This window comes from Phenylobacterium sp., from assembly GCF_041913825.1.
Lineage (GTDB): Bacteria > Pseudomonadota > Alphaproteobacteria > Caulobacterales > Caulobacteraceae > Phenylobacterium.
Genome location: NZ_JAYSEO010000019.1, coordinates 1 through 47,186 on the forward strand (window position 1 = coordinate 1; position 47,186 = coordinate 47,186).

General features: G+C 71.9%; 48 protein-coding genes and 1 pseudogene. 15 read left to right on the top strand and 34 right to left on the bottom strand.

Annotated features, from left to right (window positions below; all coding sequences use genetic code 11):
* Positions 1 to 270 precede the first annotated feature (270 nt).
* Positions 271 to 561: a hypothetical protein gene (locus ACE3Q8_RS15980; protein ID WP_374471285.1), complete on the bottom strand. Its 291-nt coding sequence runs from the start codon at positions 559 to 561 to the stop codon at positions 271 to 273.
* Between the two features lie 101 nt (positions 562 to 662).
* A complete protein-coding gene (locus ACE3Q8_RS15985; protein ID WP_374471286.1) occupies positions 663 to 1,358 on the bottom strand; it encodes a TerB family tellurite resistance protein in 696 nt (231 codons plus the stop codon).
* Between the two features lie 62 nt (positions 1,359 to 1,420).
* Between ACE3Q8_RS15985 and ACE3Q8_RS15990 the strand changes: the two genes are divergently transcribed.
* Both ACE3Q8_RS15990 and ACE3Q8_RS15995 read left to right on the top strand, forming a co-directional pair.
* Entirely contained in the window at positions 1,421 to 5,026 is a 3,606-nt protein-coding gene (locus ACE3Q8_RS15990) for a hydantoinase B/oxoprolinase family protein (protein ID WP_374471287.1), read from the top strand.
* A gap of 21 nt (positions 5,027 to 5,047) precedes the next feature.
* Positions 5,048 to 5,623, top strand: coding sequence for a hypothetical protein (locus ACE3Q8_RS15995; RefSeq protein ID WP_374471288.1), 576 nt, complete (start codon positions 5,048 to 5,050; stop codon positions 5,621 to 5,623).
* A gap of 6 nt (positions 5,624 to 5,629) precedes the next feature.
* On the opposite strand, the gene ACE3Q8_RS16000 is transcribed toward ACE3Q8_RS15995, so the two are convergent.
* Positions 5,630 to 6,463, bottom strand: coding sequence for an MBL fold metallo-hydrolase (locus ACE3Q8_RS16000; RefSeq protein WP_374471289.1), 834 nt, complete (start codon positions 6,461 to 6,463; stop codon positions 5,630 to 5,632).
* Between the two features lie 100 nt (positions 6,464 to 6,563).
* Here ACE3Q8_RS16000 and ACE3Q8_RS16005 point away from each other — a divergent pair, with 100 nt between their 5' ends.
* A complete protein-coding gene (locus ACE3Q8_RS16005) occupies positions 6,564 to 6,839 on the top strand; it encodes a DUF1294 domain-containing protein (RefSeq protein ID WP_374471290.1) in 276 nt (91 codons plus the stop codon).
* Here ACE3Q8_RS16005 and ACE3Q8_RS16010 read toward each other — a convergent pair.
* The 5 genes from ACE3Q8_RS16010 to ACE3Q8_RS16030 all read right to left on the bottom strand — a co-directional run bounded on the left by ACE3Q8_RS16010 (position 6,824) and on the right by ACE3Q8_RS16030 (position 11,919).
* Positions 6,824 to 7,984 (bottom strand): pyridoxal phosphate-dependent aminotransferase, encoded by a 1,161-nt coding sequence (locus ACE3Q8_RS16010; protein WP_374471291.1) that lies wholly within the window; start codon positions 7,982 to 7,984, stop codon positions 6,824 to 6,826. The genes ACE3Q8_RS16005 and ACE3Q8_RS16010 overlap by 16 nt on opposite strands.
* Before the next feature lie 8 nt (positions 7,985 to 7,992).
* The gene (locus tag ACE3Q8_RS16015) at positions 7,993 to 9,270 is read right to left on the bottom strand and encodes a dicarboxylate/amino acid:cation symporter (RefSeq protein ID WP_374471292.1); all 1,278 of its coding nucleotides are present in this window, start codon (positions 9,268 to 9,270) and stop codon (positions 7,993 to 7,995) included.
* Between the two features lie 138 nt (positions 9,271 to 9,408).
* Positions 9,409 to 10,584, bottom strand: a complete 1,176-nt coding sequence (locus tag ACE3Q8_RS16020) for a zinc-dependent alcohol dehydrogenase (RefSeq protein ID WP_374471293.1) — start codon at positions 10,582 to 10,584, stop codon at positions 9,409 to 9,411.
* 12 nt (positions 10,585 to 10,596) lie between these two features.
* Entirely contained in the window at positions 10,597 to 11,133 is a 537-nt protein-coding gene (locus tag ACE3Q8_RS16025; protein WP_374471294.1) for a hypothetical protein, read from the bottom strand.
* Positions 11,134 to 11,220: 87 nt separating this feature from the next.
* Entirely contained in the window at positions 11,221 to 11,919 is a 699-nt protein-coding gene (locus tag ACE3Q8_RS16030) for a Crp/Fnr family transcriptional regulator (RefSeq protein ID WP_374471295.1), read from the bottom strand.
* Between the two features lie 366 nt (positions 11,920 to 12,285).
* Between ACE3Q8_RS16030 and ACE3Q8_RS16035 the strand changes: the two genes are divergently transcribed.
* Positions 12,286 to 12,492: a hypothetical protein gene (locus ACE3Q8_RS16035; RefSeq protein WP_374471296.1), complete on the top strand. Its 207-nt coding sequence runs from the start codon at positions 12,286 to 12,288 to the stop codon at positions 12,490 to 12,492.
* 65 nt (positions 12,493 to 12,557) lie between these two features.
* The gene (locus ACE3Q8_RS16040; RefSeq protein WP_374471297.1) at positions 12,558 to 12,842 is read left to right on the top strand and encodes a hypothetical protein; all 285 of its coding nucleotides are present in this window, start codon (positions 12,558 to 12,560) and stop codon (positions 12,840 to 12,842) included.
* Between the two features lie 19 nt (positions 12,843 to 12,861).
* Here the strand turns inward: ACE3Q8_RS16040 and ACE3Q8_RS16045 are convergent, their stop codons facing one another.
* The 5 genes from ACE3Q8_RS16045 to ACE3Q8_RS16065 all read right to left on the bottom strand — a co-directional run bounded on the left by ACE3Q8_RS16045 (position 12,862) and on the right by ACE3Q8_RS16065 (position 15,782).
* On the bottom strand, positions 12,862 to 13,059 hold the full coding sequence (locus tag ACE3Q8_RS16045) for a hypothetical protein (protein WP_374471298.1): 198 nt from the start codon (positions 13,057 to 13,059) through the stop codon (positions 12,862 to 12,864).
* 158 nt (positions 13,060 to 13,217) lie between these two features.
* Positions 13,218 to 13,403, bottom strand: coding sequence for a hypothetical protein (locus ACE3Q8_RS16050; protein ID WP_374471299.1), 186 nt, complete (start codon positions 13,401 to 13,403; stop codon positions 13,218 to 13,220).
* Between the two features lie 95 nt (positions 13,404 to 13,498).
* A complete protein-coding gene (locus ACE3Q8_RS16055) occupies positions 13,499 to 14,302 on the bottom strand; it encodes a peptidylprolyl isomerase (RefSeq protein WP_374471300.1) in 804 nt (267 codons plus the stop codon).
* A gap of 114 nt (positions 14,303 to 14,416) precedes the next feature.
* Positions 14,417 to 15,058, bottom strand: a complete 642-nt coding sequence (locus tag ACE3Q8_RS16060) for a beta/gamma crystallin family protein (protein ID WP_374471301.1) — start codon at positions 15,056 to 15,058, stop codon at positions 14,417 to 14,419.
* Between the two features lie 103 nt (positions 15,059 to 15,161).
* Positions 15,162 to 15,782 (bottom strand): hypothetical protein, encoded by a 621-nt coding sequence (locus tag ACE3Q8_RS16065; RefSeq protein WP_374471302.1) that lies wholly within the window; start codon positions 15,780 to 15,782, stop codon positions 15,162 to 15,164.
* A 180-nt stretch (positions 15,783 to 15,962) separates the two neighbouring features.
* On the opposite strand from ACE3Q8_RS16065, the gene ACE3Q8_RS16070 reads away from it, so the two are divergent.
* A complete protein-coding gene (locus ACE3Q8_RS16070; RefSeq protein WP_374471303.1) occupies positions 15,963 to 16,661 on the top strand; it encodes a pirin family protein in 699 nt (232 codons plus the stop codon).
* 50 nt (positions 16,662 to 16,711) lie between these two features.
* Here the strand turns inward: ACE3Q8_RS16070 and ACE3Q8_RS16075 are convergent, their stop codons facing one another.
* The gene (locus tag ACE3Q8_RS16075; protein WP_374471304.1) at positions 16,712 to 16,921 is read right to left on the bottom strand and encodes a hypothetical protein; all 210 of its coding nucleotides are present in this window, start codon (positions 16,919 to 16,921) and stop codon (positions 16,712 to 16,714) included.
* 123 nt (positions 16,922 to 17,044) lie between these two features.
* Positions 17,045 to 17,284: a DUF3297 family protein gene (locus tag ACE3Q8_RS16080; protein WP_374471305.1), complete on the bottom strand. Its 240-nt coding sequence runs from the start codon at positions 17,282 to 17,284 to the stop codon at positions 17,045 to 17,047.
* Positions 17,285 to 17,433: 149 nt separating this feature from the next.
* On the opposite strand from ACE3Q8_RS16080, the gene ACE3Q8_RS16085 reads away from it, so the two are divergent.
* Complete coding sequence (locus ACE3Q8_RS16085) at positions 17,434 to 17,796, top strand: response regulator transcription factor (protein ID WP_374471306.1); 363 nt, start codon at positions 17,434 to 17,436, stop codon at positions 17,794 to 17,796.
* Between the two features lie 110 nt (positions 17,797 to 17,906).
* On the opposite strand, the gene ACE3Q8_RS16090 is transcribed toward ACE3Q8_RS16085, so the two are convergent.
* The 5 genes from ACE3Q8_RS16090 to ACE3Q8_RS16110 form a co-directional block, all read right to left on the bottom strand.
* Positions 17,907 to 18,233, bottom strand: a complete 327-nt coding sequence (locus tag ACE3Q8_RS16090; RefSeq protein WP_374471307.1) for a UrcA family protein — start codon at positions 18,231 to 18,233, stop codon at positions 17,907 to 17,909.
* Between the two features lie 155 nt (positions 18,234 to 18,388).
* Positions 18,389 to 18,967, bottom strand: coding sequence for a peptidase S14 (locus ACE3Q8_RS16095; RefSeq protein WP_374471308.1), 579 nt, complete (start codon positions 18,965 to 18,967; stop codon positions 18,389 to 18,391).
* Positions 18,968 to 19,037: 70 nt separating this feature from the next.
* On the bottom strand, positions 19,038 to 19,217 hold the full coding sequence (locus ACE3Q8_RS16100; protein ID WP_374471309.1) for a hypothetical protein: 180 nt from the start codon (positions 19,215 to 19,217) through the stop codon (positions 19,038 to 19,040).
* A 63-nt stretch (positions 19,218 to 19,280) separates the two neighbouring features.
* The gene (locus tag ACE3Q8_RS16105; protein ID WP_374471310.1) at positions 19,281 to 20,366 is read right to left on the bottom strand and encodes an NADH:flavin oxidoreductase; all 1,086 of its coding nucleotides are present in this window, start codon (positions 20,364 to 20,366) and stop codon (positions 19,281 to 19,283) included.
* A gap of 87 nt (positions 20,367 to 20,453) precedes the next feature.
* Complete coding sequence (locus ACE3Q8_RS16110) at positions 20,454 to 21,212, bottom strand: class I SAM-dependent methyltransferase (protein WP_374471311.1); 759 nt, start codon at positions 21,210 to 21,212, stop codon at positions 20,454 to 20,456.
* 159 nt (positions 21,213 to 21,371) lie between these two features.
* Here ACE3Q8_RS16110 and ACE3Q8_RS16115 point away from each other — a divergent pair, with 159 nt between their 5' ends.
* A complete protein-coding gene (locus ACE3Q8_RS16115) occupies positions 21,372 to 22,154 on the top strand; it encodes a hypothetical protein (protein WP_374471312.1) in 783 nt (260 codons plus the stop codon).
* A 124-nt stretch (positions 22,155 to 22,278) separates the two neighbouring features.
* On the opposite strand, the gene ACE3Q8_RS16120 is transcribed toward ACE3Q8_RS16115, so the two are convergent.
* The 3 genes from ACE3Q8_RS16120 to ACE3Q8_RS16130 all read right to left on the bottom strand — a co-directional run bounded on the left by ACE3Q8_RS16120 (position 22,279) and on the right by ACE3Q8_RS16130 (position 27,002).
* On the bottom strand, positions 22,279 to 24,045 hold the full coding sequence (locus ACE3Q8_RS16120) for a M10 family metallopeptidase (RefSeq protein WP_374471313.1): 1,767 nt from the start codon (positions 24,043 to 24,045) through the stop codon (positions 22,279 to 22,281).
* Between the two features lie 248 nt (positions 24,046 to 24,293).
* On the bottom strand, positions 24,294 to 25,013 hold the full coding sequence (locus tag ACE3Q8_RS16125; protein WP_374471314.1) for an SIMPL domain-containing protein: 720 nt from the start codon (positions 25,011 to 25,013) through the stop codon (positions 24,294 to 24,296).
* A 72-nt stretch (positions 25,014 to 25,085) separates the two neighbouring features.
* Complete coding sequence (locus ACE3Q8_RS16130) at positions 25,086 to 27,002, bottom strand: potassium transporter Kup (protein ID WP_374471315.1); 1,917 nt, start codon at positions 27,000 to 27,002, stop codon at positions 25,086 to 25,088.
* Positions 27,003 to 27,151: 149 nt separating this feature from the next.
* Between ACE3Q8_RS16130 and ACE3Q8_RS16135 the strand changes: the two genes are divergently transcribed.
* From ACE3Q8_RS16135 to ACE3Q8_RS16150, 4 genes are all read left to right on the top strand, one after another.
* Complete coding sequence (locus ACE3Q8_RS16135; RefSeq protein WP_374471316.1) at positions 27,152 to 28,675, top strand: DUF4118 domain-containing protein; 1,524 nt, start codon at positions 27,152 to 27,154, stop codon at positions 28,673 to 28,675.
* A complete protein-coding gene (locus ACE3Q8_RS16140; RefSeq protein ID WP_374471317.1) occupies positions 28,672 to 29,358 on the top strand; it encodes a response regulator transcription factor in 687 nt (228 codons plus the stop codon). Before ACE3Q8_RS16135 ends, ACE3Q8_RS16140 begins: the two co-directional genes overlap by 4 nt.
* A 234-nt stretch (positions 29,359 to 29,592) precedes the next feature.
* On the top strand, positions 29,593 to 32,229 hold the full coding sequence (locus tag ACE3Q8_RS16145; RefSeq protein WP_374471318.1) for a glycoside hydrolase family 3 C-terminal domain-containing protein: 2,637 nt from the start codon (positions 29,593 to 29,595) through the stop codon (positions 32,227 to 32,229).
* 69 nt (positions 32,230 to 32,298) lie between these two features.
* Positions 32,299 to 32,649: a DUF6152 family protein gene (locus tag ACE3Q8_RS16150; RefSeq protein ID WP_374471319.1), complete on the top strand. Its 351-nt coding sequence runs from the start codon at positions 32,299 to 32,301 to the stop codon at positions 32,647 to 32,649.
* A gap of 60 nt (positions 32,650 to 32,709) precedes the next feature.
* On the opposite strand, the gene ACE3Q8_RS16155 is transcribed toward ACE3Q8_RS16150, so the two are convergent.
* Entirely contained in the window at positions 32,710 to 33,318 is a 609-nt protein-coding gene (locus ACE3Q8_RS16155; RefSeq protein WP_374471320.1) for a hemerythrin domain-containing protein, read from the bottom strand.
* Between the two features lie 203 nt (positions 33,319 to 33,521).
* On the opposite strand from ACE3Q8_RS16155, the gene ACE3Q8_RS16160 reads away from it, so the two are divergent.
* Positions 33,522 to 34,022 (top strand): SRPBCC domain-containing protein, encoded by a 501-nt coding sequence (locus ACE3Q8_RS16160; RefSeq protein WP_374471321.1) that lies wholly within the window; start codon positions 33,522 to 33,524, stop codon positions 34,020 to 34,022.
* 22 nt (positions 34,023 to 34,044) lie between these two features.
* Here the strand turns inward: ACE3Q8_RS16160 and ACE3Q8_RS16165 are convergent, their stop codons facing one another.
* The 4 genes from ACE3Q8_RS16165 to ACE3Q8_RS16180 all read right to left on the bottom strand — a co-directional run bounded on the left by ACE3Q8_RS16165 (position 34,045) and on the right by ACE3Q8_RS16180 (position 36,480).
* Entirely contained in the window at positions 34,045 to 34,284 is a 240-nt protein-coding gene (locus ACE3Q8_RS16165) for a hypothetical protein (protein WP_374471322.1), read from the bottom strand.
* 9 nt (positions 34,285 to 34,293) lie between these two features.
* Entirely contained in the window at positions 34,294 to 34,584 is a 291-nt protein-coding gene (locus ACE3Q8_RS16170; RefSeq protein ID WP_374471323.1) for a hypothetical protein, read from the bottom strand.
* Between the two features lie 71 nt (positions 34,585 to 34,655).
* Entirely contained in the window at positions 34,656 to 36,116 is a 1,461-nt protein-coding gene (locus ACE3Q8_RS16175; protein ID WP_374471324.1) for an amidohydrolase, read from the bottom strand.
* 142 nt (positions 36,117 to 36,258) lie between these two features.
* Positions 36,259 to 36,480, bottom strand: coding sequence for a hypothetical protein (locus ACE3Q8_RS16180; RefSeq protein WP_374471325.1), 222 nt, complete (start codon positions 36,478 to 36,480; stop codon positions 36,259 to 36,261).
* 226 nt (positions 36,481 to 36,706) lie between these two features.
* Here ACE3Q8_RS16180 and katG point away from each other — a divergent pair, with 226 nt between their 5' ends.
* Positions 36,707 to 38,953: a catalase/peroxidase HPI gene (katG, locus tag ACE3Q8_RS16185; protein WP_374471326.1), complete on the top strand. Its 2,247-nt coding sequence runs from the start codon at positions 36,707 to 36,709 to the stop codon at positions 38,951 to 38,953.
* 133 nt (positions 38,954 to 39,086) lie between these two features.
* Positions 39,087 to 39,653: a cytochrome b gene (locus ACE3Q8_RS16190; RefSeq protein ID WP_374471327.1), complete on the top strand. Its 567-nt coding sequence runs from the start codon at positions 39,087 to 39,089 to the stop codon at positions 39,651 to 39,653.
* Positions 39,654 to 39,674: 21 nt separating this feature from the next.
* Here the strand turns inward: ACE3Q8_RS16190 and metH are convergent, their stop codons facing one another.
* The 6 genes and pseudogenes from metH to ACE3Q8_RS16220 form a co-directional block, all read right to left on the bottom strand.
* Positions 39,675 to 42,320, bottom strand: coding sequence for a methionine synthase (gene metH / locus ACE3Q8_RS16195; protein WP_374471328.1), 2,646 nt, complete (start codon positions 42,318 to 42,320; stop codon positions 39,675 to 39,677).
* A 12-nt stretch (positions 42,321 to 42,332) separates the two neighbouring features.
* Entirely contained in the window at positions 42,333 to 43,394 is a 1,062-nt protein-coding gene (locus ACE3Q8_RS16200; protein ID WP_374471329.1) for a homocysteine S-methyltransferase family protein, read from the bottom strand.
* Positions 43,391 to 44,311, bottom strand: coding sequence for a methylenetetrahydrofolate reductase [NAD(P)H] (gene metF / locus ACE3Q8_RS16205; protein ID WP_374471330.1), 921 nt, complete (start codon positions 44,309 to 44,311; stop codon positions 43,391 to 43,393). Before metF ends, ACE3Q8_RS16200 begins: the two co-directional genes overlap by 4 nt.
* Positions 44,308 to 45,279, bottom strand: a complete 972-nt coding sequence (locus ACE3Q8_RS16210) for an ArsR/SmtB family transcription factor (RefSeq protein ID WP_374471331.1) — start codon at positions 45,277 to 45,279, stop codon at positions 44,308 to 44,310. The genes metF and ACE3Q8_RS16210 overlap by 4 nt, the downstream gene beginning before the upstream one ends.
* Positions 45,280 to 45,322: 43 nt before the next feature.
* Entirely contained in the window at positions 45,323 to 46,993 is a 1,671-nt protein-coding gene (locus ACE3Q8_RS16215; RefSeq protein ID WP_374471378.1) for a calcium-binding protein, read from the bottom strand.
* A pseudogene (locus ACE3Q8_RS16220) lies at positions 46,994 to 47,186 on the bottom strand (hypothetical protein); the annotation flags it as partial.

Below are 47,186 nucleotides of genomic sequence, written 5' to 3' on the forward strand. Positions count from 1 at the left end.
CAGCGACAGGCCGGCCAGCTCGGCGAGGATCCGGCTGTGGCGGTCGTCGGCGCTGACGGCTGCGTCGCTCATGAGAACAAAACGAGAACACAAGCGGAGCCGAAAGTCAAGCAGATCGAGCTGCGCAGGGAACGCCGCGGGCCGGCGGCGGGCGCGGGGTTTATGGGTCCCGGTGTTCGCGTGCCGCGAAACCGGCATGACGGAGGGGGTGGTCTTCGCGTACCGCGAACCTGGGGTGACAGGCGTGGGGGTGGGCGGAGGCGGCGGGCGCTAGGCCCGTTCGTTCCAGCCGTAGGCGACCCAGTGGTGGCCGCCGAGATGGCGGGCCTCGATCACGCCGTCGGCGCGGTACCGGGCGCGGGCGGTGCGCCGCGCGCGCATGGCGAGGCCGGCGAAGGCCAGCAGCGCCGACGCCATGATGGCGATCACCGCCACGGTGGCGGCGAAGAACACCGCGAGCACCGCGCCGACCACGAGCGCGGCGGCCGTGGCGAGCGTGCCGCCCACCATCGCCAGGCTGCGCAGTGCGGATCCGTGCCGTGCGGCGAACGCTTTCACCATGGCTTCCTCTCGGCCCTCGGGGCGAAGGCTTGAACCAATTATGTCGGCCCGGCGGTTCCCGCCGTCAACATTCGATGATCGTTAACAGGCCAAATTGGGCATCATGCCGCCCCTTCGAAGGCGAACGCTCGGCGTTCGCGCATGATCGCATCGAAGGCGGCGTTGATCGCCGCGGCCTTGGCCTCGGCGACCTCAATGAATTCGGTGGGCAGGCCGCGGCCGCGCGCCCGGTCGGGGTGAGCCTCGGAGAGCTGCGCCTTCCAGGCCGTCCGCACCTGCTCGTCGCTGGCGTCGTGCGCCACGCCCAGCACCTCGTAGGGGTCATCCTTCTCCGCGCCCAGATGCACCGCCCGGATCCGGCGGAAGGTGAGCGGGCTCTGGCCGAACAGCTCGGACACGCGCTCGAGGTAGGCGAGCTCGTCGGCCGTCACCGCGCCGTCGGAGGTGGCCACGTAGAACAGGCCATCCAGCACGTCCTCGAGGATCTGCGGACAGTGGCGATAGCGCTTGGCGAGCCGGCGGGCGTAACTCTCAAAGCCCCGGGTGGTCTGCCGGGCGAGCTGGTAGAGCCGCCGGACGTTGCCCTGGCTCCCATCCTCCGGCTGGAAGACGTTGGCGAAGGCGTCGTATTCGTCCGCGTGCGCATCCCCGTCGGCCTTGGCCAGCTTGGCGCCCAGCGCCGTCACCGCCGTGGAGAAGGCCGGGTCCTCGCCGGGAAGACCGGGCGGGCATTCGGCGCATTCCGCCTCATCGAGGTTACGGACCGCCAGCCCTGCGATTTTGCGCCAGAAGCTCATCGGAGTAAGCCCAAGCCTTAAGAGTATGGCGTCGCCATGACAATCGTTCGGAGAATGAAGTTTTGGACAGGCGCTGGAGTTTCTCCATCGATCGCGGCGGTACGTTCACGGACGTGATCGGAAAGCGGGCGGACGGCGCCGAGGCGTCGCTCAAGCTGCTCTCCGCCTCGCCGGCCTACCCGGACGCCGCCGTCGAGGGCATGCGCCGCCTGCTGGAGGTCGCCCCCAACGCGCCCTTCCCCGCCGAGCGTGTGGCGGCCATCAAGATGGGCACCACCGTCGCCACCAACGCGCTGCTGGAGCGCGCCGGGGCGAAGACGCTGTTCGTCACCACCAAGGGCTTCGCCGACGCGCTGGCGATCGGCGACCAGGCCCGCCCCGACCTCTTCGCGCTTACCATCCGCCGGCCCGAGCCGCTCTACGCGGGCGTCGTGGAAGCCGACGAGCGCCGCGGCGCGGACGGCGTGGCGGTCCGCCCGCTGGACCGCGAGGCGCTGGCGGCGAAACTCCGCGCGGCCGTGGCGGAGGGCTACGAGTCGGTCGCCATCGCCTTCCTTCACGCGGACCTCGATCCCGCCCATGAGGTCGCCGCCGGCGAGCTCGCGCGGGAGGCCGGCTTCGGCTTCGTGGCGCTCAGCCACGAGGTCTCGCCCCTGCCGCGCTTCGTGCCGCGCGCCGAGACCACGGTCGCCGACGCCTACCTGACGCCGATCCTGCAGGCCTATGTCCGCCGGGTGGCCGAGGCGGTGGCGGGAGCGCCGCTCTACTTCATGACCTCGGCCGGCGGCCTGGTCCGCGCCGAGGCGTTCCGCGGCCGCGACGCCGTGCTGTCCGGTCCCGCCGGCGGCGTGGTCGGGGTCGCCCGCACCGCCCGGCAGGCCGGCCGCGAGGCGGTGCTGGGCTTCGACATGGGCGGCACCTCCACCGATGTCTGCCGCTTCGCCGGCCGGCTGGAGCGGCGCGACACCGCCCGCGTGGCCGGCGCGCGCCTGAGGACGCCCATGCTCGACGTGGAGACGGTGGCGGCCGGCGGCGGCTCGGTGCTGACCTTCGACGGCATGCGGGCCAGGGCCGGCCCGGCCAGCGCCGGCGCGGTTCCCGGCCCGGCCTGCTACGGCCGCGGCGGCCCCGCGGCCGTGACCGATGCGAACCTGGTGCTGGGCCGGCTGGATCCGCGGTTCTTCCCGAGCGTGTTCGGGCCCCTGGGGGACCGGCCGCTCGATCCCCAGGCCGCCCGCGCCCGCCTCGCCGAGCTCGCGCAGGCCATGGGCGCCGACAGCGTCGAGTCGGCGGCCGAGGGCTTCGTCGCCGTCGCCGTCGAACAGATGGCCCAGGCCGTGCGCCGCATCTCCACGGAGCGCGGCTTCGACCCGCGCGAGCATGCGCTCACCGCCTTCGGCGGCGCGGCCGGGCAGGTGGCCTGCCAGACGGCCGAGGCGCTCGGCGTCACGGAGGTCCTCTGCCCGAAGTACGGCTCGGTGCTGTCCGCCTGGGGGATCGGCGAGGCCGAGGTCACGGCGCTGCGCCAGGCGGGCCTCGAACAGCCGCTCACCGACGAGGGGCTCGCGAACGCCGTCCGCCTGCTGGACGAGGTGGCGGCCGAGGCCCGCGCCGCGCTCCTCGACCAGGGCGCGGCGGCCGGTGACCTCCGCCGCACGCTCCGCCTGCGCTACGACGGCGCGGACGCCGAGCTGCCGGTCGAAGCCGCCGACCTCGCCGCGGCGAAGGCGCAGTTCGAAGAGGGCCACCACCGCCTGTTCGGCTTCACCGAGCCGGCGCGCACCATCCTGATCGCCGCCGTGGAGGCGGAGGCGGTCAGCGCCACCGCCGCCCTGGCCGGCCAGAGCGCGGAGCCGAGCCCCCTCGCCGCCTCGACCGGCCCGGGGGTGGATCGCGGCGCTGACCTGGACGAGCGGGTCAGGCTGTACGCCCAAGGCGCCTGGCATGACGCCCCCGTCGTCGCGGCCGGCGCGCTCACCACGATCGCAGGGCCGGCCCTGGTCGTGCGCGCCGACACCCAAATCGCGGTCCTGCCCGGCTGGCGCGCGGAGGCCGGCGCGCACGGGCTGATCCGGCTCGTCCGCACCGCGGCGGCGGCCGCGCAGGCGATCGCCCTCGACCGTCCGGACCCGGTCACCCTCGAGCTGTTCAACCGCCGCTTCATGGGCGTGGCCGAGGCCATGGGCGCGGCCCTGGAGCGCACGGCGCATTCGGTGAACATCAAGGAGCGGCTGGACTTCTCCTGCGCGCTGTTCGACGTCGACGGCGGCCTGGTGGCCAACGCCCCGCACATGCCGGTCCACCTGGGCTCCATGGGGGCGAGCGTGCGGGCGGTGCGCGACCGTCATGCCGACCTGAGGCCCGGCGACGCCTTCGCTCTGAACAACCCCTACGCCGGCGGCACCCACCTGCCCGACATCACCGTCGTCATGCCGGTGTTCATGGCCGAAAGCGACGCCAAGCCCGCCTTCTACGTCGCCGCGCGGGGACACCACGCCGACGTCGGGGGCGTGCAGCCGGGCTCGATGCCGCCGTTCTCCACGACCATCGAGGAGGAGGGCGTGCTGCTCGACGCCCTTCCCATCATGCGCGGGGGCCGGTTCCTGGAGGCCGAGACCCGCGCGGCGCTCGCCGCCGGCCGCTGGCCGGCCCGCGCGCCCGAGCGCAACCTTGCCGACCTGAAGGCCCAGATCGCCGCCTGCCAGGCGGGCGGCGCGGCGGTGGCCCAGATGATCCGCACCCACGGCGCGGACGCGGTGGCGCGCTACATGGGCTTCGTGCAGCAGAACGCCGCCCAGGCGGTGCGCCGGGCGCTCGGCCGCCTCTCCGACGGCGAGGCTCGGGTCCCGATGGACGGCGGCGGCGAGATCGTGGTGCGCACCACGGTGGATCCCCAGGCCGGCGAGGCGACGCTCGACTTCACCGCCTCTGCCGACCAGCTCCCCTCCAACTTCAACGCGCCCTCGGCCATCGTCGACGCCGCGGCGCTCTACGTCTTCCGCACGCTGGTGGACGACGACATCCCGCTGAACGCAGGCTGCCTCCAGCCGCTGAGGATCCTCACCCGTGACGGCTCGATGCTGGACCCGCACCCGCCCGCCGCGGTGGTCGCCGGCAACGTCGAGACCAGCCAGCACGTCGTCGACGCGCTCTACGCCGCGCTCGGCGTCATGGCCAACGCCCAGGGCTCGATGAACAACTTCACCTTCGGCGACGAGGCCCGCCAGTACTACGAGACGATCTGCGGCGGCGCGGGCGCCACGGCCGACGCCGACGGGACCAGCGCCGTGCACACCCACATGACCAATTCGCGGCTGACCGATCCGGAGATCCTGGAACGCCGCTTCCCGGTGCGCGTGGAGCGGTTCGCGATCCGCGCGGGCTCCGGCGGCGCGGGGCTGAGGCGCGGCGGCGACGGGGCGATCCGGCGCATCCGCTTCCTCGCGCCCATGGAGGCCGCGCTGCTGTCGTCGCGGCGGGACCACGCGCCCCAGGGCCTCGCCGGCGGCGCCCCCGCCCTGCCCGGCCGGCAGCGTTTGATCGAAGCCGCGGGGACCGTTAGAGAACTTCCCGGCTGCTTCTCCGTTACAGTGAAGCCAGGGGACGCCATCGAGATCGAGACCGCGGGGGGCGGAGGGTTCGGTCGCGCGGCGCCCGAAAATCGCTGAATTCAGGATGTGACTGACGGTATGACCGCGCTTGCTCTCGCCCTCGCGCTTTTCGCGCAGGACCCCGCCGCCGCCACGGTGACCACCGCCGCCGCCGCCGCCCCGGCCGAGGCGCCGGCCAACCACCCGACCGGCGCGCCGAAGGAGGACTATCCCTTCGTCGCCTGGTGCTACGGCGCGCTGCGCGGCTACCTCGACCTGCATGACCAGGTGATCCCGGAGGTCCGGCGGATCGAGACCGCCTTCCGGCCGCCGGGCCGCAGCCTAGCCGAGGACATGAAGGTCTACGCCGACCAGCAGGCCTACGGCCGCAAGAAGCTCGTGGAGTTCCAGGCCGCGCTCACCGCCGCCGAGAAGGCCAGCGTGCGGCCGATCAACCAGCAGGGCGCCGTGGCCGTCCGCCAGGGCCGGTCGATCTGGAGCGCCGGTCCCGAGACCGACAAGCGCACGGTCGCCCAGATGTGGATGAGCTGGGCCCTGCCGGCCAAGTGCGAGACCGTCGCCAGCTCGCTGGAGCAGCGCGCCAAGCTCATGGGCGCCACCTTCAAGGTCAACGCCCTGGAGGACGAGGCGCCGGCCGAGGCCACGCCGCAGTAGTCGCCCCTACAGCGCCCGCCCGGCGCGCGCCGCCTCGTACTCCACCACGTCGTGGGCGCAGATCATGGTGACCCGCGCGTCGCGGTCCAGGGACAGGTCGCGCAGCCGGGCCTGGTTCTCCAGCCGGGCGGCGCGGTCCACCTCCATCATGTTCTGGTAGAGCCGGAGACCGGGCGTGCACCTGCGCTCGGGCCGGCGGACCTCGTCGCGGTAGAAGTAGGCGTCGCCCGCGTGCAGCAGCCAGCCGTCGCCGGTGTCCACCGCGACGCCCGCATGGCCCCAGGTGTGCCCCTTCAGCGGCACCATCAGGATCTCGGGCGGCAAGCCCTCGAGCTGGCGCACCGACTGGAAGCCGAACCAGCCCTCGCCGTCCGGCTGGTAGCGGCGCCAGTTCCGCACCTCGTCGAGCTGCATGGGGCGGTAGCGGTTTCTCGGCACGAAGCCGCGGCGGCGCTGCACCGCCTCCAGCTCGGCCGCCATCACGTGCACCGTGGCGTCGGGGAAGTCCTCCAGCCCGCCGGCGTGGTCGAAGTCCAGGTGGGTCAGCACGATGTGCCGCACGTCGCGGGGGGAGTAGCCCAGCGCCTCCACCTGGCGCAGCGCCGTCTCCTCCTCGCGCAGGCGGATGTTCAACAGGGCCGCGAAGGGCCGGCTGAGCCGCGGGAAGGGGTCGCGCACGTCGCGCATCCCGTAGCCGGTGTCCACCAGCACCAGGCCCTGGCTGGTCTCGATCAGCAGGCAGTGGCACACGAGGTGGCCCAGCGGCCCGGCGCTCCGCCCGTCGAACAGGCCGCCGCCGAACGGGCAGTCGGTGCCGCAGTTGATGTGATGGATCCTCATCCCGTCCTCCGGCCAGCCTAACCGCAGGGCTCAGGGCGCGTTCCGGAGGCCGTCATTTGAGGGCCGTGCGGACCCACGCGCGGAGGGCTAAGACCCCGACATGTGGTCCGCCGTCGTCGCCTACCTCCTCGCCGTGAACGCGCTGACCTTCGCAGCCTTCGGGCTGGACAAGCACCGCGCCCGCGCCGACCTGCGCCGGATCCCGGAGCGCACCCTGCTGGGACTGGCGGCGCTCGGCGGCTCGCCGGGCGCGCTCCTCGCCCGGCCGGTGTTCCGCCACAAGACCCGGAAGGAGCCGTTCGGCGGCTGGCTGCGGCTGATCGTGTGGGCGCAGTGCGTCGCGGTGGGCGGCCTCGGCCTCTACCGCTGCATGTAGGCCGCGAGCCGGGCCAGGCCCTCGGCGTTCTTCTCCGGCCGGGCGGCGAAGCACCAGCGCAGCCAGCCCTCGCCCTCCGACCCGAACGCCACGCCGGGCGCGAGGCCCAGCCGCGCCTGGTCGATCAGATCGCGGGCGAGTTGGACGGAGTCGGCGCAGCCCGCGATGCGGAAGAAGGCGTACATGCCGCCTTCGGGCTCGGGCGCCTCGATCCCGGGAATGGCCCGCAGGCCGGTCAGCACCTGATCGCGGGCCGCGGCGAGCTCGGCGCGCAGCTCGGCCACGTGCGGCTCGCCCTGTTCCAGCGCCACCACGGCGGCCGCCTGCACGAAGTCCGGGGCGCAGGAGGTGTTGTACTCCAGGAGCACGCCCACCGCCTCGGTGAGCGCCGGCGGCACGACCATCCAGCCGAGCCGCCACCCAGTCATCCGCCAGGCCTTGGAGAAGGAGTTGGTGCTGATCACCCGGTCGCCGTCCTCGGCAAGCTCGAGGAACGAGGCGGCCCTCTCGCGGGCGAAGGTCAGCCGCTCGTAGACGTCGTCGGCCACCAGCCAGATGCCGTAGCGCCGGCAGCGTTCCAGGATCGCGGCGCGGTCCTGCGCCGGCAGGGTCCAGCCGGTCGGGTTGTTCGGCGAGTTGAGGAACAGCGCCCGCGTGTCGGGCGTCAGCGCGTCCATCAGCCGGTCGAGGTCGAGGCGCCAGCGCCCCTGCGCCGGCTCGACGGCGAGGGTCTCCACCTGGCCAGACAGGATGCGCGGGATCTCCGCCACGTTCGGCCAGACGGGCCCGGTCACCACCACCCGCTCGCCGGGCGAGACCACGGCCTGGGCGGCGACCATCAGGGCGCTCACCCCGGAGGAGGTGATCGCCAGCCGCTCGGCCCCGATCGGCCGGCCGTGCAGCCCGGTCAGGTAGGCGGAGAGCGCGTCGCGCAGCTCGGCCCGGCCGAGGTTGTGGGTGTAGTAGGTCCGCCCGGCCAGCAGGGCGTCGGCCGCCGCCCGCCGGATCGGCTCAGGCGTCGGCAGGTCGCCCTCGCCGAACCAGAACGGCAGCACGTCGGCGCGGCCCATGGCGGCGTTCGCCACCTCGCGGATCTTCGAGCTTCGGAGAGCCTGGACTTCGGGACGCGCGACGGGCGGGAACATGGCGGGAGCTATCCCAGCGCCGGCCTGGTCTCGGCGTCCACGTCCGGGTCCGGCTCGTGGTCCTTGGCGAGGATGGCGGTGACGGCCATGTCGCCGGTGACGTTGCCGAGGGTGCGGAAGATGTCCGGGATCACCTCCACGGCGATCAGGATCGGCAGCAGCTCCAGCGGCAGGCCCAGCGCCAGGCAGATCGGGCCGGTGGACATGAAGAAAGAGACCTGGCCGGGCAGGCCCACCGAGGCGACGCTCATGGCCACCGCGATGATCACCGCCGCCAGCCACTGCATCGGCTGCGGCTCGACGCCGTAGACGTTGGCCACGAAGATCGCCACGCCGATGTTGGCCACGGCGCTGGTCAGCTTGAACACCGACACCGCCAGCGGCAGGACCAGGCCGGTCACCCGGTCGGGCACCTTCAGGGCGTCGCGGCTCTGCTCGATCATGGCGGGCAGGCAGGCGATGGACGACTGGGTGGCGAAGGCGGTCACCTGCACCGGCGCGAGCGCCCGGGCGTAGGTCCAGAACGGCACCCGGGCCACCACCACCGCGACCACGTAGGCGAAGACGGTGATGCCGATCTGCGCCAGCACCACGGCGACGATGTAGTGGCCGATGATCCCCGCGGCGCCGACGCCGGCCCGCAGCCCGACGCCGAGGCCGAGCGCGAACACCCCGATGGGCGCGGCCCACAGGACCCAGCGGACGATCTCCACCATCGCGCCGGAGATGCTGTCGAAGAACTCGGTCAGCGCCACCCGCCGGGGCTCGGGCAGGCGCGTCACGGCGAAGGCGAAGAAGCCGGCGAACACCACCAGCGGGAGGATCGAGTCCTCGGCCGCGGCCTTCACCGGGTTGGTGGGGGCGAGCGACTTCACGAAGGCGCCGAAGCTCGGCGAGGCGGCCACCTCCGGCGGCGGCGGCGGCGCGCCGGCGGTGAGCGCCGCGGCCCCCGTCTCGCTGACCGGGAACAGGGCGTAGAAGCCGTAGCCGAAGGCGATGGTCCAGGCGCAGCCCACGAGGACGAAGAACAGGAACCAGGCCAGCGCCTTCATGGCGAGCCGGCCGGTGGCCGCCGCGTCGGCGACGCTGGCGATGCCCACCACCAGCACCGAGAAGAGCAGCGGCACCACCGTCATCCGCAGGCCGTTGAGCCACAGCGTGCCGATGGACTCCACGCCCTCGACCACGCCGCGCAGGCCCTCGCCGCCGAACGCCGCCGCCGCCGCCCCCAGCCCCAGGCCCGCCACGAGCGCGATCAGCACCCGCACGCTCAGCGATTTCAGCATGTGAAGAGGTCCCCCAGCCAAGCCCGCCAACCTAGAGCGGGCGGGCGGGGCGCGCCAGCGGGACGCCGTCCGGCCCCGCCCAAAGAAAAGCCCTCCCCCTGGGCGGGGGAGGGCGAATACGGAGGTTGCGCTGCAGCCCTAGGGCTTCAGCACCACCTTGATGCAGCGGTCCTGCTTGTCCCGGAAGATCTTGTAGAGGTCCGGGCCCTTGCCGAGCGGCGCCACGTGGGTGACCACGAAGGTGGGGTCGATCTCCCCCTCGTCGATCCGCCGCAGCAGGTCGTCGGCATACTTGCGCACATGGGTCTGGCCGGTGCGCAGGGTCAGGCCCTTGTTCATCAGGGCGCCCATGGGAATCGAGTTGCTCATCCCGCCATAGACGCCCGGCACCGACACCCGGCCCGCCGCCTTGCAGGCCATGATCGCCTCGCGCAGCGCCACCGGCCGCTCGGTCTCGAGCTTGAAGGCGGTCTGCACCCGGTCGACCAGCTCCAGCACCGCGGTCGGCCCGTGGGCCTCGATGCCGACCGCGTCCACCACCACGTCGGGGCCGTGGCCGTCGGTCATCTCCTTCAGGGTCTGGATGACGTTGACGCCCTTGCGGTCGAGGGTCTCGGCGCCCAGGCTCGCGGCCATCTCGAGCCGCTCCGGCACGTCGTCGATGGCGATGATGCGCTTTGCGCCCAGCACCTTGGCCGACATGACCGCCATCTGGCCGACAGGGCCAAGACCCCAGATGGCCACCGTGTCCTCAGGGCCGACGCCCACCTGCTCCACGGCCTGCCAGCCGGTGGGCAGGATGTCGGACAGGAACAGGTACTTCTCGTCCTCGCCGGCCTTGGGCACCTTGATGCAGGTGGTCGCCGCATACGGCACGCGCAGGTACTCGGCCTGGCCGCCGGCGTACCCGCCGGTGATGTGCGAGTAGCCGAACAGCCCCGCCGTGGTGTCGCCGAAGAAGGTCTTGGCGAGGTCCGCGTTGCGGTTGGTCGTCTGGCAGACGGAGAAGTTGCCCTTCAGGCACTGCTCGCACTCGCCGCACGTCATCTGGAACGGGACCACCACCCGGTCGCCGACGTTCAGGCCGCGGGCGCGGGCCTCGGGTCCCACCTCCACCACCTCGCCCATGGGCTCGTGGCCCAGGACGTCGCCGACGCACATGGTCGGCACGAAGCCGTTCATCAGGTGCAGGTCCGAGCCGCAGATGCAGGTGGACGTGATCTTGATGATCGCATCCTTCGGATCCTCGATGATCGGATCGGGGACTTCCTCGCAGCGCAGGTCCTTCTTGCCCTGCCAGCAGATCGCTTTCATCGACGGCTCTCCCTAGTCGCAGGTGCGTTTGACGGTGCTCATGCGCACCGCGGTGAACAGGTCGAGCGCCGTGACGGCGAGCACGAAGCCCAGCGCGGCCTTGGCCGTCCCGCTCTTCGGGTTCTGGGGCTTGCTGAGCGAGGTCAGCACCGCGATGTCGAAGATGTCGCCGGCCACCCGGCCCCACAGCATCCCGGACTTGGTCGGGTCGCTCATCAGAGTGACGCCGCTGACCATCTCGCGCGCGCCGAACAGCGCCTGCACGGTGGGGGTGGAGGCCTGGATGCCCAGGGTCTTCTTCACCGAGTTCGGGAACAGCGTGCCCCAGATGCCAAGGCCCACGGCGGTCTGGCCGATCATGAAGGACAGTTGCGGCGAGATCGCCGGCCTGGCCCGCACGCGATCGGCGAACAGGCTCGCGCGGTGCTGGCCGAGGGGCAGGTTCATCCTGGGCGGGGTGCCGAAGCTCCTGGGCTCCGCCAGCCGCGCGTCGTTGCCGGGGGAGCCCCGGCCGGTCTCCCTGGCGCTGTAGGTCTCAGCTACGGTCATGCGAGTGGCTCCGTCATTCCCCGACGCCCCGCAAAGCCGTTACCCCCGAAGGTTGTTCCGGCGGCCGGGTCAATTTCCGGGAGCCGCTCAGCTTCGGGGTTTGAGCATGGCCTCGACGCCGTTGCGGATCGCCGCGTAGCACTCGCAGGAGGTGCGCTCGAGGCCGGGCCGGTCGCACACCGTGACCTTGCCCCGCGTGTAGGAGATGAGGCCGCGGGCCTGCAGTTCGGAGGCGATGGCGGTCACCGTCGTGCGCTGCACGCCCAGCATGATCGACATGTGCTCCTGGGTCAGCGGCAGCAGGTCGGACTCCAGCCGATCCTGGGTCATCAGCAGCCAGCGGGCCAGCCGCTGCTCCGCGGCGTGCAGGCTGTTGCAGGCGGTCGACTGGGCCGACTGGACGATCGTCGCCTGGGCGTGCTGGACGATGCAGCGGACGAGTTCGGGCCGGGACCTCGCGGCGTCGCGCAGCCGTTCCAGCGGGATCCGCCACGCGCGTCCGCCCACCTGGACGATCATCCGCTCGTACGAGACCGGGGAGCCGAGCGCGTGCAGCAGGCCGTAGCCGCTCTCCCGCCCGATCGTCCGGCTCTCCACCTGGGAGCCGTCGCGCATCACGGTGACGATCGACAGGATGCAGTCGATCGGCAGGTAGACGTCGGCGACGGTCTGACCCGCCTCCTCGAGCACGTCGTTCCGGCTCAGCCGCGCCTCGGCCAGGTGCGGGCGCAGCACGGCGATCTCCGCCTCAGCCAGCGAATCCAGGAAGTGGTTGTCCCAAGCCATCGCAGCCGTAACGCAGATTGGCCGGCTTGGCTTCACCGCCCGGTGGAACACGCACGCGGGTCAAAAGTTGTCGGCCTGGATTTTTGACAGCATCGGCTGAATGTCAGTGAGCGAAGCGTATTCCGAACCGATGGGCGTGACCGCCGTCGACGGGGAGGTGGTGGTGCTCGGCCCAGACGGGGTCGCGGTGTCCCTCACGCCCGACGCCGCCGACGAGTCCGCGCGGCGACTGACCCGATGCGCGGATGAGGCGCGCAACGGGTCACCGGCACAATCCCGCGACGAAATAGCTTAGCGGCCTATGTCGGAAGTTGAGCAGACGGCCCGCGCCGCAGCGCGTATCCCCGATCGCGACGGGGAGAAAACGTGGGCGAGATCCTGCTCTATGCGCTCAACGAGGCGGGTGAGACCGCCTTCGCCGAGCAGCTTCGCGAGGCCGACCGGCATCGCCTGCGGACGCTCGCACGCGAGCGGCTGAAACAGTACCCGGCCGTCGAGGTCTGGGATGGCCCGATGTGCGTGCTGCGCCTGCGCCGCGCCGCCGAGGCGGTGGCGGCCGACGACGCAACCTAGGTTAAACTCGGCCGGATCGATCCGGCGGCTTGAGCGTTCTCCTGGCTCACCCAGAAGGAGAGCCGATGGCGCACGCCCGCAAGCAGCTACCTGTGATCCCCGGCGAGGGCGAACTTCGCTACCGCGGTTTCCGCGGCCAGGTGGAGTATCAGATCCAGGGCGAACCCTCGTCGCTCCGGTTCGGCCCCGCGCGCCTGCGCGGCGCGCTGACCGCGAGCCCGGAGATCGCCGAGGACGCGTTCCGCCAGGGCGAGGGCCAGCTCGTGCTGGAGAACGGCTCCGTCTACCGGATCACCATGCTCGGACACACGGCCGGCAGCGGCACCGCCTACTTCGAAATGCGGATCTGAGCGTCCGGCGGAGGGCGGCCTAGGCCGCCGCCGCCGTCCTCGCGGGCAGGGTGAGCAGCAGGACGTCCTCCTGCCAAAGCTCGGCGCGCACGCCGTCGGGGCGCTGGGCGAGGATGGCGGCGGCCCGTTCGGCCGCCTGGCTGGCGCTCATGTCGGGCAGGACTTCGAAGTGCGGTACGCCGCCCGAGGTCCGGTGGACGTAGCAGAGATAAAGCATGTGGGACTCCCTTCGTCTGGCGGGAGTGCGTCCCCTCTACGCGGGATCGTGGCTCTCGGCCGCCGGCTCCAGGACTGATGGCAGGCGGTCCGGGCATAGTGCGCCCCGGTCCTGTTTTCGCCTAAGCCTTTCTGGCCCAGCCCTCAAATGACGTGGGCTCAGGCAGGCCCCGAGGGGGGCCGGTAGCGCATCGACAGCGCCACGCCCGCGTCGCCCACCTCGGCCTCGCGCAGAAGACGGGCCACCTCGTCCAACGCCAGGCCCTGTCGCTCGAAGCGGCCGACCTCGACGCCCTGCTGGGCCACCACCCATGCGTCCGCCTGCTCGATCACTTCGAACTTCATACTCGTTCCCCAGGGTACTGGAGCCGAGCCTTAGGCGCGCGAGGTTAACACAACGGCGGCGAGTGGCCGGACAACCCTGAGACGGGTTGTCGCAGTCAGCGGGTCGGGCGGACCGGGACTTCCACGTCGCAGACGCTGAAGTCCGCCCCCTTCGCCGCTCGCGTCCGAGCCGCCAGGGCGGCGAACGCCGGGCCGGCCGTGTCCATCACCTCCAGCCCCGGCCGCTCTGCGGCCGGCAGGTCGGCCGCCACCCGCACCCTGACCATCCGATCGGGGGCCGCCGGCGGCTCGCCCACCGCCATGGCGCGGACCACGTCCAGCCCCTGCACCACCCGGCCCCAGACCGTGTAGTCGCGGTCCAGGCGCCGGGCAGGATCGCGCATGAAGAAGATCTCGCTGTTGGCGCTGCCGGGATCCGCCTGCCGGCCCATGCCGACCACGCCCGCGCAGTAGGCGCCCCAGGCGCGCAGCGTGCCGTCGGCGGCCCGCGCGGCCTCCTTCTCAGAGACCGCGGCGAACGGCGTCGCGCCCACGAAACCCTCCTGGCCGTCGCTGCGGCGCGCGACCATCGCCCGGCTCTGGCCCTTCGGCAGCCTGAAGGTGAACTCGGGCGGCAGGTCCGGGTGGGACGAGGTCCCGCCGTCCTTGTTGTTGGGGTTGCCGGTCTGGTCGACGAAGCCGTCGATCACCCGGTGGAACAGCAGGCCGTCGTACACGCCCTCCCGCGCCAGCCGCTTCACCCGGGCCACGGCCTGAGGCGCGAACTCGGGCCGCATCTCCACCACGATCCGCCCCTTGGAGGTCTCCACCACCAGGGTGTTCTCCGGATCCGGCCCCCGCCAGTCGCCCGGCCCCTGGGCGGCGAGCGCGACGGTCGCCGCGGCCAGCACGTTCAGCATCCCATCCCCTTCCCTGCTCGGGCGAAGAAGGGTCCCGCGGCGACGCCGCGAGACCCCTCGTCCGGTCCGCGTCCCGGGCCAACTTCTCCCGCGGAGGGAGACGAAGACAAGCCGCTAGCGCTTCTCGCAGAGCACGTCGCGCAGGATCGGCGAGCGCCCGACCATCTCGCCGTCAGGGCCGAGCGCCCGGGGCGCACGCTGGCTGGAGTCGTAGTAGACCGCAGAGCCCAGCCCCTGCCGCCGGCAGAACGTGTTGGCCCCGTTCGAGCCGGCGGCGAGATCGATCCCGCGCACGGTCGGCCGGGCGAAGAACACCGTGGTCTCGCCCTCGACGCCGCGGCTGTCCGGCCGCCCGCCGCCAGGGCCCCAACCGCCGCCGCCGCCGCCCCAGCCGCCGCCCGGCCCAGGCCCCGGGCCGCCGCGGCCGATCGGTTGCAGCGAGGTGATCCGCTCGGCCAGGCCCATGACGTTGAGGTCGGGCACGTCGCCGGTCAGCTCCACGCAGCGGCCCTCGTAGCCGGAGTGTTCGCACAGCCGCCAGCGGCCCTCCAGCCGGAGCGAGTGCGCCCGGTCGTTGAAGCCGTAGTTCGACAGGTTCGAGACATCGCCGCTGATGGTGACGCTGCGGCCGCCGAACTCCGGCCGCTCGTACAGGGTCGCGCTCGGCCCGCGGCCGCCGCGCGGCTGCGCCTCCGCCGCGCCGGCCAGGGCCGTCGCCGCCAGGGCGGCCAGGATCAGCTTCGTCTTGGTGGTCATGGTTCAGCTCCTCAAGCCTGACCTCAGGAATGGCCAAGCTTGCCTGAACCGCACGTGAAGCGGATGACGGGGCGCGGTTCAGCCGCCGCGCCCCGTCGCCGCGTCACCGGGGCTGGGTGGTGGTCTCCGTCGTGCCGGTGGAGTTGGCCGAGACGCCGGCCGCCCCGCTGGTGGCCGTGCCGGCCGCCGGGGTCGAGCTGCCCGTGGCCGCCGTGGAGCCGCCCTGGGCGCCGCCGCCCACCGAACCGCCGGCCGCCATCTGCTGCTGCACCACCTGGGCCAGCTCCTGCGGCGCGCTGGTCGCCTTGCACTGGGCCTGGCCGCCGGTGGAGACCGCCAGCACGTTCACCGACACGCCGCAGACGTTGGCCGCCAGTTGCACCGGCAGTTGGATGTTGATCGGCACGTTGGCCCGGTCGATCTGCAGGCGCACGGACAGGTCGTTCAGCACATCCTGCAGGTTGACGTTGACGAGGCTCGGGATGCCGCTGGTGCTGGTCGGGACGCCGCCGGCGCTGGTGCTGGTGTTCGCGCTGGTCCCGGTGCTGGCGCCGGCCGTGGTGGAGCCGCTGGAGCCGGACGTGGAGCCGCCGGCCGCCGGGGCCGATGCGGTGGTCGTGCCGGTCCCCGCCGCCGCGCTCGGGCCGTTGCTCCCGTCGGTGGCGCAGGCGACCATGGGCAGGGCCAGTCCGGCGATGGCGAGCGCTCTCATCTTGTCGATCATCGATCCCTCCAATTTCCCCCGAGCGCTGCAACGTGGGCAGGCGAAACCGGTTCTGAGCGATCGGTATCTTCTCCAATCCGGCAGCAATCTTATCCAATCCCGCAACTTTACCACTCGGACCGGAATACTATCTTCACCGTCGAGCGCGGCGCCGAGGGGGCGCCGCAGGAGGACACGATCATGATCGAGCGCAGACCGTTCGACCGTCTCGGCGGCGCCGACCACGGCTGGCTGAAGGCCCGCCACCACTTCTCCTTCGCGAGCTACTACGACCCGAAGAACATGGGCTGGGGCCCGATCCGCGTCTGGAACGACGACGAGATCGCCCCGCAGTCCGGCTTCCCGCCGCACCCGCACGCCGACATGGAGATCATCACCTACGTCCGTGACGGGGCGATCACCCACCAGGACAGCCTGGGCAACAAGGGCCGCACCGAGGCGGGCGACGTGCAGGTGATGAGCGCCGGCTCGGGCATCCGCCACGCCGAGTACAACCTCGAGCCCGACACCACCCGGATCTTCCAGATCTGGATCGAGCCCAAGGCCCGCGGCGGCGCGCCCACCTGGGGCGCCAAGCCCTTCCCCAAGGGCGACCGCGCCGGGAAGTTCGTCACCCTCGCCTCGGGGATTCCCGGCGACGAGGACGCCCTGCCGATCCGCACCGACGCCCGCGTGGCCGGCGCGACCCTGAAGGCGGGCGAGACGACTGAATATGCCCTGGGTTCGGGGCGGCACGCCTATCTGGTGCCCGCCGCCGGCGCGGTGGAAGTGAACGGCGTGCGGCTCGACGCCCGCGACGGCGCCGCCATCCGCGACGAGCCCGTCCTGCGCGTCACGGCCCTCGAAGACGCCGAGGTCGTGCTGGTCGACGCGGGCTAGCGCCGCCCTCCCCTCTCCCCTGCACGTCCTGGCGGGGGAGAGGAACGGCGCTACTGCAGGGTCGGCGGCTCCACCACCGCTTCGTCCCACTCGCCGGGGATCTCCTGGATCAGCACGTGGCGCGGCTCGTCGTCCACGTGGGCGTAGGCCCCCGCCGCCTCCAGCGCCTCCGCCTGGGTGGCGAAGTCGCCGAGCTCGCCCTCCTCGTCGTCGGTGAGCACCCACCGGCCGCGTCGCGCGACCACCGTCAGATCGAACATCATTCCCGTCCCGCCCAGATGACGGAGTTATTCCATCCTCTCGCGCAGGTTGCGCGGTGTCGTCCGGTCGCAGCCGGTGCGGCAGGGCGCCGCAGGCGAGGGTCGGGTCCGCAGGTCGGGCGCTCAGCCCTCGCGGAAGTAGGGCTCCACGGGGCCGTTGAGCTTGACGGTGAGCTGCTTGCCGCGCCGGTCCTTGGAGTTGCCGACCGCCAGACGCACCCAGCCCTCGGACACGCAGTACTCGTCCACGTTGGTCTTCTCCTCGCCCTTGAAGCGCACGCCCACGTTCCGGGCGAGCACCTCGGCGTCGTAGTAGGGGCTGTCGGGATCGGTGGAGAGGCGGTCGGGAGGCGTATCGGTCATGGTCCCCGCCTCGCATGGGCCGGGCCGGCGATCAAGCACGGCTCGGCCGCGGGCGGCCCCGCCGCTCGCGAAAAGTTCAACGCGCGCACGTGGACCGCCCCGCCTGTGTCGGGTAGGCGACGCCACCTTGTTCAGCTGTGGTTGAGTTCATGGGGCAGGTGCTCCTCGTCGAGGACGACACCGAGATCCGCGAGTTGATCCGTGACGCTCTCGCCGGGCGGGGCTTCCGCGCGCGCGCCGTCGGCACCGATGAGGAGGCCTATGGCCTGCTCGAGGCCCATGCCCGGGAGCTCGCCCTGCTCGTCACCGACATCGACCTCGGCCCCGGCACCACCGGCTTCGACGTCGCCCGCCGCGCGCGCCAGCTCAATCCCGGCCTGAAGGTGATCTACATCACCGGCCACGCCGCGCGGGTCGACCGGTTCGGGGTGGAGGGCGCCGAGATGTTCCCAAAGCCCTTCGCGCCGGACGCCCTCGCCGCGCGGGTCGCCGAGATCCTGGCCCGGCCCTGACCCCAACGAAAAGCCCCTCCCGCGGGGGCGAGAGGGGCTTCGGAGGCGAGCGGGCCCGGCCAGGCCCGGGGAGAGAGGCCCCGCTCGCCGCGCGCGGCGGCCGGGGCGGGCTACCGCGCGGCGTAGGTGGTGGCGCGGGCGACCTGCGCCTGCTGCACGGCCGGCAGCTTGTCTTGGATCTCCTGGCGGACCGCCGCGCGGCAGGCCGCCACGTCGCCGACGGGACGGGCGCCCAGGCCGTTGGCGGCGCAGTAGGCGTTCGCCGCCTTTTCGGCCCGGGCCTCGAAGGTGGCCAGGCCCTGGGCGCTGTTCAGGTCGAGGTCGGCGACCTTGACCGCCACCGGGGCGGCGGCGGCGGCCGTGGAGATGGCGGCGAACGGCAGGGCCGCGAGGGCCAGGGTGGCGACGCCGGCGATGCGGGAAGCGAAGTTGGTCATGGTCAATCCCTCTGAATTTCGGTGTCGGCGTTTGCTCGCCGGCGATGAGGAATGGATACTGACCTGCTTGCTGTAAGTCCCGTGAATAGGGCGTAATGACTTCGATTTAAGAATATTACGCAGAGTTCATCTTGAATATTACAATAGATTAATCTTCAGACGACGCCGCCGATCAGGCCGAGCTGCAGCGCCTCGTCGGCGGCCACGTACCAGTTGGTCTGGGCCCGCTCCCTGAGCTCGTCCATGCTCACCCGGCTGCCGTCGATCAGCTCCTCGAAGCCCTCGCGCTCCAGGTCCAGGCCCACATCGATCTCATTGAGCAGCGCCTCCACCCGCTTGCGCGCCTGGGCGAGCGGCTCCTGGAAGTCGAGGGTCTTGGCGAGGCTGCGGCAGTGGATCAGCAGGGAGGCGCCGCGGGCCAGCCAGCGGTCCTCCCGCGGGAAGGCGGCCATGATGGTGACGCCGGCCGAGTAGACCACCGCCTTGCCGAAGAACAGCGGGCGGCGGCCGGTGTGCTGGCGGAACAGCCGGATGTCGGTGGCGATGCGCCGGCCCACGTCGGCGTCGCCGCCGAAGGTGGTGAGCTCGAGCACGATGGGGTCCGGGCCGCCCTCGGCCCTGGCGAACTCGTCCTTGAACTGCCGCAGCATCTCGTCGCCCACCTGCCCGTCCAGGCGGATCTGCGGCTTGAACAGGGCCTCGGGCGGGGCGGTCGTGCGGGCGATCTGGTTCATGCCCGCCCTAACGCGCGAACGGGCGATCCGCGCCCCCTCCCCGCCCTCGGGCGCGGAGGGGGCTGGAGGCTCAGCGCTGCGAGCCGCCGGCGCCGCCGCCCTGCTGCTGGCGCTGGTCGTCGTCGCGGCTCATGCCGCCGCCCGACGCGCCCTTGGTCTCACTGTCGCGCTTCTCGTGGTTGGTGCGGTTACCGCCCTTGCGCTGCGCGTTCTGCTGCTGGCGGCGCATGTCGTCCTGCTGCTGGGCCATGGGAAGTCCTCCTGTCGGCTTGCGACGGGAAAACCCCAAGGACTCCAGCGCAGTTTCTTCGCCTCAGGCGGCCGCGACGAAGCCCGGCCAATTGCGCATGTACTCGACGAAGGACGGCGACAGGCCCTCGGCCTCCAGGTGCGCCGGCGAGACGGGCCGCGCCACCGGCTCGAAGCCCGCGTCCTTGCGCGCCCGCTCGGGGAAGTCGTGGTGCAGGATCGCCGCGCGGCCGATCACGGCGAAGTCGTAGCCGCCGGACAGCAGCCCCGCGGCCTCGGCCGGCGTCATGATCTTGCCCGCCGCGCCGAGCCTCACCTGGCCACGGTCGAGCTCGGCGAAGTAGCTGGCCAGGGTGCGGCCCTTGAACGCCTCCTCCACCGGCTCCTTGGCCACGTCCCACAGGCTCATGTCGAGGTAGTCGATCCGCCCCTGGCGCAGCACCTCCTGCGCCACCTCGCGGATCTCGGCCAGCTTCAGTCCGAAGCGCTCGGGCGAGAGCCTGAGGCCGAGCTGGAAGTCGGCCCGCGTGCGGCCACGGATGGCGTCGATGATCTCGAACAGCAGCCGCGCGCGGTTCTCCACGCCGCCGCCCCAGCGGTCGTCGCGCCGGTTCAGCTCGGGCGAGAGGAACTGGGCGATGACGTAGCCGTGCGCCCCGTGGATCTCCACGCCGTCGAAGCCCGCCGTCTGCGCCCGCACGGCGGCGGCGGCGAAGGACTCCACCAGCCCCTCCACCTCGTCGCCGGTCATCGCGCGCGCTCCGGTCTCCGGATCGTCGGACGGGCAGAGCGGCTGGCCCACCAGGTCCTTGGGGCTGCGGTTCCCGGCGTGGTGGAGCTGCACGGACGAGACGCTGCCCTGCCGCCGGATCTCGGCCGCGAGCCGGGCGAGGCCGGGGATGTGGTCGTCGGCGAAGATCCCGAGCTGGCCCGGGAAGCCCTGGCCGCGCGCGTCCACGTGGGCCGCGCAGGTCATGGTCAGGCCGAAGCCGCCCTGCGCCCGCATGGTGAGCCAGCGGAACTCCTCGTCCGACAGCAGCCCGTTCGGGTGGCTCTGCTGGTTGGTCAGCGGGGCCAGCATGAAGCGGTTCTTCCACTGCGGCCCGTGCTGGAAGGCGATCGGCTGGAACAGGTCCTGGACGCTCGACATGCTGGCTTGGCTCCCCTCGGCGTTGCGCGCCAGCAGGTAGACGCCAACCCGCCGGCCCGCAACGGCGCCGCAGGGTCAGCCGGCGGATCAGCGCGGCTTGCGGAACTTCATCACGAACTGGTCGGTCTTGCCGCGGATCTTCGGGTCAAAGACGTTCACCGTCCGGTCGTCGGCGGCGTCGCGCAGCAGCGGGATCTCGCCCTCGTAGCGGAAGCCCGCGGCCTCCACCTCGCGCCGCACGATCGCCGGGTCGATCCGGTGCAGGCTCATGGCCACCTCCAGCGGCGCCCCGGCCACGGCGGAGTGGTCGGCGATCAGATAGACCCCGCCGGGCTTCAGCGACTTGAACACCTCGGCGTTCACCGTCTGGGCCGTGTCCTTCGGGAACGGGGTGAGGTGGAAGTCGTGGTAGTTCTGGACGGTGAACACCAGGTCCAGCCCGTCCGGCAGGTCCAGCGCGGCGAAGGTCGTCTCCAGCGGCGTGACGTTGGCCCGCTCGCCGGCCACCTTCTTGAGGTTCTCACCGTAGCTCGCCTGGAATCGGACGAACTCGGTGGGCTGGTAGGCGTAGACCCGGCCGTTCGGCCCCACCGCCGCCGACAGAAGGCGGGTGAAGTAGCCGCCGCCCATCACCAGGTCGGCCACCTTCTGCCCGGGCTTCACCTCGGCGAAGGCGAGCATCTCGGCGGGCTTGCGGGCCGCGTCGCGGGCGACGTCGGCGGCCGGACGGCCCGTATCGGCCAGCGCCGCCGTCACGTGCGCCGGAGCCGGCTGGGCCGCGGCCGCGCCGGCGGCGCTCAGCGCCACGGCGGCCAGGATGGAGAGTCCTCGATTGCGCGCAGTCATCGGCGCCTCCCTGTTGTCTGGCGGCGAGCCTAGCACCGCACAGCGGCGCTTGCAGGCCTGCTTGCGACGGTTGGTCGCTTCCGCCCCGCGCGGCGCGCCATCGGCGGCGCCTGGTTGCTCGGCTATGCTTCCTCCCGCGTGTCGGCGAGGAGTTCTTTCGTGATCAGGATCTTGCCCACAGCCGCAGCCGCAACCGCAGCGGTCTTGGCCGGCTCCGCGCTGGCCGCGCCGCCCACGCCCCTCCCGTCGATCGCCTGGGTGATCAGCCCGGCGGACGGCGGCTGTCGCACCGACCTCGAGCTGACCGGCCGCTCGGGCGCTGTCTCGCCGGTGCAGCTCGTCTCCGACGGCGAGCGGCTCACCCTGCGCTTCGCCCGCGACAGCCTGCCCGAGCAGGCCTTCCTGGCGCTGCGCATCGACCAGAAGCGCTATTCCAACCTGATGACCCGCACCGCCGACCCGGCGGTGGGCGAGATCGCCATCAGCCCGGAGACCGAGGCCGCGCTCCGCAAAGGGTCGACGCTCGACATCGCCTGGCTGGGCCTCGAGCCGGTCGGCGCCTCGCTCGCCGGTTCGGAACAGGGCGTGACCGACCTGCGGGTCTGCGGCGCACAGGCCGCCGCCCGCCATCGCGCGCAGAAGGAGGTCCAGGCCGCCGAGCAGCGCCGCGCCGCCGAGGAGAGCCATCGCAAGGCCCTCGCGGACGCCGAGCTGCAGGCTGCCCGCGCCCAGGCCGCCGCCGCCGAGGCCGAGGCCCGCCGCCTCGCCGACGAGGCCGAGGAGCGCCGCGCCCTGGAGGACGCCCGTCGCCAGCAGGCCGCCTACGCCGCCCAGCGCCAGGCCTTCGAGGAGGCCGAACAGCGCCGCCGCGCCTGGGAATACGAGGAGCCCGGCTATTACCGCCCCGCCCCGCCCCCGCCCTACGGCTGGCGGCGGTACTAGGCCTCCTTCCCCCGTCGTCATCCCCGGCTTTGCGCCGGGGACCCATGATCACCGCCGTCCGGGCGAAGATCATGGGCCGCCGGGACAAGCCCGGCCATGACGTGCGTGGGTGGAGCGCTCGTTCCTAGAACAGGAAGTCGCCGGCGGTGAGGGTGCGCTGGTTCAGCACCAGGAAGGCGAATTCCGGGTCACGGTCGCCGTCGAGGTTCCCCAGCACCACCGAGACGTTCAGGAAGCCCAGCGCCTTGGCCATGGCGTTGTCCACGTCGATGCCGAGCGCGCGGGTGGCGGCGCCCAGATTGCCGAAGGTCTGCACCATCACGTCGCCGACGTTCTTCAGGGAGCCGCTGACAAGCTGGAAACCCTGCCGGCCGGCCGCCGTGGGATCGGCGTCGAGGCCGCGGAAGTCGATCTTGTCGCCGCCGCCGAAGTCCAGGATCACGTCGGCCGAAATGGTCAGCTTGCGGATCTGGATCGGATCGCTCGCCACCTCGGCCACGAAGTGGTCCGCGCCCGAGCCGCCCAGCAGGATGTCGACGCCGTCGGAGCCGCGCAGGGTGTCGGCGCCGGCTCCGCCGTCCAGGATGTCCGTGCCGCCATCCCCGTAGAGGTCGTCGTCGCCGGCGTTGCCCTTCAGGTAGTTCGAGGCGCTGTTGCCCTGGATGAGGTCGTTGCCCGAGCCGCCGATGGCGTTCTCGATGGTCGCGCCGTAGGCGATGCCCACGTTGTCCACCAGACGCCCGGCGTTGGGATCGGCCGCGAGGTTGGCCATCCGGGTGTCGTAGGCCGCCTGGCTGAGCGGCGCGTAGCCGTCGGCCGCGCGGGTGGCGTTCACCTGCTCGAGGGTCGGCGCGTTCGCCTGGGTCACGCCGCCGATGCTCGACAGGTGGCCGGGGCGGAGGTCGATGATCTGGTTCGTGGCGTAGCCGGAGGCGTCGAGGGTGTCGATGCCGCCCGCGTCCCAGATGGCCATGACCGGCGCCGGGGTCTTGGTGAAGTCGAAGGCGTCGCGCCCGGCGTTGGAGTTGAAGCCGTAGGTGGTGTTGCCGGTGCGCGTGGTCATGTCCGCGCCGTACATCTGCTGGATGGCCAGGATGTCGTGCACCATGGGCGTGGCGCCGTAGGCGATGGTGCCGCGCAGGTAGTCGTGGTCCTGGATGCCGACCTCGCGCGGGTTCCAGTAGGACATGATGGTGTAGTTGCGGATGTCCTGGGCGTACTCCGCGCCGTTGGCGTAGTTCACGGTGAAGCCCGGGGCGAAATTGTAGTTGCCCGGGTGCGAGAGGCCCAGCGAGTGGCCGAACTCGTGGACCAGGGTGTTCAGCCCGTAGAGGCCTTCGTCGAACTGGAAGTTGGACGCGGTGGTCCCCGTCACCCAGACGTCTCCCACGATGTTGTAGGCCTGTTCATTGACGTGGGGGTCGGAGCTGACGCTGGCCGACGGCAGGCGGGCGTAGGCCTGGGTGCCGGGGCGGTTCATGACGTTGCCGAAGTTGATGTCGGCCTGGTCGACGCTGCTCTCCCGGAAGGAGATGGCCACCACGTCGTCCCAGTACTGGATGGCTTCGCGGGCGGCGGCCCGCTGCGCCTCGCTGAAGGCGCCGAAGCCGAAGTACTCGTTGAGCCCGTAGTATTCGCCCTCGTACTCGTAGACGTAGCCGTTGGTCTCGAGCTGCGCCTGGGTGTCGAAGAACCCGAAGTTGATGACCGTGGCGTCGCCGTCGCGCGGGATGCCCGTGACGCCCCAGGCCGTGCCGGTGCGGTTCAGGTAGTCCGCCGCCTCCTGCGCCGACCAAATCTCCTTACCGTTGAAAGTTCCGTCTTGGCCATCCAGGGTTGCATCTTCGTCGTCGAAGAAGAGATCCGGATCGTGCGGCTGGATATCGCTCATGGAAGGTAGGCCCCGTTAGGTGTGGATCGTGGGCGGGGCGGCCTCCCCAGGCCGCCGCCGCCAAGGCTCCCGTCCGGGCCGACGGAGATCGCGCGAAGGTGTCCCGCAGTGGCGGGTCATCTGCCTCTCCCCCGGTCCGAAAAGTAGCAGACGGCGAGCCTCACACGCCCTGCGTGTCACGTCATCCTGTGACGTCGGAAACATTTTTGTGACTTGATGTTACACCCGGGCCGGGCTTGGCCGCGCGCCTACCGGAGCCGGTAGGTGACGGTCGTCACCACCCGTATCTTCTTGAAAACCTGGGAAGAGGCGTCGTAGCCCACCTCGTCGCGGCCGAGGATTTCGAACGAACCCTGGGTCGCGGCCCGGATGCCGCTGAGCGTCGCGCCGGCGTCCCGGGCGAACTGCTGCGCCCCGCTGCGGGCGCTCGCCGTGGCCTCGGCGATCATCCCAGGCCGGACCTCGTTCAGCCGGGTGAACACATAGGACGGGCCGTTGTAGTCCTGCAGCACGACGCCCTGCCGGATGAGCTGGTCGAGCTGGCGCGTGGTCGCCTGCACGCGGTCCACGTCGTTGGTGCGGATGATCACGGTCTGGGCCACGCGATAGCGCGCCGCCACGCTCTGCTGCTGGTACTCGCGGGCGTACTGGTCGGTGACCTCCAGGCGCCCGAGGTCCACCTCGCCGGCCGGGTAGCCCTGGCTCGCCAGGAAGCGGCGCACGACGGCCGTGTCGCCGTCGATGTCGGCCTGCACCGCCTGCAGGTCGTCGCCGGCCGCGGCGAACTTCAGCGGCAGGACCGCGAGGTCGGACTTCACCACCCGCTCGGCCAATCCGCGCACGGTGACGCTCCGGTCCCCGACGCGGGCGTTCTCCACCCCCTTGCCGATGAAGGCGCCGGCCGCGGCGAGGCCGACGGCGACGAGGCCCCCTGCGACGGCGGCGGAGATCAGGCGGGTGTCGGGCATGGCGCGCCTCCGGCGGGGGTCCCACCGGAGGCTAACCGAGTCCGGCGGCGTGCGGCCACCCCGGCTCCGTCCCTAGACGGTCACCTGGGCGCCCAGCTCCACCACCCGCGAGGGCGGGATCTGGAAGAAGTCGGCCGGCCGCAGGGCGTTGCGCGCGAGGAAGACGAACAACAGGTCCTGCAGCGCCGCCAACCCGCGCCGGCGCCGCGCCATGTAGGTCCGGCGGCTGACGAAGAACGACGTCCTCATGATGTCGAAGCGCACGCCGCGCGCGCGCGCCAGGGTCAGTCCCGCCGCCACGTTCGGGGTCTCCATGAAGCCGAAGCTCAGCACCACGGACACGAAGCCGGGCGCCAGGGCCTCCACAGCCACCCGCTCGGCGTCCGCCAGGCGCGGCTTGCGCGCCACGATCACGCTGAGCAGCACCACCTGCTCGTGCAGCACCTGGTTGTGCTTCAGGTTGTGCAGCAGCGACGCCGGGACGCGGCCCGGCTCGGGCGTCAGGTACACCGCCGTTCCCTTCGCCCGCATGGGCGGCCGGGCGGACAGCATGGCCAGCACCTCCGCCACCGGCAGGTCGCCCGGCTCGGCGCGGGCCACCGCCGCCCGCCCCCGCCGCCACGTCCACATCAGCAGCACCCCGGCCGCGGCGATGCCCAGCGGCACAGAGCCGCCGTGGGCCACCTTCAGCAGGTTGGCGGCCAGGAAGGCGCCCTCCAGCGCGAGGAAGGGGGCGAACATCGCCGCCGCCTGCCACATCGGCCGGCTGCGCAACCGGTGGATCGCCACCACCGCCAGGGCGGAAGAGGTGATCATCGCGCCGACGACCGAGATGCCGTAGGCGCTGGCGAGCGCGCCCGACGAGCCGAACCCCACCACCAGGGCCGAGACCCCGGCCATCAGGATCCAGTTCACCTGCGGGACATAGATCTGGCCCGCGTGGGCCTCGGAGGTGGGCTGCAGCCGCATCCGGGGCAGCAGGCCGAGCTGGGTCGCCTGCTGGGCGAGGGAGAAGGCGCCCGAGATCACCGCCTGGCTGGCGATCACCGTCGCCGCGGTGGCGAGGCCGACGAGGGGCAGTTGCAGCCAGTCCGGCGCCAGCAGGAAGAACGGGCTGTCGGCGGTCTGCGGGTCGATCAGCGCGTTTGCGCCCTGGCCAAGGTAGTTCAACGTCAGGCACGGGAAGACCAGGCCGAGCCAGGTCCACTGGATCGGCCTGCGCCCGAAGTGGCCCATGTCGGCGTAGAGCGCCTCGGCCCCGGTGACCGTCAGGAACACCGAGCCCAGCACCGCCGGGGCAAGCGCAGGGTTCCGCGACAGCAGCGCCACGCCTTCCAGGGGGTTCAGCGCCGCCAGCACCTGCGGCGCGCGGAGCACCGCGGCCCCGCCGAGGATCGCCAGGGTCGCGAACCAGACGACGCAGACCGGCCCGAACAGGCGGCCGACAGCGCCCGTGCCCCGCCGCTGCGCCGCGAACAGGCCGATCAGCACCGCCAGGGCGATGGGGACAATGAAGGGGTCGATCCGCCCGTTCAGCGCCTCCACGGTCTTCAGCCCCTCCACCGCCGAGAGCACCGAGATGGCGGGGGTCAGCATGGCGTCGCCGAAGAACAGCCCGGCGCCCAGCATGCCGGCGCCCAGGATCAGCGCGCCGCCCGGGCCGCGCGTCCGCTGCACCAGCGCCATAAGCGAGAGCACCCCGCCCTCGCCGCGATTGTCGAAGCGGCTGAGGATCAGGACGTACTTGAGGGTGACGATGGCCATGAGCGCCCAGAACATCAGCGACACCACGCCGATCACGTCGTCCGTGGCCGCCACGCCGTGCGCGTCGCGCAGGTGGGCCACCGACTCCTTGAAGGCGTAGAGGGGGCTGGTCCCGATGTCGCCGTAGACCACCCCCGCGGAGGCGAGGGCCAGGACGAGAAAGGTGCGAAGGGAGGTTGGGCCGGCCGGGGCGTGGTCCGGCGTGGTGTCGACTGCTGCCGCCATTGGGGGCTCCGCGAATGGTCCGGCGGGCCTTCTGGCGCCGGGCGGCATAAAGAACCCATGTGGTTGTCCGGGCGCCGGGCGAGCGTCGCCTTGCGCCGGCGGCGGCGAAGGCCTTCTTGTGGGCGGAACCCGCGCGAAAGGACCGCGCCATGACCCCGACCGCCGCCACGCCCTGGCCGAAGCCGCCCGTCTGGGCGCGCTATGCTCTCGCCCTGCTCGCCGTCGCGCTGGCGACCCTCGCAGGCGTGCTGGTGGACGCCGCCTCCGGCGCGCCCAACGCCTCCCTGGTCTTCGTCCTGCCGGTGGTGCTCGCCGCCGCCCGCTTCGGGTGGGGCCCGGCGCTGGTGGCCGCCCTCGCCGGCGTCGTGGCCTTCAACTTCTTCCTCATCGAGCCGCGCCACACCCTGCGCGTGGCCGAGGCGTCGAACGTCTGGGCGCTCGCCCTGCTGCTCGCCGTCGCCGCGGTGGTCAGCGCCGTGGCCGCCGAGTCGCGCCGTCGGGCCGTAGCCGCGCGCGCCGCCGCCGACCAGGCCCTGGCGCTCCAGTCCCTCGCCCGGACCCTTGTCGGGGCGAGCTCGCGTCAGGCCATTGCCGATTGCTGCGCCGAGGCGGCCGCCCGCCTGTTCTCGGCCCCCTCGGTGGTCCTGCTTGAGGAACGCGGCCGCTTCGCCGCCCGCGCGGTGGCCGGCGGCGCACGCCTCTCCGAGGCCGACGAGGCGGCGGCGCGCTGGGCGCTGGGCGCGCGCCACGCCACCCGCGGCGGGGCGTATCCTACCCCGGAGGCCGAGTTCGACTTCTGGCCGGTGGTGACCGCCGCCCGCCAGTCGGCGGTCATCGGCCTTCGCCTGCAGGACCCCGACGCGGGTCGCCCCGAGGCGCCGGACCGCCTGGTCCAGATCGTCGAAGGCTACCTGGCCGTCGCCCTCGACCGCGAGGCCTACGCGCGGCGCGCGCTGCGCCGCGAGGTCCGCACCGCCGGCGAGCGGCTCAAGGCCGACCTGCTCGCGGCCGTCTCCCACGACCTGAAGACCCCGCTCTCCACCATCGTCGTCACCCTGCAGAGCCTGCGGCGGTTCGAGCGCGAGCACGACGCCGAGACCCGGTCCGAGCTGCTGGCCGCCGCCGAGGCCGAGGCGGCCCGGTTGGGACGCATGGTGGAGAACCTGCTCGACATGGGCCGCATGGAGGCCGGAGCCGTGGGCGTCCAGACCGCGGCGACGGATCCCAGCGTGCTGGCGACCGCCGCGCTGGCGCGCGTGGCGGGCGCCCTCGCCGGCCACCGGGTGGCGAACGAGATCCGCCGCGGCGGAGCCCCGTTCGCCGCCGACCCGGCCCTCTTCGAGACTGCGCTCGTCAACCTGCTGGAGAATGCCGGCAAGTACGCACCGGCCGGCTCGACGGTGACCCTCCGCGTGGGCCGCGCGGACGACCAGGGCTGGATCGAGGTGCTGGACGAGGGCCCGGGCTTCGATCGCCCGCCCGAGACCCTGTTCGAGAAGTTCGTCCGGGGCCGGGAGGGCGACGGCCGCCCGCCCGGCACGGGGCTAGGCCTTTCCATCGCCGAGAGCTTCGCCAAGGCGCAGGGCGGGGCGCTGGAGGCGGGCAACCGCGAAGACGGTCCGGGCGCCTGGGTCCGCCTGCGCGTGCCGCTCGCCAGGACCGTCCCGGCGTGAGCGAGGCCGCCGACCCCGCCACCGTCCTCGTCGTCGAGGACGATCCGAGCCTGGGCGCCGCCCTCGCCGCGACGCTCAAGGCCGCGGGCCACCGGCCGGTGCGCGCCCGGACCGCCGCCGAAGGCCTGCGCTGGTTCGCCCACTACGCCCCCGACGTGGTGCTCCTCGACCTCGGCCTGCCGGACCGCGACGGCCTGGGGGTGATCGCCGAGATCCGCGCCCGAGGGGCCGTGACGCCGATCGTCGTCCTCTCCGCGCGGGGCGCCGAGGCCGTGAAGGTCCAGGCCCTCGACCTGGGCGCCGACGACTACGTCCACAAGCCGTTCGGGGTCGACGAGCTGCTCGCCCGGCTGCGCGCCGCCCTCCGCCACGGCGTCCAGGCCCGCGGCTCGGCGCCCGTGGTCACCGCGGGCGACGTCGTCCTCGACCTTGGCCGCCGGGCCGTCGCCCGCGCCGGCCAGCCGGTGAAGCTCTCGCCCAAGGAGTACGACCTGCTCTGCGAGCTGGCCCTCAACCTCGACCGGCCGGTGGCGCACGCCGACCTGCTGCGCGCCGTCTGGGGCAGCGAGCGGGCCGACATCCAGTACCTGCGCGTCTACATGGGGCAGTTGCGCCAGAAGCTGGGCGCCGAGCGCCTGCTCTCGGTCCCCGGAGTCGGCTACAGGCTGAGCGCCGCCCCTTGAATTCCGGAGCCTGCGCCCCACATCAGGCGGGATCGCGCGGCGGCCTCCCCTTCCCCCAAGGCCGACGCGACGGGTGTGCGGCCCTGGCGCCTTAGATGGCTGCCGGGGCCGCCTTCGTTTCAGCTCCCCGCACAGCCCGCCGCCAAACCCGTTGGACAGTCGCGGCGCTTCGATGGTAGCGGTAACGCAAGCGCGGCCGTCCGAGCCCGCGCATCAGAACGCACGGAGGAAACGGTGGCTCTCAGGGCATGGCTGATCGGCGCGTGGCTGGCGTCCACGGCGCTTTGCGGAAGTGCGGCGGCGCAGCCCGCAGGCCAGCCCTGGCGCGACGTCCAGCGCGATCCCGAGCAGCGCGCCGCCGCGCTGGTCGCGGCCATGACGCTGGAGGAGAAGTCCCGCCAGATCGGCCACGCGGCCCCCGCGATCCCGCGCCTCGGCGTCCCGGCCTACAATTGGTGGAACGAGGGCCTGCACGGCGTCGCCCGCGCCGGCTTCGCCACCGTCTTCCCGCAGGCCATCGGCATGGCCGCCACCTTCGACCCGGCGCTGATGCAGGAAAGCGCGGGCGTCATCTCCACCGAGTTCCGCGCCAAGTACGCCGAGCGCGTCGCGCCCGACGGCTCCACCGACTGGTACCGCGGGCTGACGGTGTGGTCGCCCAACATCAACATCTTCCGGGATCCCCGCTGGGGGCGCGGCCAGGAGACCTACGGCGAGGATCCGCACCTCACCGGCCGCATGGGCGTCGCCTTCATCCGCGGCCTGCAGGGCGACGATCCCAAGTACTTCAAGACCATCGCCACCTCGAAGCACTTTGCCGTCCACTCCGGCCCGGAATCCAACCGTCACCGCGAGGACGTCCACCCCAGCGCCCACGATCTCGAGGCCACCTACCTGCCGGCGTTCCGCGCCACGGTCACCGAGGGCAAGGTCCAGGCGGTGATGTGCGCCTACAACGCCGTCGACGGGATCCCCGCCTGCGCCAGCGAGGACCTGCTGGAGACGCGGCTGCGCAAGGCCTGGGGCTTCAAGGGTCACGTGGTCTCCGACTGCGGGGCGGCCGCCAACCTCTACCGCGAAGACAGCCTGGCCTGGGTGAAGACGCCGGAGGAGGCGATCGCCAAGGCTCTCGGCGCGGGCATGGACCTGGTCTGCGGCGACTACCGCGCGGACTGGAACATGGAGGCGGGCGCCGTCGTCTCGGCGGTGCAGAAGGGGGTGATGCCCGAAGCCCTCGTGGACCGGGCGCTGACCCGGCTGTTCGCCGACCGGATCCGGCTTGGCCTGTTCGATGCGCCGGCCGCCGTGCCGTTCTCCGAGATCACCGCCGGCCAGAACGACACGCCGGAGCACCGCGCCCAGTCTCTGAAGATGGCCAAGGCGTCGATGACGCTGCTGAAGAACGACGGCCTGCTGCCGCTGAAGGCGGCGCCGCGCCGCATCGCGGTGATCGGCCCGAACGCCGACAGCGTCGACGCCCTGATCGGCAACTACTACGGCACGCCGTCCCAGCCGGTGACCGTGCTGGCCGGCCTGAAGGCCCGCTTCCCGAACGCCCAGATCGTGCATGTGGAGGGCGCCGGCCTCGTCGGCCCGGCCGCCCCGCCCGTGCCCGACGCGGCCTTCTGCGTCGACGCCGCCTGCCGCACCAAGGGCCTGAGGCAGGAGACCTTCGCCGGGGTGAACCTCGAGGGCGCGGCCTCGGAGACCCGGACCGTCGCGAACGCCGCCTTCGACTGGACCGGCGACCGCCAGAGCTCGGCCCGGTGGACCGGCTTCATCACGGCGCCCGAGACCGGCGAATACCGCTTCCGCTTCGCCAGCGACAACGGCTACCGCGTCTTCGTCGACGGCAAGGCCGTGGTCGACGAATGGGGCGTGGGCGACGCGCCCTCGATCCTCGACGGCGCGATCCGGCTGGAGGCCGGCAAGCGTTATCCGATCCGCGTGGAGGGCTTCCAGCGCGGGGTGAAGGGCCGACAGCGCCTGGTCTGGAGCCTGCCCGGCGCGAACGGCGACGACGTCGTGGCCGCGGCCCGCAACGCCGACCTCGTGGTGTTCGTGGGCGGCCTCACCGCCCGCGTCGAGGGCGAGGAGATGAAGCTGGAGGTGCCGGGCTTCGCCGGCGGCGACCGCACCAGCCTCGACCTGCCCGCCCCGCAACAGCAGCTCCTCCAGCGCGTCCACGCGACCGGCAAGCCGGTGGTCCTGGTGCTGATGAACGGCAGCGCGCTGTCGGTGAACTGGGCCGACGCCAACCTGCCGGCCATCGTCGAGGCCTGGTATCCGGGCGGCGAGGGCGGCCACGCCGTCGCCCAGCTCATCGCCGGGGACTACAGCCCGGCCGGCCGGCTGCCGGTGACCTTCTACCGCTCGGCCGACCAACTCCCGCCGTTCGGCGACTACCGGATGGCCGGCCGGACCTACCGCTACTTCACCGGCGAGACGCTCTACCCCTTCGGCCACGGCCTCAGCTACACGCGCTTCGCCTATGCCGGGGCCCGGGCCGAAGCCCCCGCCCAGGGCCGTCCGGCCAGCGTCTCGGTGGATGTCACCAACACCGGGGGGATGGACGGCGACGAGGTGGTGCAGCTCTACCTCAGCCATCCCGGCAAGGCGGGCGCGCCGGTCCGCACCCTGCAGGGCTTCCAGCGCATCCACCTGAAGCGGGGGGAGACCCGCACGGTCCGCTTCACCCTGGACGACCGGGCGCTCAGCGTCGTCGATGACAAGGGCGAGCGCCGAGTCGAGCCCGGCCGGGTGGAGATCTTCGTGGGCGGCGGCCAGCCCATCGCCCGGCCTGGCCTGGCCGAGCCGCCGGGAGCCCGCACCACCCTCACCCTGACCGACCGCAGGGTCCTGCCGAAGTAGGGGGCGGAGGTCTGCCTGGGGGGCGGGCCGCGTGGTAAGCTCTGAAGAGGACCCCATGGAGCACGCCCGATGATCCGTCCCCTCGTCCTCGCCGCCGGTCTCGCCCTCGCCACCGGCACGGCCGCCCTCGCCCATCACGGCTGGAGCTCGTACGACGCCCAGAAGGTGATCCGCGTCACCGCGCCGGTCTCCGACCTCGCCTGGGAGAACCCGCACGCCACCGCCAAGGTCGCCTACCAGGGCCGCACCTGGGACGTGATCCTCGCGCCGCTTGCCCGGATGGAGACCCGCGGCCTCACCCGCCAGATGCTGGCCGCCGGCCAGCCGATCACCCTGGAAGGCTATCCGCGCAGCGACGGGACGCCGGAGATGCGCCTGGAGCGCGTCACCGTGCAGGGCAAGGTCGTCGAACTCCGCTGACCCGTCCCCGCCCCTCCCCCCGTGCAGCGGACCGGGAGAGGCGGGAGAGGGCCTGAGCCGCTACTGCAGGGCCGGGCCTTCGCTCACGCCGTCCTGGAACGAGCGCGGCTCGGCGGCCGGACGGCCCTCGGCCTCCACGCCCTTGGCGTAGCGCTCGTATTCCTCGCGGAAGCGGTGCGTCAGGAAGGTCTGGTTGTCGTACTCCTCGCGGATCTTGAGGAACCAGGTCCCCTCCTCCTCGAAGATGTGGTGCAGCACCGCGCCCCGGATGTGCTCCCACTTCTCGTCCCAGCCCTTGGCGTCGCTCACCGGGTCGATGCGCTCGAGCTCGGCCATCTGCATCTTGGCCGTGGTCTGCTCGGTGTAGGCCATGCCCGCGTGGTGCTTCTCGCCGGCCTTGGCCAGGGCGGGATAGAGGACCACCTCCTCGGCCAGGCTGTGCCCGTTCAGCACCATGGCCAGCCGCTTCATGGCCGCCACGCGGCCCGGCCCGTCCTGCGCCTGCCGCCCCGCCTCGAAGGCGGCGCGGATCTCGTCGTGGTGGTCGAGAGCCATGGACAGCCAGTCGCCGGGCATGGCCGCCTCGCGGGCCTTGCGCGTCGCCTCGGCGCGCTTCTCGTCACTCTCGGGCGGGGTGATGGCCCCGAGGGCCTTGTCGATGATGGACATGGGCAGCGCTCCGTCGGTCAGGGACCCGGCGCACGGGTTTCGTATCCCGGCCGGGATACCGCCGCTAACCGGCCGGCGCGGGCGCCGGTTCCGCCCGCGCCTCCCGCTCGACCAGGCGCGCTCATGATGATCGTGTCGGCTTCGCGCGCGCTCGTTCGTCCTTCCTTTGGATCGGACGAGATCCCGAGAGGAAAGGAAGCCACATGGCCCAGAGCGCCCAGCCCGAGCGGACGGAGAACCCGACCACCGTCGCGCGGAAGTCCGAGCGCGAGCTCGTCGTCACGCGAACCTTCGACAGCCCCCTGGCCGCGGTGTTCGAGGCCTGGACCCGGCCCGAGCTCTTCAAGCTGTGGTGGGCGCCGGCGTCCATGGGCGCGGTGCTCAACGTCTGCGAGATCGACGCCCGTACGGGCGGCGGCTACCGGATCATGTTCGGCGAGGGACCGGAGTCGGCCACCTTCTTCGGCAGGTACCTCGAGGTGACGCCGCCCGCGCGCCTGGTCTGGACGAACGAGGAGAGCGAGGAGGCGCCGGTCACCACCGTCACCTTCGAGAGCCAGGGCGACGGCACGCTGCTGGTCCTCTCCGAGCTCTATCCCTCCCCCGAGCCCCTCGGCGAAGCCGTCGCCGGGATGCAGGCCATGGCCGCCGAGCAGTTCGCTCAGCTCGACCAGCTCCTCGCCTCGCGCCGCCCTCCGCCTTGACCCCGCTCGGCCTGGGCCGCGATCATCCGTGGCTGTCGAGGATCTCGTAGCCGCAGCGCAGGACGATCAGGCGGTCGGGCCGCTCCCGGGCGCAGGCCCGGAACATCTCGCGCGCCACCCCGAGGCTGGCGGCCCGGGCCAGCACCTGCTGCGGGGCCCGCCGCGCCTCGTCCCACAGCTCGATCAGGTACGGCAGCCCGCCCGCGGCGATCGGCAGGGGACCCGCGGTCGCCTGCAGCTCGTTGCGCCGTCCCTCGTCCATCCGCAGCCCTCAGTGGGACCGTTTCGTCCAGCGGCTCAGGACCCGGCCCCTGTGCGTCAGGGTGATGTCCCGTTCGGGGTTCTCGCGCACCGCGGCGTAGTAGGCGGCGTAGCCGATCGAGGCGTTGGCCGTCACCGCCGCCACGGCCTGCACGAAGGAGCCGCTCGCGTCCCAGACCTCCACCTTGTAGGGCAGCTCGTCCCCGAGGAACGGCAGCGGTGGGCCGAACCCGCCGCCCTCGCCCTCGTCGTCTCCCGCATCGCCCGCAGGCAGGCAGGACGTGATCACGACGTGGAGCAAGCTGGACCTCCGGTTGTGGCGTGGGCGCCGGACACTCCCGGCGCCGCACGCGTCTGTCAACACCCGCGCGCCTACTCCGACGCGCCGGCCTTGGCGCGGTAGTCCAGCGGCGGCGGACGGTCGCCGACCATGGCCTTGTAGACGAAGTCCTTGCCGCGCTTGCGGTCGAGCTCGGCCTTGGCTTGGTCGATCAGCGCGGGGTCGCGGAACAGGGTCGCGCCGGTCAGGGCCAGGCTCTTGGCGGCCACCGCGCCGCCCTTGGTGGCCATGCTGGTCCCGCCGGCGGCGACCGCCTGCCAGCTATGTCCCGGCGTCCCCGGCACCCAGGTGGCCGCGCTCATGCCCACGGTCGGGGTCACCCAGCTCACGTCGGCCACGTCGGTGGAGCCGCCGCCCGAGCCGCCGATCTCCATCGGCTGGATCTCGGCCGCGCTCTCCAGGGTGGCGTTGGTGGGCGGAAGCTGCTTGGCCATCGCCTCGGCGAAGGCCCGCTCCTGGGCGTCCCACTTCACCCCGCCCACCTCGTGCAGGTTCCGGTCCATGACCTTCGCCAGGGTCTCGTTGGGCAGCATGTTGTAGACGCCGCCGGTCTGCTCGAAGCTCACCTTGGTCTCGGTGGCCATCGCCGCGCCCTCGGCCGCCTTCTGCAGGCGGGCGGTGACGTCGCGGACGACCTGCGGATCGGCGTGGCGGACGTAGTAGTAGACCTCCGCCTTCTCCGGCACGACGTTCGGCGCGCTGCCGCCGTCGGTGATGACGTAGTGGATGCGGGTGCCGTCGGGCACGTGCTCGCGCATCATGTTCACGGCGGCGTTCATCACCTCCACGGCGTCCAGGGCCGAGCGGCCGCGCCAGGGGGCGCCGGACGCGTGCGACGAGGCGCCGGTGAAACGGAACTTGCCGCTGATGTTGGCCAGGCTGACCCCCTGGCTCGCGTCGTTCTCGGCGCCCGGGTGCCAGTGCAGGGTGGCGTCCACATCCTGGAACAGGCCGGAGCGGACCATGTAGACCTTGCCCGAGCCGCCCTCTTCGGCCGGCGTGCCGTAGACCCGGACCTCGCCCTTCACCCCATTGGCCTTCATCCACTGGCTGAGCGTGATCGCCGCCTGCACCGAGGCCGCGCCGAAGATGTGGTGGCCGCAGGCGTGGCCGGCGATCCCCGGGACCGCCTTGCGGGTCGGCTCGGCGGCCTGGGCCATGCCCGGCAGCGCGTCGAATTCGGCGAGGATCGCCAGCACCGGGCCCTCGCCCGTCTTGAAGCTCGCCACGAAGGCGGTGGGCATGCCGGCGACGCCGGCATCGACCTTGAAGCCCGCCTTCTTCAGCTCCGACTGCAGCAGGGCCGAGCTCTTGGTCTCCTGATAGCCGACCTCGGCCCACCCCCAGATCTGCTTGGCGACCTCGCCCATCCGCGGGGCGCCCTTGTCCACCGCCGCCGTGATCTGGCTCTTGTCGGCCGCCGTCAGCTCCGCCGCCTGCCCCGGCCCAGCCATCGCGACCATAGCCGCCGCCGCCAGAAGATACCGCTTCATCGAACGCCCCTCACTCCCGCGCACCGTGCGCGCCGGAGCGATTGGTAGACCATGCGCGCCACCGGGGGAAAGGCGCCGGCGCCGCTTTCGCGCCGGCACGCCGTAAGCGGCGGCCGGCGAGGCGGCGAGGGGCGCGGGCGCCTCAGTGGCGGGCGGCCTCGCGCTCGGCCTGGTCCATCCGGGCGATGGTCAGGGCGAGTTGCAGGCCGGCCTCAAGGTCGTCGTATCCGGTGTCCGGGAACATCCTCAGCATCACGACCCGCACCGCGGCGGCCTCGCCCTTGCGTCCTGAGCCGCAGACCTCCGTCAGGGCGGCCGAACCTTCGAGGGAGACCAGGGTCTTTGCGATTTCGACTGGAGTCACGCGTGCGCTCCTTCCGCAGGGGCGCGACCAGGCGCGCGCCCAGCTTGCCAATTGACGATAACGCCGAAAACGAAAGCGCGGCAACGGACGCTTTTGACTCTAAAGGCGGAATCTTCTTTGCCGCGGCGCAGCATCGAGCGGGCCGATGGCGGCCATCGGAATTTTCGCTTTGCCAGCCTCCGGAAGCGGGTCGCCTAATGCCCGCAATTCTCGGGAGGACACCCAGATGGACGACGCCAGCCCCCTCTCCAACCCCAGGAAGGAACGCGCCGCGCTCCGCAGCCTGCTCGGCCGCACCAACCGCGACTGGTGGCCCAACCAGCTCTCGCTGGAGATCCTTCACCAGCACGGCCGCCACGGCAATCCGATGGGCGACGGCTTCAACTACGCCGAAGCGTTCGAGACCCTCGACTACGCGGCGGTGAAGCGCGACCTCACCGCACTGATGACCGACAGCCAGCCCTGGTGGCCGGCCGACTACGGCCACTACGGCCCGTTCTTCATCCGGATGGCCTGGCACAGCGCCGGCACCTACCGCACCGGCGACGGGCGCGGCGGCGCGAACTCGGGCAACCAACGCTTTGCGCCGCTGAACAGCTGGCCCGACAACGCCAACCTCGACAAGGCGCGGCGCCTGCTCTGGCCGATCAAGAAGAAGTACGGCGCCAAGCTGTCCTGGGCCGACCTGATGATCATGGCCGGCAACGTGGCCTTCGAATCCATGGGCGCGCCGGTGTTCGGCTTCGGCGGCGGTCGGGAGGACATCTTCGAGCCCGAGAAGGACATCTACTGGGGCACCGAGGAGCAGTGGGTCGGCCAGGAGGGCAACCTCACCCGCATCGACGAGGAGTCCGGCCGCGCGCTGGAGAACCCGCTGGCCGCCATCCAGATGGGCCTCATCTACGTCAACCCGGAGGGCCCGGGCGGCAATCCGGACCCGCTGAAGTCGGCGCGCGACATCCGCATCACCTTCGCGCGGATGGGCATGAACGACGAGGAGACCGTCGCGCTGACCGCCGGCGGCCATACCTTCGGCAAGTGCCACGGGGCCGGCGACGCCAAGAAGGTGGGGGTCGAGCCCGAGGGCGCCGACATCGCCCAGCAGGGCCTCGGCTGGACGTCCAGCCACGAGAGCGGCATGGCCGACCACACCATCACCAGCGGCCTGGAAGGCCCTTGGACGCCCACGCCGATCCAGTGGGACATGAGCTATTTCCACATGCTGCTCGACTACGAGTACGAGCTGGTCCGCAGCCCGGCCGGCGCGAAGCAGTGGCAGCCCAAGGGGCAGAGGCCGGAAGACATGGCGCCGGGAGCCCACAGCCCCGACCGCCGCGTGCCGACCATGATGACCACCGCCGATCTCGCGTTCCGCGAGGACCCGCAGTACCGGGCGATCTGCGAGCGGTTCCGCAACAACCCCGACCAGTTCGCCGACGCCTTCGCGCGGGCCTGGTTCAAGCTCTGCCACCGCGACATGGGCCCGAAGAGCCGCTATCTCGGTCCCGAGGTGCCGGCCGAGGACCTGATCTGGCAGGACCCGATCCCGCCGGTGGATCACGCGCTGGTCGACGACGCGGACATCCGGACGCTCAAGGACCGCCTGCTGGCCAGCGGCCTGTCGGTCGCCGACCTGGTGCGCACCGCCTGGGCGTCCGCGGCCACCTATCGCGGCTCCGACCACAGGGGCGGCGCCAACGGCGCGCGCATCCGGCTGGCCCCGCAGAAGGACTGGGAGGTCAACGAGCCGGAGAAGCTGGCCCGCGTGCTGAAGGTGCTCGAGGGCATCAAAGCCGACTTCGACGCCTCCGCCCCCGGCGGCAAGAAGATCTCGCTCGCCGACCTTATCGTGCTGGGCGGCTCCGCCGGCATCGAGAAGGCGGCCCGCGACGCCGGCCGCCCCGTGGAGGTCCCCTTCGTCCCGGGCCGCACCGACGCCACGGCCGAGCAGACCGATGCGGAGAGCTTCGAGGTCCTGGAGCCCAAGGCCGACGGCTTCCGCAACTACCTGCAGGTGCGCTTCAGCGTGCCGACGGAGGAGCTGCTGGTCGACCGCTCCCAGTTGCTCGGCCTCTCCGCACCGGAGATGACCGCCCTGGTGGGCGGCCTGCGGGTGCTGGGCGTCAACCACGCCGACCAGAAGCACGGGGTCCTCACCGACCGTCCGGGCCAGCTCACCCGGGACTTCTTCGTCAACCTGCTCGACATGGGCACGGCGTGGAAGCAGGTGGACGACAGCGGCGACGAGGTCTTCGTCGGCACGTGCCGGCGGACGCACGAGGAGAAGTGGACGGCCACCCGCACGGACCTGGCGTTCGGCGCCAACTCCCAGCTTCGGGCCATCGCTGAGGTCTACGCCTCAGACGACGCCGACGAGAAGTTCGTCCAGGACTTCGTGAAGGCGTGGTGCCGGGTGATGAACGCCGACCGGTACGACCTGCCCTGGGCCCAGCGCCACGGCCGCGCCGCCTGAGCCCCGCGCCGCCCTCTCCCGCCCCGGCGGGAGAGGGTCAGGCCGGGCCCGAGGCCCCTTGCGAACGCCGCTTGCGCCATATCAAGGCGGAGCTTGACCACCCTGGACAGCCTGGGCGGACAGGAGTCCGTCCATGTCCTTCGTGAACACCCGCACGGCCTACGGCTGGGCGGCCATCGCCCTCCACTGGATCAGCGCCGCGGGAGTCGTGGCCCTCTACCTGCTCGGCGAGCGCATGGAAGAGGCGTCCGGCCGCGCCGAGAAGATCGCCGCCATGAACCTGCACGTCTCTGTGGGCGTGCTGCTATTCACCTTTCTGGTCGCCCGCATGCTCTGGAGCGCGTCCCAGCCGCATCCAGGCTCGCTGGAGCACAATCGCGCCTTCCGCACCCTCGCCCGAGCGGTGCAGGGTCTGTTCCTGCTGATGATCGCCGTGCTGCTGATCACCGGCCCGCTGGCGGTCTGGTCGACGGGGCGGCCGCTGGAAGTGTTCGGCGCCTTCGCCATCCCGACCCCATTCGCCACCCGCGTGGAGTGGCTGCACGAGCTCACCGAGACGGTCCACGGCGCGGCGACCAAGCTGTTCTGGCCGCTGATCGTCCTGCATGTCGCCGGCGCCCTGAAGCACCTCGTCTTCGATCGCGACGCCACGCTGCAGCGCATGCTCTGGGTCCGCCGCCCGCACCTTACGGCGGAGTAGGTCGCGTGAGCGCGCCCCGGGTCAGGGCTCGTAGTTCAGGATCGGGGCGAGCCAGCGCTCTGCGGTCTTCACGTCCCAGCCCTTGCGGCGGGCGTAGTCTTCCACCTGGTCGCGCTCAATCCGACCGACGCCGAAGTAGTGCGCCTCCGGATGGGCGAAGTAGAGGCCCGAGACGGCCGCCGGCGGCGTCATGGCGAAACTCTCGGTGAGTTCCAGGCCGATCTGCGGCGTCGCCTGCAGCAGCGCGAACAGCGTCGCCTTCTCCGTGTGGTCGGGCTGGGCCGGATAGCCGGGGGCCGGGCGGATGCCGCGGTACTGCTCGGCGATCAGGGTGTCGATGTCGAACGGCTCGTCGGGCGCATAGCCCCAGAGTTCGGTGCGCACCTTCCGGTGCAGGGCTTCCGCAAACGCCTCGGCCAGGCGGTCGGCCAGCGCCGTGAACAGGATCGCCGAATAGTCGTCGCCGGCCGCCTTGAATTCGGCCGCCCGCTCCAGCTCGCCGATCCCGGCGGTCACCGCGAAGCCGCCCACATAGTCCGCCTTCGTCCCTGCCGGCGCCACGAAGTCGGCCAGCGCCACGTTCGCCTGCCCGCCGGACTTCAGCATCTGCTGGCGAAGGGTGTGCAGCCGGGCGAGCTCGGCCGTGCGGCCCTCGTCGGCGTAGAGCACCACGTCGTCGCCGTCGGCGTTGGCCGGCCAGAAGCCGACCACGCCGCGGGCCTCCAGCAGGCCCTCCTGGATGATCCGGTCCAGCATCCGCTGGGCGTCCTCGAAGAGGTCGGTGGCGGCCTTGCCGACCACGTCGTCCTCGAGGATCTGCGGGTAGCGGCCGACCAGCTCCCAGCTCGCGAAGAACGGGGTCCAGTCGATGTGCCGGCGCAGCTCGTTCAGGTCGAAGGGCGCGAAGGTGCGCACGCCCAGGAAGCTGGGCTTCGGCGGGTCGTAGGCGCTCCAGTCCGGGGTGAAGGCGTTGTCGCGCGCCTCGGCCAGGGTGGCGCGGGCGCGGTTGCCCTGCCCGCGGGCGTACTGCTCGCGGACCTTCTGGTAGTCGGCCGCCGTCTCCGCCAGGAACCGGTCGCGCTCGGTCGACGACAGCAGGTTCGAGACCACGCCGACCGCGCGGCTGGCGTCCAGCACATAGGTCGTCGAGCCCGCCTTGTACTGCGGGGCGATCTTCACGGCCGTGTGGGTCTTGGAGGTGGTGGCGCCGCCGATCAGCAGCGGGATGTCGAAACCGCGCCGCTCCATCTCGCCGGCCACGAAGACCATTTCGTCGAGCGAGGGCGTGATCAGGCCGGACAGCCCGATCATGTCCACCTCATGCGCCACGGCTTCGTCGAGGATCCGGTCGGCCGGGACCATGACGCCGAGGTCGATGACCTCGTAGTTGTTGCACTGCAGGACCACGCCCACGATGTTCTTGCCGATGTCGTGGACGTCGCCCTTGACGGTCGCCATCAGGATCTTGCCGGCGCTCTCGCGCGGCTTGCCTTCCTTCTCGGCCTCCATGAACGGCAGCAGGTAGGCCACCGCCTGCTTCATCACCCGGGCGGACTTGACCACCTGGGGCAGGAACATCTTCCCCGCGCCGAACAGGTCGCCGACCACGTTCATCCCGTCCATCAGCGGGCCTTCGATGACGTGCAGCGGCCGCTCGGCCTGCTGGCGCGCCTCCTCGGTGTCCTGCTCGATGAACTCGGTCACCCCATGGACCAGGGCGTGCTTCAGCCGCTCGGCCACCGGCGCATCGCGCCACTCGAGACTCGGCCCCTTCGCCTCGCCCTTCTGGCCCTTGTACTTGGGCGCCAGGTCCACCAGCACCTCGGTGGGCGAGCGGCCATCGGCCCTCTTGCGATTGAGGATCACGTCCTCGACGGCCTCACGCAGCTCGGGATCGATGTCGTCATAGACCGGCAGGTCGCCGGCGTTGACGATGCCCATGTCCATGCCCGCGGCGATGGCGTGGTACAGGAACACCGAGTGGATCGCCCGCCGCACCGGCTCGTTGCCGCGGAACGAGAAGCTGACGTTGGAGACCCCGCCCGAGACGCGGGCGTGCGGCAGCCCCGCCTTGATCCGCCGCGTGGCCTCGATGAAGTCCACGGCGTAGTTGTCGTGCTCCTCGATCCCCGTCGCCACGGCGAAGATGTTGGGGTCGAAGATGATGTCTTCGGGCGGGAAGCCCACCTTCCGGGTGAGGATCCGGTAGGCGCGCTCGCAGATCTCGAACTTGCGGTCCTGGGTGTCGGCCTGGCCCACCTCGTCGAAGGCCATCACGACCACCGCCGCCCCGTAGCGCAGACACTGCTTCGCCTGCTCGACGAACTTGGCCTCGCCCTCCTTCAGGCTGATCGAGTTGACGATCGCCTTGCCCTGGACGCATTGCAGCCCGGCCTCGATCACCTCCCACTTGGAGCTGTCGATCATCACCGGGACGCGCGCGATGTCCGGCTCCGCCGCCACCAGGTTCAGGAACGTCCGCATGGCCGCGACCGAGTCCAGCAGGCCTTCGTCCATGTTGACGTCGATGACCTGGGCCCCGGCCTCCACCTGCTGGCGCGCCACGCTCAGCGCCTCGGGGTAGTTGCCCTCGGCCACGAGCTTGCGGAATTTGGCCGAGCCGGTGACGTTCGTCCGCTCGCCGACGTTCACGAAGATGGGGCGCATGTACTCTTTCGGTCAGGCGAGTTCGAACGGTTCCAGCCCGGCGAGCCGCATGGCCGTCGGACGCTCGGGGATCTGCCGGGGCTTCATCCCCTTCACCTCGTCCGCCACGTGGCGGATGTGGTCCGGGGTGGTGCCGCAGCAGCCGCCGAGGATGTTCACCAGGCCGTGCTCGGCCCACTCGTGCAGCATGTGGCCGGTCTGGTCCGGCGTCTCGTCGTACTCGCCCATGGCGTTGGGGAGCCCGGCGTTGGGATAGGCCGAGACCAGGGTGTCGGCGATCCGCGCCAGCTCGGCGATGTGCGGCCGCATCAGCTCGGCGCCGAGCGCGCAGTTCAGGCCGACGGCGAAGGGCTTGGCGTGCTTCACCGAATTCCAGAACGCCTCCACCGTCTGTCCCGACAGCGTGCGGCCGGAGCGGTCGGTGATGGTCCCGCTGATCCAGATCGGCAGCTTCTCGTAGCCCTGGTCCTCGAGGTCGAGGATGGCCTTGATGGCCGCCTTGCAGTTCAGGGTGTCGGTGATGGTCTCGATCAGGAACATGTCGACGCCGCCCTCGTGCAGCGCCCGCACCTGCTCGGCGTAGGCCGCATAGACCTGTTCGAAGGTCACCTTGCGCGCGCCGGGATCGTTCACGTCCGACGACATGGACAGCATCACCGGCAGCGGCCCGATGGAGCCGGCCACGAACCGCGGCTTCTCCGGCTCCTTCGCGGTCCAGGCGTCGGCCCGGGCCCGGGCGATCCGCGCGCCTTCCAGGTTGATGTCGCCGACCGCGGCTTCCATCCCGTACTCGGCCTGGCCGATCGAGGTGGCCGAGAAGGTGTTGGTCTCCGAGATGTCGGCGCCGGCCGCGTAGTACTGGTCGTGGAGGTCGGCGATGATGTCCGGCCGCGTCAGGCACAGCAGGTCGTTGTTGCCCTTGAGCTGCCCCGGCGCGTCGCCGAACCGGCCGCCGCGGTAGTCAGCCTCGTCCAGGCCGCGCTTCTGGATCATCACGCCCCAGGAGCCGTCGAGGATCAGCACCCGCTGCCGGGCGGCGGCCTTCAGCGCCGCGATGCGTTCCTGCCTGGTCATGCCGCGGCCTCCTTCGGCTCGGGTTCGCTCTCGCGCACGCCCAGCACCCGGCAGATGGCGTAGGTCAGCTCGGCGCGGTTCAGCGTGTAGAAGTGGAAGTCGGCGAAGCCTTCCTCGGCCAGCCGGGCGCACATCTCGGTGGCGATGGAGGCGGCGATCAGCCGGCGGGTCTCCGGGTCCTTGTCCAGGCCCTCGAAGAGGTTGGCCAGCCACTGCGGCAGCTCGATGCCGATGGGTCCGGCCATCTTCTTCAGGCCCTTGTAGTTGGTCACCGGCATGATCCCCGGCGAGATCGGGATGGTGACGCCGGCCTTGCGGACCTTCTCCATGAAGCGGAGGAAGCCGTCGATGTCGAAGAAGAACTGGGTGATCGCCCGCGTCGCGCCCGCGTCGACCTTGGCCTTCAGCACGTCGATGTCGTGGTCGATCCCGCTGCTCTCCGGGTGCACCTGCGGATAGAGCCCGACGCTGACCTCGAAGTCGCCGATGGCCTTGATGCCGGCGGTCAGCTCGGTGGCGTTGCGGTAGCCGTCGGAGCGCGGCGTGTAGGCGCCGCCGATCTGGCCCGGCGGGTCGCCGCGGAGCGCCACGATGTGGCGGATGCCGGCGTCCCAGTAGTCGCGGATCACCTCGTCCACCTCGGCCCGGCTGGCCTCGACGCAGGTCAGGTGGGCGGCGGGCTTCAGGGTGGTCTCGGAGAGCATGCGCAGCACGGTGCGGTGCGTGCGGTCCCGGGTGGAGCCGCCCGCGCCGTAGGTCACCGACACGAAGGAGGGATTCAGCGGCTCGAGCCGCCGGATGGCCTCCCACAGGCTCTCCTCGGCCTCGGGGGTCTTCGGCGGGGAGAACTCGAACGAGACGTTGGGGCGGGGGCGTCCGCCCACGCCGGCGCGGGCGATGGGGCCGAGCGCGGTCATGCGGCGGTCCTCTGGGGCTGGCGGGCGCGCTGGGCGGCCCAGATCTTGACGGTCAGCCCGCCTTCGCGGGCGGGCGGCAGGGCTTCGGCGTCCACGTGGACGAGGCCCTCCTGGGCGAGCCACCGGGCCATCTCGGCGTCGGAGAAGCCCAGCCGTCGGTGCTGGTGCTGCTCGCGCAGGTACTCGAGATTGTGCGGCGCGAAGTCGACGATCAGCAGCTTGCCGCCGTCGGCGACGATGCGGGCGGCCTCCTTCACGGCGGCGGCCGGGTCGGCGAGGTAGTGCAACACCTGGTGGACGACCACGAGGTCGGCGCTGGCGTCGGGCAGGCGGGTGGCGAAGATGTCCCCGTGGCGCAGCTCGCAGCGCTGCAGGCCGGCTTCCGAGACGTGGTTCCGCGCGATGTTCAGCATCTGCTGCGACAGGTCGAGGCCCAGCGCCTGGTCGGCGTGGGGGCCCAGCAGGGTCAGCATCCGCCCGGCGCCCGTGCCCAGGTCGACGAGGCGGCGGAACGGCCCCTCGCCGGCGGCCTTCAGGATCGCCGCCTCGACGTCTCGTTCGGAGATGTACAGCGAGCGGATCTCGTCCCAACGGGCGGCGTTGCGCGCGAAGTATTCGGACGCCGCGTCGGCGCGCTCGGCGCGCACGGCCGACAGCCGGTCGGCATCGCGGGCCAGCACCGGGTCGGCCGGATCCACGCGACCCAGCACCTCGCCCGCCAGCTCCCCGGCTTGCCCGCCGCCCGTGAGGCGGTAGAACACCCACGCCCCGTCCGGAAACCGCTCGACGAGACCCGCTTCTGCGAGCAGCTTCAGGTGGCGGGAGACCCGCGGCTGGCTCTGGTCCAGCACCCGGCAGAGCTCGAGCACGGCCAGCTCGTCTCGGGCCAGCAGCGCCAGGATGCGCAGGCGCGTCGGCTCGCCCGCCGCGCGGAGCACGTCAACAGCCTGGCCCGCCGAGAGCTTCATGGGCCATATAAAGATATCTTTATGTGTTTATGTCAAGGCGTCGTCAGGCGCCGAACACCCATCCCGGCGAGAGGGACGAGAGCTGGACGTTGACCAGCACGAGCTGGGCGTCGGGACCGGTGGTCACCACCACGTCGGCGTTCACCTGGGTGGCCGACCAGGTCGCCCCGGGCAGAAGCTGCACGCGGTCGCCCTCGGCGGCGTTGAAGTCCAGCACACGGTCGAGGCCGGCCTCGGCGAAGGTGTGGAACACGTCGGCGCCGGCGCCGCCCGACAGGGTGTCCGCTCCACGGTCGCCGGACACGAAGTCGTCGCCGGCCCCGGCCCGGACGATGTCGTCGCCCTGGCCGCCGCGGGCAATGTCGGCGCCGTCGCCGCCCTCCAGGGTGTCGTTCCCGAGGTTGCCGTAGACGATGTCGTCGCCGGCGTCGCCGAACAGCACGTCCTGGTCCTTGCCGCCGACCACCCAGTCGGCGCCCTCGCCGCCGGAGACGGTGTCGTCGCCCATGTTGCCGTGCACGTCGTCGAAGGCCGCGCCGCCGGAGATGGAGTCGTCGCCGTCGTCGCCGCGCAGGTAGTCCTGCTCGACCATGCCCTGGATGGTGTCGTTCCCCGCGCCGCCCCAGACGGAGTCCTTGCCGCCCGGGGCCCAGCCGCCGATGGTCACGTCGCGGTCGGCCCGCACCAGGTCGTCGCCGCCGCCGGCTTCGATCCACTCCCCGGTGTCGCCGCCCTCATAGGTCTCGCCCAGGTCGCCGCCGTGCACCTTGACGCCGAGGCCTTCCATAACCACCCGCTGGAAGCCCTGGGCGATGGCGCCCGGGCCCTCGTGGGCCTGGTTGAGCCAGACCTGCTCCACCCGCCAGCTCCGAAGCACAAGCGTGTTCGACCCGCTGCCGCCGTCGAGCACCAGCCGGTCGGTGGCGTTGAGGTCCTCCAGCCAGACGGCGTCGTCGCCCGCCCCGCCGGTGACGGTCCGCAGCACCTGCGGCGTGTCCCAGAGCTCGCCCCAGCGACCGACGACGAGGGTGTCGTTGCCGTCGCCGCCGTCGACCACCGCGTCGTAGATCGAGGCGCTGATCCCGTCGTCGCCCGCTCCGCCCAGCAGGGTGTCGGCGCCGGGCGCAACGCCGCCCACGCCGGGGATGGCGCTCTGCAGGCTGTCGTTCCCGTCGCCGCCCTCCAGGCGATCGGCCCCGTGGTGGCCGGTCAGGACGTCGTTCCCCGCTCCGCCCAGCAGGGTGTTGGACGCGGTGTCCATCATGGTGATGTCGCTGAGGAAGGCGGCCATCAACTGGTCGTCGCCGTCGCCCCCGTCCAGCAGGTCCGCCCCCGCCTGGCCGGCCAGGATGTCGGCGCCGCCGCGGCCCACCAGGGTGTCGGCCCCGTCGAACCCGTTCAGGCGGTTGCGGCCGTCGTCACCGCGCAGCACGTCGGCGAACAGCGAGCCACCCAGGTCCTCGATGTTGAGGATGGTGTCGACGCCCTCGCCGGTGTCCTGCGGCCCGGTGATCGCCAGGTCGACCGTCACCGGACCCGCGGCGGCGGTGAAGCTGAGGTTGTCGCTGCCCGGGAACTGCGCCGGCAGGGTGAAGTCGTCGGCGTCGCCCGGCCCGCCGTCGATGTAGTCGTTGCCGGGGCCGCCCACGAGGCCGTCGCGCCCGGCGCCGGCCAGCAGGGTGTCGTTCCCGGCCCCGCCGCGCAGACTGTCCACGTCGTCGCCGCCATCGAGCCGGTCGTCGCCGTCCTCACCGTCGAGGACGTCCGTGCCCGCACCGCCCTCCAGGGTGTCGCCGCCGCCCGCGCCGTAGAGGCGAGGGGGGGCCCCCGGGGCCCCGAGGGGGGGGGGGGGGGGGGGGGGGGGGTTGGGGGTGGTGGGCGGCGGGGGCGGGGATGGTGCCCAAACC

Bases quoted from the DNA above. Each gene is read 5' to 3' on its own strand.
- ACE3Q8_RS16030 (WP_374471295.1), bottom strand. From the start codon at position 11,919: ATGGCTTGGGACAACCACTTCCTGGATTCGCTGGCTGAGGCGGAGATC.
- ACE3Q8_RS16015 (WP_374471292.1), bottom strand. From the start codon at position 9,270: ATGCTGAAATCGCTGAGCGTGCGGGTGCTGATCGCGCTCGTGGCGGGC.
- ACE3Q8_RS16125 (WP_374471314.1), bottom strand. From the start codon at position 25,013: ATGCCCGACACCCGCCTGATCTCCGCCGCCGTCGCAGGGGGCCTCGTC.
- ACE3Q8_RS16155 (WP_374471320.1), bottom strand. From the start codon at position 33,318: ATGTCCATCATCGACAAGGCCCTCGGGGCCATCACCCCGCCCGAGAGT.
- ACE3Q8_RS16105 (WP_374471310.1), bottom strand. From the start codon at position 20,366: ATGTCGAGCGTCCAGGACCTGTTCCAGCCGATCGCCTTCCAGCACGGG.
- ACE3Q8_RS16130 (WP_374471315.1), bottom strand. From the start codon at position 27,002: ATGGCGGCAGCAGTCGACACCACGCCGGACCACGCCCCGGCCGGCCCA.
- ACE3Q8_RS16090 (WP_374471307.1), bottom strand. From the start codon at position 18,233: ATGACCAACTTCGCTTCCCGCATCGCCGGCGTCGCCACCCTGGCCCTC.
- ACE3Q8_RS16110 (WP_374471311.1), bottom strand. From the start codon at position 21,212: ATGACTGCGCGCAATCGAGGACTCTCCATCCTGGCCGCCGTGGCGCTG.
- ACE3Q8_RS16075 (WP_374471304.1), bottom strand. From the start codon at position 16,921: ATGTTCGATCTGACGGTGGTCGCGCGACGCGGCCGGTGGGTGCTCACC.
- ACE3Q8_RS16020 (WP_374471293.1), bottom strand. From the start codon at position 10,584: ATGAAAGCGATCTGCTGGCAGGGCAAGAAGGACCTGCGCTGCGAGGAA.
- ACE3Q8_RS16010 (WP_374471291.1), bottom strand. From the start codon at position 7,984: ATGTTCCCGCCCGTCGCGCGTCCCGAAGTCCAGGCTCTCCGAAGCTCG.
- ACE3Q8_RS16095 (WP_374471308.1), bottom strand. From the start codon at position 18,967: ATGAACCAGATCGCCCGCACGACCGCCCCGCCCGAGGCCCTGTTCAAG.
- ACE3Q8_RS16120 (WP_374471313.1), bottom strand. From the start codon at position 24,045: ATGAGCGATATCCAGCCGCACGATCCGGATCTCTTCTTCGACGACGAA.
- ACE3Q8_RS16045 (WP_374471298.1), bottom strand. From the start codon at position 13,059: ATGCTTTATCTCTGCTACGTCCACCGGACCTCGGGCGGCGTACCGCAC.
- ACE3Q8_RS16200 (WP_374471329.1), bottom strand. From the start codon at position 43,394: ATGACCAGGCAGGAACGCATCGCGGCGCTGAAGGCCGCCGCCCGGCAG.
- ACE3Q8_RS16175 (WP_374471324.1), bottom strand. From the start codon at position 36,116: ATGAAGCGGTATCTTCTGGCGGCGGCGGCTATGGTCGCGATGGCTGGG.
- ACE3Q8_RS16060 (WP_374471301.1), bottom strand. From the start codon at position 15,058: ATGACCACCAAGACGAAGCTGATCCTGGCCGCCCTGGCGGCGACGGCC.
- ACE3Q8_RS16085 (WP_374471306.1), top strand. From the start codon at position 17,434: ATGGGGCAGGTGCTCCTCGTCGAGGACGACACCGAGATCCGCGAGTTG.
- ACE3Q8_RS16050 (WP_374471299.1), bottom strand. From the start codon at position 13,403: ATGAAGTTCGAAGTGATCGAGCAGGCGGACGCATGGGTGGTGGCCCAG.
- ACE3Q8_RS15980 (WP_374471285.1), bottom strand. From the start codon at position 561: ATGGTGAAAGCGTTCGCCGCACGGCACGGATCCGCACTGCGCAGCCTG.
- ACE3Q8_RS16165 (WP_374471322.1), bottom strand. From the start codon at position 34,284: ATGGACGAGGGACGGCGCAACGAGCTGCAGGCGACCGCGGGTCCCCTG.
- metF (WP_374471330.1), bottom strand. From the start codon at position 44,311: ATGACCGCGCTCGGCCCCATCGCCCGCGCCGGCGTGGGCGGACGCCCC.
- ACE3Q8_RS16190 (WP_374471327.1), top strand. From the start codon at position 39,087: ATGTCCTTCGTGAACACCCGCACGGCCTACGGCTGGGCGGCCATCGCC.
- ACE3Q8_RS16210 (WP_374471331.1), bottom strand. From the start codon at position 45,279: ATGAAGCTCTCGGCGGGCCAGGCTGTTGACGTGCTCCGCGCGGCGGGC.
- ACE3Q8_RS16135 (WP_374471316.1), top strand. From the start codon at position 27,152: ATGACCCCGACCGCCGCCACGCCCTGGCCGAAGCCGCCCGTCTGGGCG.
- katG (WP_374471326.1), top strand. From the start codon at position 36,707: ATGGACGACGCCAGCCCCCTCTCCAACCCCAGGAAGGAACGCGCCGCG.
- ACE3Q8_RS16100 (WP_374471309.1), bottom strand. From the start codon at position 19,217: ATGGCCCAGCAGCAGGACGACATGCGCCGCCAGCAGCAGAACGCGCAG.
- ACE3Q8_RS16000 (WP_374471289.1), bottom strand. From the start codon at position 6,463: ATGAGGATCCATCACATCAACTGCGGCACCGACTGCCCGTTCGGCGGC.
- ACE3Q8_RS16150 (WP_374471319.1), top strand. From the start codon at position 32,299: ATGATCCGTCCCCTCGTCCTCGCCGCCGGTCTCGCCCTCGCCACCGGC.
- ACE3Q8_RS16055 (WP_374471300.1), bottom strand. From the start codon at position 14,302: ATGCTGAACGTGCTGGCCGCGGCGACCGTCGCGCTCGCCGCCCAGGGG.
- ACE3Q8_RS16070 (WP_374471303.1), top strand. From the start codon at position 15,963: ATGATCGAGCGCAGACCGTTCGACCGTCTCGGCGGCGCCGACCACGGC.
- ACE3Q8_RS16160 (WP_374471321.1), top strand. From the start codon at position 33,522: ATGGCCCAGAGCGCCCAGCCCGAGCGGACGGAGAACCCGACCACCGTC.
- ACE3Q8_RS16025 (WP_374471294.1), bottom strand. From the start codon at position 11,133: ATGACCGTAGCTGAGACCTACAGCGCCAGGGAGACCGGCCGGGGCTCC.
- ACE3Q8_RS15995 (WP_374471288.1), top strand. From the start codon at position 5,048: ATGACCGCGCTTGCTCTCGCCCTCGCGCTTTTCGCGCAGGACCCCGCC.
- ACE3Q8_RS16040 (WP_374471297.1), top strand. From the start codon at position 12,558: ATGGCGCACGCCCGCAAGCAGCTACCTGTGATCCCCGGCGAGGGCGAA.
- ACE3Q8_RS16080 (WP_374471305.1), bottom strand. From the start codon at position 17,284: ATGACCGATACGCCTCCCGACCGCCTCTCCACCGATCCCGACAGCCCC.
- ACE3Q8_RS16005 (WP_374471290.1), top strand. From the start codon at position 6,564: ATGTGGTCCGCCGTCGTCGCCTACCTCCTCGCCGTGAACGCGCTGACC.
- ACE3Q8_RS16065 (WP_374471302.1), bottom strand. From the start codon at position 15,782: ATGATCGACAAGATGAGAGCGCTCGCCATCGCCGGACTGGCCCTGCCC.
- metH (WP_374471328.1), bottom strand. From the start codon at position 42,320: ATGCGCCCCATCTTCGTGAACGTCGGCGAGCGGACGAACGTCACCGGC.
- ACE3Q8_RS15985 (WP_374471286.1), bottom strand. From the start codon at position 1,358: ATGAGCTTCTGGCGCAAAATCGCAGGGCTGGCGGTCCGTAACCTCGAT.